This is a genomic window from Klebsiella sp. 54, from assembly GCF_018223875.1.
Lineage (GTDB): Bacteria > Pseudomonadota > Gammaproteobacteria > Enterobacterales > Enterobacteriaceae > Klebsiella > Klebsiella quasipneumoniae.
Genome location: NZ_JAGRRA010000007.1, coordinates 170021 through 225221, shown reverse-complemented (window position 1 = coordinate 225221; position 55201 = coordinate 170021). Strand labels below are relative to the sequence as shown.

Genomic DNA, 55201 nt, shown 5'->3' with positions numbered 1-55201 from the left:
GGGTGACGGTTTTGTCGGCGCGGTAGACCCGCCCGCTGCCGAGCTGCGCTTCGAAGGCGTTCGCCGCCTGATGCGCCGCGCTAAGGTCGGCGTCAATAAGGATCACCGCATGGGCCAGCACCACATGGCCGCCGCTCGCCGTCAGCGGCCGCCAGTACTGGGCGGTACCGACAATCTTACGCGCCGCCTCTCCCTCCCCGCAGGCGAGGTTATACCGGCCATCGCAAAAGGAACCGCTCACCGCCCGGGGGTGGCTGGCAACGCCGAAGCGCGCGAGGGTGCGCTGCAGCACAGCGCACAGCGAGTGATAGATGGGTTCGGCGGCTTCGCCGAGCGGCTGCTGCACCGGCCAGGCGAGGCTGAGGTTGATAATCCCCGGCCCCTGGGGCACCAGACCGCCCCCGGAGCGGCGGAGCCATACCGGCCAGCCCCGCGCGGCAAAATGCGCGCTGACCGCCGGCAGGTCCGCAAACTGACGATAGCTCCCCGGCACCACGAATCCCTGCGGCGCCTGCCAGAGCTGGGCGACGGCCTCGCCGGCGCAGGCTTTGGCAAACAGCGGCTGTTCTGCCAGGGTGGGGTCCTCGCAAAACTGCAGCGCCAGCGAGGCGGGGGTAAAGCGGCGTGGCCAGCAGTCGGCCAGAGGCAATAAAGACATGCATTCTCCTTACCGGAGGGCGCGGGTCAGTCGACGGTATGTTTTTTCATCAGCAGCGCGGTGAGTGCTGACAGCAGGCATCCCGCGGTCAGATAGAGGGCCACGCTGTGCCAGGCTCCCCCGGAGAAGGTGACCAGCGCCGCGGCGATAAACGGCGTAAAGCCGCCGCCGACTACGCTCGCTACCTGGTAGCCGACGCCGGCGCCGCTATAGCGATAGCTGGCGCCGAACAGCTCGGTAAACATCGGCTGCTGGACGCAGACCACCATATCATGAGCGATATTGGCCAGCATCAGGGCGAAGAACAGGATCCAGAAAACGGACTGACTCTCCAGCGCCATAAAGAACGGGAAACCGCTCAGCGTGCCGATTAGCGCCCCGGTAATGTAGATCCGCCGACGGCCAAAACGGTCCGCCAGCCAGGCGAAGCAGGGGATAGTCAGACAGCTGAGGCCGCCCACCAGCAGGCCGATGTTGAGAAACAGCTCACGCGGCAGGCCGAGGTTTTGCGTTGAGTAATTGAGGGCGAAGGCGGTAACGATATACATGGTCAGCAGTTCGCACAACCGCAGGGCAATAATCAGTAAAAACGCCCCGGGATGGCGAAGCAGGGCTTCCACCACCGGCAGCCGCTTTTTCACCTGCGGCGCGTTGGCCTGGCTCTGCTGGGCCTCAAACTCCTGCGATTCGGCCATACCGTTACGGATCCACAGCGCAATCAGGACCAGCGCCACGCTGAACAGGAAGGGTAAGCGCCAGCCCCAGCTGAGAAACTGCTCGTCGGTGGTCAGGCTGCTGATCAGCGATACCAGCCCGGTGGAGAGCAGCAGGCCGACGCCGTAGCCCACCTGCACGCCGCTGCTGTAAAAGGCTTTTTTTCCCTTCGGAGCGTTCTCCACCGAGAGCAGCGCCGCGCCGCCCCATTCGCCGCCGACGGCAAAGCCCTGAACCGCCCGCAGGAATACCAGCAGCACCGGCGCCCACCAGCCGATCTGGCTGAACGACGGGAGCAGGCCGATGCAGGCGGTGGCGATACCCATCATCCAGACGGTCATCATCAGCATCCGCTTGCGCCCGAGACAGTCGCCGAAGTGGCCAAAGATAATCCCGCCCAGCGGGCGAAAAAGAAACCCGACGCCGAAGGTGGCAAATGCGGCAAGGGTGCCCATCGCCGGGCTGATTTGCGGGAAAAATTCGCGGTTGAACACCAGCGCGGCGGTAATGCCATAGAGAAGAAAATCGTACCAGTCGACCACGGCGCCGGCAAAGCTGCCCCATGCCGCCCGCCGGGCCCGATGCAGCGAATCCGGCGCCTCGTCGGGCTGCACGCTTATTGTTGAATCCATACCCTGTCCTGTCAGTCACATATTCGTTGTTATTGGAATGAGACGCTTTTAGCATTGCGTCTGCTCTGAGACTACCGCGCGGCGGCCGTGGAGGAAAGTAGTTTGCCTGCTAAGCGGAGAACTGGTGCAAAAATAAGCGGCCGGAAAGGCGGGCGAAATCACACCCTTTACTAAACATTCTGGCAATTTGCCAGCCAGCTTATACTTTTAATTAAATCAACGGATAACAAAGAGGAGCACCTTTTAAGAATTGACGTAAATGGTTTACACTTAACATGTCTCCTTCTCTGGAATGGTGAGTTAAATGCGTCTACTTCTTGCAGTTTTATTTTGTTCTGTCATGTTGCCTTCTGCTTATGCTGAAAAACTGCCTGCGCCGACAGGAAAACCTGTACTGACCATTTCCGGGAAAATCGGAAATACGAATGTCGGTGACAAGGCGGTTTTTGATCTCGCGATGCTGGAAAAACTGGGTATGAAGACGGTGGAAACCACCACCCCCTGGTACACCGGGAAGGTCCGTTTTGATGGCATTCCCCTTAATAAACTCATGGATTTAGTCGGCGCTAAAGGCCAATCCGTCCGCGTGCTGGCGCTCAACGACTACACCACCCTTATCCCGATGGACGATTTTTATAAATTCCCGGTCATTATGGCGTTAAAAATGAACGGCGAATATATGCGCGTTCGGGATAAAGGCCCGTTATTTATCGTCTACCCTTACGACAGCAGTGCTGAATTACAGAACCAGATCTATTATTCCCGATCGGCCTGGCAAGTTTCTAAGATTATTATAGAGTAAGGGTTGGATCTTGAATCGAATACTCACGGCTATTATTTTGTCGTTGTTTATTGTTACTGGATATATTACTTATCTGGTGCATGAGCGACAAAGTGAGTTGCAAAAATTTACCCGCTATACGGACTCGTGGTCAATGTCGCAGATGGTATCGGAATATATGCGACTGGAGTCTCGTCTGGCGGGCATGGCGATTGGGGCCGAAGGGGCGGACCACGATGAGGTGCGCCTGCGCCTCGAGATCATGATGAGCCAGATCGAACTTCTGCAGCAGGGCGATCTGGGTCGCTTTATTAATAAAAGCGAACAGCGGAAGGCGGTGGTCGCCACGCTGATCCGCAATCTTCATTTGCTTGATAAACAAGTTGACACCATGACGCCGGCACAGGTTAAAGCGATCCTGCCGGTGTTAAGCGAGCTGGATGGTCCCCTGACCTCAATGGCGGCCGCCACGCTGACGCAAGATATTAATATCGTTAATATCACCCATGATAAAATTCAGCATCTCTATTATATCTACTCGGTGATCTCCATTTTGCTGATCGCCATGTGTATTACCCTCGGGCTGCTGATGCTGCGGCAGAATAATAATCTGCGGCGCGCCCACGTTCGTATGAAAACCCTGGCCAACGATCTGCAGGTCTCGAAAGAGAAACTGCAGGTGCAGAACCGTCGTCTGCAGTACGACGCCTACCATGATTCGCTGACCGGTATGCCAAACCGTCTCTCTTTCTGGCAGCGTCTGCAGGAGATCGTCAATCAGGTGCGTCCCTATAACGGATGCGCCGTGGTGATGCTTTTTGACCTCGACAGCTTTAAGGATGTAAACGATACCCTCGGCCATGACGCCGGCGATAAGCTGCTGCAGGATCTGGCCAGCCGCCTCTCTTTTTTCCGTAAAACCTCTGAGACGCTGTATCGCCTCGGCGGCGATGAGTTCGCGATGCTCTCTTACGATCTGACCGAAGAGATGGCCCTCGAGCGGGCCAATGTTATCCGGGAGAAGATCAGCCAGCCCTATCAGATCTACGATGCGCAGATTAATATCGACGCCTGCATCGGGATCGTGATCTCTGATGGCGAAAGCCGGACCGATTATCTGTACAAGTGCGCCGACCTCGCGCTGTATGAGGCGAAAAAAGAGGGCAGCGGCCATGTACAAATCTTCCGGCCGGGGATGCTGCAGCGTCTGCAGGAGAATAAATCGTTTGAAGACGATCTGCTGCAGGCCCTGTCCCATGACGAATTCAAAGTCTACTACCAGCCGATCGCCGATACCGTCACGCGCGAAATCTACGGCTACGAAGCGCTGGTTCGCTGGTTCCATCCGGTGCGCGGCGCCGTGCCGCCGACGGTGTTTATCCCGGTGGCAGAGAAAATCGGCCTTATCAATGCCCTCGGCGAGTGGGTGCTGAAAACCGCCTGTGCCGAAGCGGCCAGCTGGGCGACGCCGCTCAAGGTCTCGGTCAACGTTTCGCCGATTCAGCTGATGAACACCTCGCTGACCGACACCATTATCAGCGTATTGCAGCAGACTGGCCTCGACCCGCGACGGTTGGATCTGGAGATCACCGAGTCGGACGTGTTCAATGAGAACACCCGTTCGCTGGAAATTCTCAGCCAGCTGCGAGAGCAGGGCATTCAAATCTCCATCGATGACTTCGGTACCGGCTATTCTTCGTTGTCACGTTTAAGCTACTTCCCGTTCGACAAAATCAAAATCGACCGCTCGTTTGTTATTAATATTCCGGAGCAAAAAGACGATCTGGATATCGTGCGCCTGATTATCAGCATGGGAAAGAGCCTGCATATGCGTATTGTGGCTGAAGGCGTGGAGACCGAAGAGCAGTTGGCCTCGCTACAGGCGCTGGGCTGCGACCTGGTGCAGGGCTATTTAATCGGCAAACCGAGTCCGCTGCGCTAATTTAAATGTAAACGGCTTAACATAATTATTGCGGGGCGATTTCAGGACACTGTAATCGCCTTTTTTATTTTATCAAAGCGTTAATCCCTGAGGGGTATAAAAAGGAGTAGAGGTAAAATTCACCAGCAAAATAATATCCTTCCCCTTTGAAAGAGGTATATGATATGCATCATATCGATTATTTCTGACCGTATCCTGTGCGACGGTAAAGTGAGGCGCAATCATGCAGCGAATTATTATTCCCACCCATTACGTTCATACCCGCAGCACGCCGCTGTGGACAAAGGAGACCGCGCCGGCTTCTATCTGGCGCCGCCATCTGGACGCTGGCACCCGCCAGGGGGTCTATCCCCGGCTGTCGGTGATGCAGGGGGCGATCCGCTATCTCGGCTATGCCGATGAGAGCAGCCCCGAGCCGGTTGAAACCCTGACCATTGAAGCCGGCCAGTTTGGCGTTTTTCCGCCGGAAAAATGGCACTGCATTGAGGCCCTGTCGGAGGACACGGTATTTAATGTCGACTTCTATGTTGATCCGAATATTCTCATCGAGGGCTAAAAGCATGAACAGTGAAAATAAAGGTTATACCTTAGCGGTAGAGAATGGCCGCCTTCAGCGGAAACAAGAAAAAATATTCCTCAAACCGATGGCATTGTATATTCCGCAGCAGGCGGTGGAGGCCGTTCATGGGCTGCTGAGCGATCTGCCGGACGACAATTTAGAGGGGGAGTTTGTGCTGACGGTCACCAATAACAATAACGGCGTCTCGGTCGATAAAAGCTTTTCCTCGCTGGCGGCGCTGTGCGACCCGCTCGCCGCGGCCGATGCAGTGAAGGAGCTGATCAATATCGTCCGCGGCTATGAGTCCGACGAAGAGACTAACGTTTGCGGCTGGTAAGGCCGTTATCCCGCTGCCGCCTGGCCGCTGTCGCCCGAGGCCATTTTACCCACCAGCCACTCCCGCAGCGCGATAATATCCCCCCGCTGCGCTGCCGCCTCGGTGGTGACCAGGTAGTAGCTGGCGCCCGGTAACGCGCTGCTGAATGGCGCGGATAACACTCCGCGCTGCAGCAGATCCCGCGCCAGCAGTTCGCTGGCGATCACCGCCCCCTGGCCAGCCACCGCCGCCTGCAGGGCATGGGTTTCATCGCTAAAAGTTAACCCCGCGTCAATATTCAGCGTCGGCGGTCCATAGCGGCGACGCCAGTTCTCCCAGCTCGGCGAATCCGCCGGTACGTGCCGGTTGGCGACGTGAAATAGCGTCACTTGCGCCAGATCGTCAGGCCGACTGAGGGCCAGCGTCGGGCTGGCGACCACGATAAAGCGATCCTCATGCAGCAGCGTACAGCACAGATCCGGCTCGGGCGATTCGCGATAGCGAATCGCGGCGTCCACCGTGCCCAGATGCAGATCCACCCGTTCGACGCTGGTGTGCAGACGCAGGTCGATAGCCGGAAAGCGGGCGGTGAAGTCCGCCAGCCGTGGCACCAGCCAGTGGGTGAGAAAATTGGAGGTGGTGGTGACGGTTAAGGATGGCGGCTGGCGGGCCTGGGCAATCTGCACAACGGCCTGCTCCAGGGCGCTGAAGGCGCGCTGGGTGGCGGCGTAGAGGATCTCGCCGTCGGCGGTCAGGCTGACGCCCTGCGCGCTGCGCTCGCAGACCCGGCACTCCAGGACTGATTCCAGCAGTTTAATCTGATGGCTGACCGCCGTCGCGCTGACGCCGAGCGCCCCGGCGGCCAGTTTAAAACTACGCTGGCGGGCGACGGCGTGGAAGGCGCGCAGGGCGCCCAGCGGCGGCAGGCGGGGTGTTCTCATGGCTGAGTTTTTCTCATCTATGGCTGAAAACTATGCGTTTGTGTGTCCCTGTATAGTGGCGATAGGCTACGGGCATGTAAAGACGATGACATGAGTTATTTTCATGTCGTTTGCGGTGTCAGGAGCTGAATATGCACGTTTTACACCACCATGCCGCCGCGGACGCGGCGGGAACCATCGACCCGCGCGGCCGCGCCATCGCTCTCAGCGTGGTCTTCGCCGCCGGGGCCTTGCTGTTAATCATGGCCCCCGTTATCGGGGCGAGCGGCACGCTGGGTCTGCTGGCGCTCCTGAGCGCGGCCTTCGGCGCCGGATGGGGATTCGCGCGCGCGCAGCCCAGGCTCTATCGGGCGCCCCTGGCGGCGACGCGCTGGGCTTTCCTGCTGTCGGCGGCCGGCTGGCTGCTGGCGCTGGTGGCGTGGTATGGCGGCCAGGCCTGGCCGGCGCTGCTCCCCGGCGTGACGTTCGGCAGCGCGGGGGCGGCTGTCGCCTGGCGCGTTGCCGCGGGACGGGCGGCACTGTCGGGTAGCCGCGTCAGCGGCGCCACGGCGCTGAGCGTGGCTGTCGCCATCGCGGCGACGCTGCTGACCTGGCACACCGCCGGGGCAGGACGCGGCGGCGTGTGCTTTGCCTTCGCCGTGCTGCTGGACTGGGCGCTGCTCGGCGCGCTGATTGTGCGGATCCGTCAGCAGGAGAGTGCGGCGTAGCCGCTGGCGCTTGCTGGGCTTGAGCGAGCCGATCAAGCGAGACGGGATAAGTCGTCCGGCGGGGTGATAAATTTCTTCTACACTGTTACTGGCATCACATTCCTGCGCGGCTGGCATCTCAGCCGGCCGCCGTCGGCATTCAGCCCAGGCACGGGCCTGCAGGCTGGTTATCCTGAGAGAGGAGTCTGTAACATGGCATTTGTCACCACCCAAGACGGCGTCAATATTTACTTCAAAGACTGGGGTCCAAAGGAAGCTCAGCCGATTGTTTTCCATCACGGCTGGCCGTTAAGCGCCGACGACTGGGATAACCAGATGTTGTTTTTCCTTGCCGAAGGTTTTCGGGTCATCGCTATCGACCGCCGGGGCCATGGCCGCTCCGATCAGGTCAGCGAGGGGCATGATATGGACCATTATGCGGCAGACGTCTCGGCGGTAGTGGAGCATCTGGATCTGCACAATGCGGTCCATGTTGGACACTCTACCGGCGGTGGCCAGGTCGCCCGCTACGTGGCCCGCTACGGTCAGCCGCAGGGGCGGGTGGCGAAGGCGGTGCTCATCAGCGCCGTCCCGCCCCTGATGGTTAAGACCGAACAGAATCCTGGCGGCACGCCGATCGAGGTGTTTGACGGTTTCCGCAAAGCGCTGGCGGCTAACCGCGCCCAGTTCTATCTCGACGTCGCCTCTGGCCCGTTCTATGGCTTCAATCGTGACGGGGCGGAGGTGTCGCAGGGGACGATCCAGAACTGGTGGCGACAGGGGATGATCGGTAGCGCCAAAGCCCATTATGAAGGCATCAAGGCGTTTTCAGAAACCGACCAGACCGAAGATCTTAAGTCGATTACGCTGCCGGTGCTGGTTATGCAGGGGGATGACGATCAGGTCGTTCCCTATAAAAATGCCGCTATCCTGCAGGACCAGCTGCTGCCCAACAGCCAGCTGATCATTTATCCTGGCTTCCCGCACGGGATGCACACTTCTCACGCCGATACCATCAACGCCGACCTGCTGGCGTTTATCCGCGCCTGATCTTCCCTTTCGCCGGGCGGAAAGCCGTCAATGGCCTTCCGCCAGCGCCCTGGCCGCCAGTCGCCGGGGCGCGCCGGTTGACGAGCAGGGGAAATCTGCTTAACTCATGGGATACCTGACGACTATTTTTCCCCTGGCAGGATAAAACACCGGGTTTCCAGCGGGAATCCCGGTGGAATTCTGCGCAAGAGACAAGAGAGAGACAATGAAATTAGCCGGACTTCATCCCGACGAGCAGCGTCGCCTGCAATCGCTTCGCTCTTCCGGGCTGTTGAATAGCGGAAAAGAAGAACGCTTTGATCGCCTGACCAGGCTTGCCCGTTCGCTGTATAACCTGCCGGTGGCCTCCATCAGCCTGGTAGGGGAAGATCTGCTGCACATCAAATCCTGTGCCGGTCTGGATGTGGACACGGTGCCGAGAGATATTTCATTTTGCGCCCATACCATTTTGCAAACCGACCCGCTTATCGTTAACGACATGCAGCAGGACGAGCGTTTTCACGACAATCCGCTGGTGATTCAGGCGCCGTTTATCCGCTTTTACGCCGGGTACCCGGTTCAGCTGCCGGATGGCGCGACGGTGGGGTCTTTTTGTCTGATGGACCATCAGCCGCGTTCGTTCTCCGCGCATGAAATACAGATCTTAAGCGATCTGGCGGCGATCGTGGAGGATGAGTTCAAGGTGCTGGATGCGGCAACCTCCGATGAGCTGACGGGACTGTTTAACCGCCGGGGATTCCTCACCCTCGCCGAGTATGCCCTGCTGACGGCCCAGCGCCGCCATGAGCCGGTGAGCCTGGCGTTTGTCGACCTCGATCGCTTTAAGCACATCAACGATACCTGGGGGCATGAAGAGGGCGATCGCGCGCTGATCGCCATCGCCGATTTGATGAAAAGCGCCTTCCGTGAATCCGATATCCTCGCCAGGCAGGGAGGCGATGAGTTTATTATTCTGTTCGCCAATACCAGCCGCCACGATGCCGCGGCGGCAATGGAGACGCTCAGCCACAACGTAGCGCGTTTCAATCAACAGGCGGCTCACCCCTGGCAGCTGGCGTTCTCCTGGGGCTGCGTCGAGTACGATCCCGCCAGCCATCCCAGTCTCAACGCGCTGGTGGCCACCGCCGACCGCCTGATGTATCAGGCGAAGCAGAAACAGGGGCGCGAACGCCGTTAATCCTTTGCCGCGGCGGCATTGAGCAGGTACTGCTGCGCCTGCTGCCGCTTCTGCGCATAGTCACCGAGCAGCGCCTGCTGCGATTTCCCAGCGTTGTCGTAAAACAGGCCGCCTTCGTCGGCGATAAAGCGATAATGCTGTTCCAGCTGGCCTATCACCCAGTCGATACGTTGCAGGGTGAGCAAGGTGCAGGACTGGCCATGCAGGTCGTCTTCAATATCCAGCACATGGGAGCGGAAGGCTTCCAGGGCGAACAAGCGGCGCAGCGCGGCAGGGTCAGCCAGCGCCGTCTCCCAGCGCGTCGTTATCTGCTGAAAATGAGCCTGCACCTGCGGGGCTGCCCGCCGGGCGCGAAGCCAGACCAGCTTGCGCCGGTAGCTTTCGACGGCCAGCCGCTTCATCTCGCGATACTGCGCCAGCTGCTGTTCGGCATCGGGCACCCGGGTCATCAGCCAGCTAAAAAAGAAACGGGTCTCAAAGCGCTCGACAAAGTGAAACAGGGGATCGGCCAGACCGTTGCTGTTGAATTCTCTCAGCGGGTCGAAGGGATACATATAGCCAAAATCGAACAGCCACAGCTGCTCCTCCCGGTCCACCAACAGGTTCCCGCTACAGAGATCCCACTCCATCAGTCCCTGCTCCTCGCAGGCTTCCAGCGTGGTGAACAGCTGGGCGATCAGCGGCGGGGTCAGCTGGTGAATCGGCTCGCCATCGATCCAGGGGGAGAGCAGGATGCCGAGGCGATAATCGGCATACAGCGTTGGGACGATGTGGGTGAAGCGCGGTGCGGTATTCGGGTCATCCTTCAGCCGTTGCAACGCCTGTCGGCGCTGTACCTCATTCAAAAACGACAGCTGGCCGTTAAGATTGGCAACGCCGGCGACGGCGCGTCGTTTCTTTAAATTATACTCCTTGCCGGCGATGCGCAGCCGGTAAACCTCGCCGGTCAGACCCGAACCGTATACCTGCGCCACATAGGGGGAATCCGGACCCAGCGCGGCGAGGGTCTCCGGCGGCAGTGGACAGTGGTTGACGTCGCCGACGATAAGCGGCTGACCGCTGCGGTCAAACGCCTGCTGCTGCTGTTGTCTGAGGTTCATGGCGCCTCCTTATAAGACATGGGACAGAGTGATTCATTCACGCTATCTCACCCGCAAGCGTCAGCAAAATCATCCTACCGCCGGGCGCTTTTTCAGGCTGAGCGGCGGCGTGTTCATGGAGGATACCTGGGGCGTAGGGCGGCGGTAGCGAAAGGCAAGCGTCTGAAACGCATACCTGTCGCCGTTGTCAATGAGGTGCTTGCCGGGCTGGATTCGATTCTGCGTTAAGGCCAGAGACGCAGAAAAGCAAAAAGCCTGCTCGAAAGCAGGCTTCTTAAATGTGGCTCCTCTGACTGGACTCGAACCAGTGACATACGGATTAACAGTCCGCCGTTCTACCGACTGAACTACAGAGGAATCGTGTGGAGTCGTATCTTAGCGGCGAAAAATCTTTTGTCAAACATCAATTCGTCCGTTCAGGTGCAACTGCCGCTTCCATCAACAATTTGTTGTCATTTCCGACAATTATTACGGAAAAATACTTTGCAGGATATCCATTTCTCGATCATCATTTGAAATGTTGTTTCAACATCTCTCACTAAGGTCTCTCTTGAACGTCACCTCCGCCGTACGCCAGGCAGTCGAACGGACATCCTGGTTTAAAAAACGTCAGCGTTATCGTGTGCTGTACTGGCGCGAAATCAGCCCCCTCGCTGTGCCCATTCTGCTGGAAAATGCCTGCGTATTGTTGATGGGGGTGTTGAGCACCTTCCTTGTCAGCTGGCTGGGAAAAGAGGCCATGGCCGGGGTGGGTCTGGCCGATAGCTTTAACATGGTGATCATGTCGTTCTTTGCCGCCATCGATCTGGGTACCACGGTGGTGGTGGCCTTTAGCCTCGGCAAGCGAGATCGGCGGCGGGCGAGAGCGGCCGCGCGCCAGTCGCTGGCCATTATGACCCTGTTTTCCATTGTGCTGGCGGGGGTGATCCACGCCTTTGGTCAGGAAATTATTAATTTTGTCGCCGGCGATGCCACCCCCCAGGTCAAGGACCTGGCGCTGACCTATCTCGAGCTGACGGTGCTGAGCTATCCGGCGGCGGCGATTGCGCTGATCGGCAGCGGGGCGCTGCGCGGGGCCGGTACCACTAAAATCCCGCTGTTGATCAACGGCGGGATGAACATCCTCAATATCCTAATCAGCAGCGTGCTCATCTATGGCCTCTTCTCCTGGCCGGGGCTGGGCTTTGTCGGCGCCGGTCTCGGGCTGACCATTGCCCGCTATATTGGCGCCATCGCCACTATCTGGGTGCTGATGGTGGGCCTCAATCCCGCGCTGCGGCTGTCGCTGAAAGGCTACTTCAAACCCTTTAACTTCGCCATTATCTGGGAGGTGATGGGGATCGGCATCCCGGCCAGTATCGAATCGGTTCTCTTCAATGGCGGTAAGCTGCTGACCCAGATGTTCGTCGCCGGGATGGGCACCAACGTTATCGCCGGCAACTTCATTGCTTTTTCGGTGGCGTCGCTGATTAACCTGCCGGGCAACGCCCTCGGCTCCGCCTCGACGATCATCACCGGCAAGCGGCTGGGGAAAGGGCAGATTGGTCAGGCGGAATTCCAGGCCTGGCATGTGTTCTGGCTGTCGACCATTATTCTGACGCTGATTGCCTGGGGCAGCGCCCCGTTCGCGGGCTTTATCGCCTCTTTCTATACCCATGAAGAGGATGTAAAAGAGGTGGTGAAGCAGCTGCTGTGGCTCAACGCCCTGTTTATGCCGATCTGGTCGCTGTCGTGGACTTTACCCTGCGCCTTTAAAGGCGCCCGTGACGTACGCTATACCATGTGGGTGTCGATGCTCGGCATGTGGGGCTGCCGGGTGGTGGCGGGCTATACGCTGGGCATCGTGCTGGGGATGGGGGTGATCGGCGTCTGGTTAGGGATGGTGCTCGACTGGGCCGTGCGCGGCGTGCTGTTTTACTTCCGCATGGTGAGCGGTCGCTGGCTGTGGAAGTACCCGCGGGTGAAGGCCTCAACGCCGGAAACCTGATCCGTTTGCCGGATAAACGCCATTTTTTGCGCAAAGTGAGGAATAATTCGGCAAACGATTCATTTTATTAAAAACAGGCTTTACAGCGTACGGCGTCATCGTTAATATTCGCCCCGTTCACACGATTCCTCTGTAGTTCAGTCGGTAGAACGGCGGACTGTTAATCCGTATGTCACTGGTTCGAGTCCAGTCAGAGGAGCCAAATTTAAAAAAGCCTGCTTTCGAGCAGGCTTTTTGCTTTTCTGTCTGCCTGTTTCCTTGCGGACGAAAAAACCGGAGTCACCGCCGGGACGTTTGTTTCGCTCACCCGAGCGCTGACGCTCCCCAGCGGGGAACGCCAGCGTTTTCCTCTTTATTCCCACGTCACCGGTTAGCGGAACGGCGGTTCGTTGAAGGTGCGTAGCTTACGCGAGTGCATGTGATCCCCCTCGGCGCGCAGCAGGTCGATAGCCCGGATGCCGATCTGCAGATGCTCAGAGATGGCCCCCTCATAGAAGCGGTTGGCCTGACCGGGGAGCTTGATCTCACCGTGCAGCGGCTTGTCCGAGACGCAAAGCAGCGTGCCGTAGGGGACGCGAAAGCGATAGCCCTGGGCGGCGATGGTCGCGCTCTCCATATCGATAGCCACCGCGCGGCTGAGGTTAAAGCGCAGCGCGGAAGCGGAATAGCGCAGCTCCCAGTTACGGTCGTCGGTGGTGACCACCGTCCCGGTACGCAGCCGCTGCTTCACCTCCTCGCCCGGCATCCCGCTCACCTGCTTGGTGGCGTCGTACAGGGCGCGCTGCACTTCGGCAATGCTGGGGATTGGAATATCCGGCGGCAGCACCGCATCCAGTACATGGTCGTCGCGCAGATAGGCGTGGGCCAGCACATAGTCGCCGATGGCCTGGCTTTCGCGCAGGCCGCCGCAGTGGCCGATCATCAGCCAGACATCCGGGCGCAGCACCGCCAGGTGGTCGCAGATGGTTTTGGCGTTAGCCGGGCCGACGCCAATATTAATCAGCGTGATCCCTTTGCCGTCGTGGGTGATCAGATGCCAGGCCGGCATCTGGTGCTTCTTCCACGCCAGATCGGAAATGGCCTGCTCCGGCGCTTCGGTTTCGGCGGTGATCCAGATCCCGCCGGCGCAGGAGAGAGCGATATAGGGGCTGTCGGGATCGAGGATCTGGCTGCAGCCCCAGCTGACGAACTCATCCACGTAGCGGGTATAGTTGGTGAACAGCACGTAGGGCTGGAAGTGTTCCGCCGGCGTGCCGGTATAGTGCCGCAGACGCGCCAGCGAAAAATCGACGCGGCGGGCGTCAAAGTGCGACAGCGGATAGAACTCGGTAGGATGGAACAGGCCGTCTGCGGTCTCATCGCCAATCTGCGACAGCTCGGTGGTAGGGAAATAGCGCGTCAGACCGGCGCTCATCGAGCGGTCGAGTGTCAGGGTGGAACCATCTATCACGTAAGGATAGGGGATCTCATGCTGCGACAGCTCGACGCTGATATGCGCGCCATAGTCCTGATACAGCAGGGTCAGCTGTTCCAGCAAATAGTGGCGGAACAGTTTCGGATTGGTGATGGTGGTGGTATAGCACCCTGCATGGGTGAAACGTCCCCAGGCGCGCGTTTTGAGGGCTTTATGATCGGCGCCGTCCCAGGAGACCGAGAGCTGCGGATAGACAAAAAGACCTTCCGCGCGGGCTTCGGTATCGGGGAGCGTATTATGGTCGATATAGTCGCCGATGGCTTTGCGTAATGCCGTGACCGAGGCTTCATAGCGCGCTTCCAGCTCGGCAAGCGCTTGTTCCGGGGTCAGACTGGCGGCCTTGTTATTCATGATTCGCTCCTTGTTTCAGGTCTGCTGACATTCCCGATAGTATGTCACAGCGTGAAAAGGGCGAAGGGGAATTTATCTGTCAGATGCGAAGAGACCCAGATCATCTCTGGCAAAGGGGTCGGACCCGATTTATTTGCCGGCGTTTGCCCAGCGCTCACTGCTATAATGGGTTGCTTTGAGGATCTTCAACGTCTGTGTCGGGTTATTATTCAGACAATAACGCGCATCGGCCAGCGGAGTAAGTTTATCGCCTTCCTGCAGGTCAAGGCGACAGGCTTCAATTTCAGCAATCATCGCTAATGTACCGCTCTGAAGCACGACGCAGCAGGGGCTGGTCATTGAATTTTTTCTCACTTTTTTTACCCACCACTCCATCTATATCTTCCTGTCCTGATCACATCCCTGCCGATAATTCATGTTTCCTGAAGGCCTGACAATAAGATTATCCCCTTGGTTTATACAGTGTTTAAAAATAGGCGACCTAACGTTGATCTCAGCGGTAGGCTTTTTTTCGCTGAACATGAATGATCTGCCGGGTTTAATTTGCCGGAGCCGATGACTATGCTGAGAAGCAGACAGTGAAAATAGCCTGTCAGGAATAGGGCAGCTGAGTTCGGCTATGCGAAAAATAATAGAGAGAGCGTCATGAAGCATCTTTTACGCCACTGGCGAACGTCAGGCGCCGTTATTGGCTCACTGTTAAAAAAAGGGATCGTTGCGGTGCTGGCGCTGCTGGTGGTGTTTCTCGCCGGACGGATCTATGAGTCCCAGCGCGGCCCCGCGCTGCATCGCTGGCATACCTGGCATGGCAACGAGATGACGGCCAAAGAGATCGACCAGGCGACCTTTGCCCAGTATCTGGCGCGGGAGAAAACGATTTTCGCCGATCTTCAGCGTGAGGTGACAGAGGCCTTGCCGGAAGAAGATAAAACCCCAGTCAACCGCTTTTATCGCCACAGCCGGGTCTGGCCGGGACAGTTTACGCAGGACTGGAACCGCTCTTTTGTACTATTGCCGCAGGGCAAACCGCGCGGCAGCGTGGTGCTGCTCCATGGCCTGACCGATTCGCCCTACAGCGTGCGCTATCTGGCGCAACTCTGGCGGCAGCGGGGTTATGTGGCGGTGGCGCCGCGTTTGCCGGGCCATGGCACCGCGCCGGGGGCGTTAACCGCCGTTGACTGGGAGACCTGGCTGGCGGCAACGCGTCTGGCGGTGCGCGAAGCGACGCGCCTGGCCGGGGCGGACGTGCCGCTGCATCTGGTCGGCTACTCTAACGGCGGCGCGCTGGCGCTCAAGTATGCCCTCGATAGCCTGGAGGACAGCCATTTACGCCAGCCGCAGCAGATTATCCTGCTGTCGCCGATGATCGGCGTGACGGCGTTTGCCCGTTTTGCCGGTCTCGCCGGGCTGCCGTCCATCTTCCCGGCGTTTGCCCGCGCGGCCTGGCTAAACGTGGCGCCTGAATTTAATCCGTTCAAGTACAACTCTTTTCCGGTAAAAGCGGCGAGACAGTCCTGGCTGTTAAGCCAGGCGCTGCAGCAGCAGATTATTCGTGCGTCCCGTCAGGGGGAGCTGAAAGCGCTGCCGCCAGTCCTCACCTTTCAGTCGGTGATGGATTCCACCGTCAGCACCCGGGCGGTGGTGGAGTCCCTGTATCGCTACCTGCCGGACAACGGCAGTGAGCTGGTGGTGTTCGACATAAACCAGGCGGCGGATCTCCGTGTCCTGTTCCGTCCCGCGCTCTATGCGGCGGTGAATACGCTGCTGCCGCCGGCGCCGAGGGCCTATACCACCACGGTGGTGACCAACGCGACGGCGCACACGCTGCAGACCGTCGCCCGCACTACGCTGGCCCAGGAACGGGAAGAGCATCGTTATCCTCTACACCTTGCCTGGCCGGCGGATATGTACTCCCTGTCGCATGTGGCGGTGCCGTTTCCCCTGAGCGACTCGCTGTATGGCCGCGAGCCGGACGAGAAGAACCGCTACGGCATTAGCCTGGGCACCATTTCACTGCGTGGAGAAACCGGAACGCTGAGCGTGGGGCTGGAGACGTTAATGCGCGTCACCTCTAATCCTTTCTTTCCATGGATGCTGGCGCGTATCGATGAGCATATCGCCTGCGGCGAGCAGGCGGCGGTGGTGGCCTGCCTGAAGGCGCAGGCCAGCGCGCAGGCGTTAAAAGAGGCTCAGGTGCAGGACGGTGCGCAGCAGAATGCCGACGATCGCCGCGGGAACCACGAAGCGAAACAGGCGGACAAACCGTGAGCTGATGCCGAGGAAAATACCGATTCCGGGCAGATCGAAAGTCTGGATCAGCAGGCCTGCCGAGGCGTTGACCTGGCTGACGGTGACTTTGCCCTGCTGGATCAGCTCGGAAATGACGCCAAAGTAAGCGGTGCCTCCGGCGACGCACTTCACCAGCGCCGGCAGCACAAAGTTCTGCGGAATGTGCAGCCAGCCGAGCACCGGTTTCAGCAACTGCTGCAGCAGGTCGATGGCGCCAGCGCCCTGCAGCAGTCCGACGATGGTTAACGACAGGATCAGCATCGGCACCGCGCCGAGCGCCAGGCGGATGGCGTCGGAGCCGGCGCTATTGATCACCGCCAGAATGCCCTGACTGTTCTGCTCGGCGTTGGGCAGCGCTTCCGCGCGAGGATTCTCGGCGACCGATAAGCGCCGTCCGGTGACGTGCCAGGCGACTGCCGCCGCGCACAGGCCGCCGACCACTGAGATAACGATCGAGGCCAGCCAGTGGAGGCCGAAAGGGGTGAGGGGATAGAAGACGTTGCCTTGCCCCATGGCGAAGACCATGGCCAGCGTGGCGGCCATTTGCCGGTCAGAAACGCCGCGTTTGTCCATAATGGACAGCGTGGCCAGCGGGGCGGCGAAGCTGACAAAGTTAATCTGGATCAGGGCGAAGGCGCTCATTCCGGTTAAGCCGAAGGGCTTCAGCAATGGCGCAACCCAGCGCACAATCACATCGAGGATGCCGCGGACCTCCAGATATTTCATGATAATCAGCATGATCACCATTATCGGCAACAGCGTATACAGCGCGACGTCAACGGACGATTTGCCCGCCGCCATAATGATGCTTATGACATCCATTTACGTTCTTTACCACTCGCAAAGCCATTCGTTCGCGTCATCATAATCCCGTGGGGAAGGAAATGATATGTCAGGATCGCCCCGGGGACCGGCGCCATGGGGCGCCGGGAGGAGAGAATTACTGGCCGATGTTGACCAGCGTGCGGCCATGAATATTGTTGCTGAGGAAATCTGCGGCATACGCTGGCGCCTGCTCCAGCGTGATTTCGGTGGCTGCCTGCTGGTAGTAGCCCTCCGGCAGCAGCTGGGCCAGACGCTGCCAGACCGCGTCGCGTTCTGCGGTGGGCACCATCACCGAATCCACCCCCTGCAGACGCACATTGCGCAGAATAAACGGCATTACGGTGGTCGGCAGATCGAAGCCCCCGGCCAGACCGCAGGCGGCGACGCAGCCGCGATATTGCGTTTGCGCCAGCACTTTAGCCAGCATCGTGCCGCCAACGGTATCCACCGCGCCCGCCCACAGCTGTTTCTCCAGCGGGCGGGTCTCTGCGAAGTCGCTGCGCGGCAGGATGGCGTCGGCGCCGAGCTGGCGAAGGTAATCGTGCGTCGACTCGCGGCCCGATACGGCTGTCACCCGGTAGCCGAGCGCTTTCAGCAGTACCACGGCGGTGCTGCCGACCCCGCCGCTGGCGCCGGTGACCAGGATATCACCGCTTTCCGGGGTGATGCCCGCACTGACGAGGGCATCGACGCACAGCATTGCGGTAAAGCCGGCGGTGCCGATGATCATTGCCTGGCGCGCGCTGAGTGCCTCCGGCAGGGCAACCAGCCAGTCGCCTTTGACACAGGCCTCGGTGGCCAGACCGCCCCAGTGGTTTTCGCCCACGCCCCAGCCGGTGAGGATCACGGCCTGGCCGGGAACAAAGCGCGGATCGCGGCTTTCACTTACCCTGCCGGCAAAATCAATCCCCGGCACCATCGGGAACTGGCGGATGATTTTGCCTTTGCCGGTGATCGCCAGGGCATCTTTATAGTTGAGACTCGACCAGTCGATGGCGACCTGCACGTCGCCTTCGGCAAGGGCGGGCAGGTCAATCGCTTTGACGGCGGCCACGGTGCGGTTGTCAATCTGGTCCAGAACTAATGCTTTCATGACTGAGTATTCCTCGTCTGAAGGGAGTTATCGGCGCTATCGCCGTCCTGTGCAGGTGTTATTGTCATCATATTGTGCGCAAAGAAATCCCAGTACTGGTTAAGGGGAGCGGCGGACTGGACCAGTCTGGCGCGCATCACCGCGCCTTCCCAGCCGATCCAGAACACCTGGGCCAGCGCCTCCGGTGAGGTGTCGCTGGCGATCGCCCCGGCAGCCTGCGCCTCGTGCAGGCAGCGGGCCACGCGCGCCTCCCATGCCGCCAGGATGGCCTGCAACCGCTGGGTAAATGCCTCGGGCAACAGCGGAGCTTCCTGCAGCAGGTTGCCTACCAGACAGCCGCGACGAAACTGGTATTTCTCCATTCCCTGACCGGCATCTCGCACGAAGGCCGCCATCCGTTCCAGCGGCGGCACGGCGTCGTCCAGCAGGAATTTATCTAATTTATGCGCAAAGTAGTCGCCATAGGCGGCAAGCACGGCGAGGCCAAAGGCCTCCTTGCTTTTGAAACAGTGGTAAAACGACCCCTTTGGCACGGCGATATTCTTGATTACTGCATCAATCCCCGCCGCGAGATAGCCCGTTTCGGTCAGCACCTCCAGGCCCGAGCGAATCAGCGCCTGGCGGGTGTCGACAAACTGCCGATTGGCCTTTGGCGGTCGGCCGCGGCGGGGCTTCATGTTGGCGGAGATAGCGGGATTCATCATTTAGACCGTGTGGTTTAATTTTTTGTCAGGGTACCCCCAATCCTGGTATCGGGCAAGCAATGTATGGCAGCGAAGGGCGGGATTTCGAGGCATTCGGCTTATGAAAGGCAATGCGGATTATCAATAATGGCTAATGCATGGATATCGGGCCGTTACGACAGAGAATATCAATCCGCTGAGGCTATTCCGCTGACCATATATCTCTCTGGTCGCCACGGAATGATAAGGATGAATGGTAGAGATTATATTGCCGGGCTGACGATGATTTGCAGACCATAGCGGATTGACAATGCTGGCATGATAAAACACATTGTCCCCCCTGAACGGGCGCCGGTTGCCACCTCAGTTTAAATAAACACGCCGCCAGACAGGAAAGCCTGTCCTTTATTATCGGCGTCTGGATAAATAACCCGCCGCTGAAACCACACCTGCGAAAAAGGAATAACAGCCTGATGTACAGAATGAATATTGCCGTCAAAGGAGGGGAGGAATGTCGCTAATCGCTATTGTGCTGGTCTTTATCATGGCCATCGTGGTGACGGTGTTCATTTCCCATCTTCTGCCCGTTAAAGTGCCGCTGCCGTTGATCCAGATTGCGGCGGGCGCCGCGCTGGCCGCCGGTGGTTTTCAGGTCGATTTCGATCCGCACATCTTTTTGCTGTTGTTTATCCCGCCGCTGCTTTTCCTCGATGGCTGGCGGATCCCGAAAGACGCGTTTTTCCGCGATATGAAGCCGATTCTGTCGCTGGCGATAGGCCTGGTGATGGTGACTATCCTCGGTATTGGCCTGTTTATTCACTGGCTTATTCCGGCGATTACCGTGGCGGCGGGGTTCGCCCTGGCGGCGATTCTGTCACCCACCGATCCGGTGGCGGTATCGGCAATGACCGCCAGCTCGCCGCTGCCTTCCCGGATGGCGCATATCCTCGAAGGGGAGTCGCTGTTAAACGATGCTTCGGGTCTCGTCGCTTTTAATTTTGCCATCGCCGCGGTGCTGACCGGCAGCTTCTCACCGGGAGAGGCGGTGATGAAGTTTTTCCTGATGGCGTTCGGGGGCATCCTCAGTGGGCTCGTGGTGGTGTGGGTCACCGGCAAATGTAATAACTTTCTGGTGCGGCGCACCCGCGAGGAGCCGGCCATCCAGATCCTGATCAGCCTGCTTATCCCCTTCGCCGCCTACCTGCTGGCCGAGGCGTTCCATGTCTCCGGCATTCTTGCCGCCGTCGCCGCCGGCATTGCGATGCACTATGAGCAGCTGTCGGGGCCACGGCTTCCCGCGACGCGCATGAAAAGCAGCGCGGTGTGGTCCATGCTGCAGACTACCCTCAATGGGATGATCTTCCTGATGCTGGGCGAGCAGTTGCCCCGCATGCTCAGGACGTTGCCGGCGGTAGCCAGCCAGGCCGGCGTCCCTTCGCCCTGGTATCTGCTGCTGTACGCCGTGGCCATCACTCTCGCGCTCGGTCTGATGCGTTTCGCCTGGGTATGGCTGTCGATGACGCTGACCATTTTTCGCCGTAAACGCCGGGGCAAGGCCATCACCGTCCGTCCGCGATTCAGCATCCTCGCCGTCATGGCGCTGGCGGGGGTTAAAGGCTCCGTGACGCTCGCCGGTATTCTGACGCTGCCGGCGGTGCTGGCGGATGGTTCACCATTCCCGGGCCGCGAACTGCTGATCTTTCTCTCAATGGCGGTGATCCTGATGTCGCTGGTGGTGGCGGCTATCGGTCTGCCGTTCATGACCCGCTATCTTGCCGATGATTTACCCCATGACACCGGCAAGGACGATATTGGCGCCGTCATGACCGAAGTGGCCATCAACCGGCTAAATGCGCTACTCGACGAGCCGGTGGAGGATCCCACTGAGCAGGCCCTGCGGGCGGATGCCGGCAATATGCTGCTGGAAACCTACCAGCGTCGGCTTCACTATAACGACAATGACGAAGGGCAGGACGTCGGGCTGGAGCTGGCGAAGCGCGCCAGGCTGGAGAAATATATGCAAAGAGAGGTCATTATCGCCCAGCGTCAGGAGCTGTTCCGGCTGCGTCGCGCCCACAACATTAGCGATATCACCTTTTATGAGGTGCTGCGGGAGATAGACCTGAAGGAAGAGAGTTTGCGCTAGGGGCGCCATTGCTGGAGGGGGATCCTTCGCCCTCCGGCCGCGCAGCTGGCGCGGAAAAGCAAAAAGCCTGCTCGAAAGCAGGCTTTTTTAAATTTGGCTCCTCTGACTGGACTCGAACCAGTGACATACGGATTAACAGTCCGCCGTTCTACCGACTGAACTACAGAGGAATCGTGTGAACGGGGCGCATATTAACGATGCCACCCGGCCTTGTCAAAGCCTGATTCAAAGAATTGCGTTCGACTGCTGACAATTTCAGCAACCCTCACTCGTGCGCTGTTTTTTTCAGCAGATTGCACCGTTGTAGTGCGAATGTACCCCTAATGGGGCATACCACAATCTGCTTACCGGGCAAATAAAAACCGGATTGCTATCACTATCCCTTATAACACCGCCTGTGGCGGGCAGCGGCAGCGGAAATGAAAAGCTGGCAAGCAAATTGCAAAACCAGTTTCATCATACTTCCAGCGTTAACGCTGGCGTTCCTTACAGGAGGCAAAATGAACTTAAGACGACTGAAATATTTTGTGAAAATCGTCGATATCGGCAGTCTGACCCAGGCCGCTGAAGTCTTGCACATCGCCCAACCGGCCCTCAGCCAGCAGGTCGCGACCCTGGAAGGTGAAATGGACCAGCAGCTGCTGATACGCACTAAGCGAGGGGTCACGCCAACGGAAGCCGGTAAAATCCTGTATACCCATGCGCGGACCATCCTGCGCCAGTGTGAGCAGGCGCAGCTGGCGGTCAATAACGTCGGTCAGACGCTGCGTGGCCAGGTCTCGATCGGCCTGGCGCCGGGCACGGCGGCCTCCGCCATTACTATGCCGTTGCTGCAGACGGTGCGTAATGAACTGCCCGAGGTGATGGTCTATCTGCAAGAGAGCAGCGGCACGGCGCTGAATGACAAGCTGCTGGCGGGCCAGCTGGATATGGCGGTGCTGTATGAGCGTTCGCCGGTGGCCGGCATCGTCAGCCAGCCGCTGCTGAAAGAAGATCTCTACCTGGTCGGTACCCGCGATTGCCCGGGGCAGAGCGTGGACCTCACGGCGGTAGCGGAGATGAACCTGTTTCTGCCGCGCGATTACAGCGCGGTACGGGCGCGGGTCACCGAAGCGTTCACCCTGCGTCGGCTGTCGGCGAAAATTATCGGCGAGATTGAATCCATTACCACCCTGACCGCGGCCATCGCCAGCGGCATGGGGGCGACGGTCCTGCCGGAATCCGCTGCCCGCTCCCTGTGCGGCGCGGCGAACGGCTGGATGGCGCGGATTAGCACGCCGTCAATGAGCCTGTCGCTGTCGTTGAACATGTCGGCGCGCGGCGGTTTGTCGCCGCAGGCGCAGGCGGTGAAGGAGATCCTGCTGTCTCTGGTGAGCCGTCCATCGCTGGAGAACCGTGAACTGCAGCTGGTGAGTTAGGCTATATTCTCTTAAGGAATAAGTTGCTGGTTTTTATTATTTGTTACCCGGGACAACAGACTTTAACAATAGCAGATACGTTAAGTCCATTGGCCCGGAGGAAAGGGTGAACTTCCAGCAACTGAAAATTATCCGTGAGGCGGCCCGTCAGGATTACAACCTGACGGAAGTCGCGAATATGCTCTATACCTCGCAGTCAGGCGTCAGCCGCCATATCCGGGAACTGGAAGAGGAGCTGGGGATTGAGATCTTTATCCGTCGCGGCAAACGCCTGTTAGGAATGACCGAGCCGGGTAAAGCGCTGTTATCCATTGCCGAGCGGATCCTCAATGAAGCCAGCAACGTCCGGCGGCTGGCGGATCTCTTCACTAACGATGCCTCCGGCGTCTTAACCATCGCCACCACCCATACTCAGGCGCGCTACAGCCTGCCCCCGGTGATTAAAGCCTTCCGCGAGCTGTTCTCCGACGTTCGCGTCGAGTTGGTGCAGGGCACTCCGCAGGAAATTGAAGCGCTGCTGCATAACGGTGGGGCGGATATCGGCATCGCCAGCGAGCGTCTGAGCAACGATCCTACGCTGGCGGCTTTCCCCTGGTTCCGCTGGCATCACAGCCTGCTGGTACCCAAAGACCATCCCCTGACCCAGGTGTCTCCTCTGACGCTGGAGGCGATTGCCCGCTGGCCGTTAATCACCTATCGCCAGGGGATCACCGGCCGTTCGCGGATCGATGAGGCCTTCAACCGTAAAGGGCTGATGCCGGATATTGTGCTGAGCGCCCAGGATTCCGATGTCATCAAGACCTACGTCGAGCTGGGGCTGGGCGTCGGGCTGGTCGCCGAGCAGTCCGGGGATGCCCGCGAAGCGGACACCTTTACGCGCCTCGATACCCGCCATCTGTTTGATGCCAATACCGTGTGGCTGGGACTGAAGCGGGGCCAGCTGCAGCGTAATTACGTCTGGCGCTTTATCGAATTGTGCAATGCCGGACTGTCGCTGGATGAGATCAAGCGCCAGGCGATGGAGCCGGAAGAGGCCGCTATCGACTATCAGATTTAAGGAAATGCTGGCCAGCGGATCGGGGAGAGGAAATACCGCTATAATTCACACACGAGAGTCGCGACTGAGGAAGGGAAAATGACGATGCGGCGTGTGAAATTACTTTGTTCGGCGCTGATGCTGCTCGCCAGCCACAGCGCGCTGGCCGTTAGCTATCCGCTGCCGCCGGAGGGGAGCCGTCTGGTGGGCAGCGCATTTACCATTGCCGTGCCGGAGAACAACACTCAACCACTGGAAAGTTTTGCCGCCCAGTACGGCCAGGGGTTGAGCAATATGCTGGAGGCTAACCCCGGCGTCGATGTCTATTTGCCGCACTCCGGTTCGACGCTGACCATTCCGCAACAGCTGATCCTGCCTGACACCGTGCGGGAGGGGATCGTCATCAACGTCGCCGAGATGCGTCTCTATTATTACCCGCCGCTGGGCAATAGCGTGGAAGTCCTGCCAATCGGCATTGGTCAGGCGGGACGTGAAACGCCGCGTAACTGGGTGACGGCGGTAGAGCGCAAGCAGGAGGGACCCACCTGGGTACCGACCGCCAATACCCGCCGCGAGTATGCGAAAGAGGGCAAAACGCTGCCGGCGATGGTGCCGCCCGGGCCCGATAATCCGATGGGGCTGTATGCGATCTATATCGGCAGGCTGTACGCCATCCACGGCACCAATGCCAACTTTGGTATCGGGCTGCGCGTCAGCCAGGGATGCATCCGCCTGCGTAATGACGACATTAAATTCCTGTTTGATAACGTCCCGGTGGGAACGCGCGTCCAGCTGATCGATCAGCCGGTGAAGTATACCGTGGAGCCGGACGGCAGCCACTGGCTGGAGGTGCACGAGCCGCTGTCGCGCAACCGGGCGGAGTTTGAATCCGACAGAAAAGTCCCCTTGCCGATGACCTCGGCGCTGCGCGAGTTTACTCAGGGGCCGGGAGTGAGTTCTTCGCAGGCCGAGCAAACCCTGCAGCGCCGCTCCGGCATGCCGGTGAATATCAGCGCCACAGCGGCGCAGGGAAGTTTGTAGCGGTGGAAAAAGTTAAGCCTTGATGCGGGATGGCGGCCCGGCGGGGCCCGAAAAGCAAAAAGCCTGCTTAAAAGCAGGCTTTTTAAATTTGGCTCCTCTGACTGGACTCGAACCAGTGACATACGGATTAACAGTCCGCCGTTCTACCGACTGAACTACAGAGGAATCGTGTGAACGAGGCGCATACTACTGGCCCGGCATTTTTGTGTCAACACTAAAATTAACTTGCTGATTCAAATGGCTAAATTTAGCTCAACACGTTGTTTTAGTGAACAGTGCGCCGATCGTCTTCGTCCTGCAGGCCATTCTCCCGTCTGCGCGCCAGCGGATCCTGGCGGTAAAAATGGCAAAAACGCTGCCACAGGGCCGGGAAGCGGGGCGCGAACAATTCAGGCGCGCTGAAAAAATATTCCGATAGGACGGCAAAGCACTCAGCGGGATCGGTGGCGGCATAGGCGTCAATGCTGGCTGCGCTTTCCCCCACCAGATCTATCTCATCCTGAATGTTGTTCATCGCCGCGTGGAGATCGTGCTCCCAGCCGGCGACTTCGCGCAGTGGGATCAGCGGTACCCCGCTGGCCCGATCGCCATTCCGCGTATCGAGCTTATGCGCTACCTCATGCACCACAAGGTTAAAGCCTGACGCATCAAAGGAGTCCTGAATATCCAGCCAGTTCAGCACCACGGGACCCTGCTGCCAGCTTTGCCCCGATTGCACCACCCGCTGGTTGTGGACCAGGCCAATATCATCCTCCCATTCATCATCCACGACAAACGGGGCAGGGTAGATCAGCACTTCATGAAAACCGTCCAGCCACTCTATCCCCAGCTCAAGTACCGGCAGGCAAAAGAGCATTGCTATCCGCGCCTGATGCAGCGGAGTCAGCTCCAGTCCCTGAAGCGCTACCAGACGTTTTTGCTGTAGGAAACGGCCAGCCATCTGCGTCAGCTTATGCTGCTCAGCGGGCGAAAGGTGGGCTAAAACCGGAATGGCAAGCGCTTGCTCCCAGGGCATCTCTGCGTTGCCGGACTCATCATCTGCTTTCCAGGGCCATTTAAACATCATATTGCTCGCAAAGTCGTCACTTGAACACGATTACCGAAACGGGAGCTATTAAAATGCCAAAGATCCTGGCATTATAGCAACCACAACAGCGGAGAGATGCCGGAGCGGCTGAACGGACCGGTCTCGAAAACCGGAGTAGGGGCAACTCTACCGGGGGTTCAAATCCCCCTCTCTCCGCCACTATTCTTTCTCTGACCATTCCCCTTCAATAACACCGTTAGCTTCAGGTATAACGCCTGCGCTGGGGTATCGCCATCATCATCGTCCTGGTTTCAGCGTAAAGACGCGGTACTGTGCCTTGTCCTTTTGTGGTCTTACCGCCGCAATTTGCCCGAACGAGCTTAAACGCATCATAAAGAGGGAAGGTACGCCTGGAAAGCGGCAATGTCGAAAAGAGTGATCTCAACGGAGCGGGAACAAGAAAAAGCCCGCTGAGCGCGGGCTTAGATGGGGATCAGAACTGGTAAACCAGACCGAGGGCCACGATATCATCGGTCGAGATACCGTTGTTGCTGTAGAAGCGATCGTCTTCGTCCAGCAGATTGATTTTATAATCCACATAGGTGGACATATTTTTATTGAAGTAGTAGGTCATGCCGATGTCGACATACTTGACCAGATCCTTGTCGCCGAAGCGAGAAGAGGAGTAGAGATCTTTACCCTTTGATTGCAGATAGGCCACAGACGGACGCAGCGGTAAATTATACTCATCGAACTGGTACTGGGCGACGACTTCAAAGTTCTGCGTCTTGTTGGCAATAGCGCCGTTGCCGTAGAAGGTCATGTTGCGGGTTTCCGCATACATGGCGGCCAGATAGATGTTGTTGGCGTCATATTTGGCGCCGACGGTCCAGGCGTCGGCTTTATCACCGTTGGCATAAATATGGCTGCTACGTGCTGCCGCCAGCTGGTTATGGGTACGGTCGGAAGATGAGTAGGCGGCCCCGAAGCTGATGCCCATATCGAGATCGTAGTAGCTGGAGATACCAAACCCGTCGCCATTTTCCCGCGCCAGTTTACGAGCACCACCGTTGTTAGTGCCTTCGCCAGAACCGGCGTTTTCATTATTACCCTGATACTGCAGGGCGAAATGCAGGCCGTCGACGAGGCCGAAGAAATCGCTGTTACGGTAGGTGGCCACCCCGTTGGTGCGGCCGGTCATGTAGACGTCGGTCTGGGTGTAGGTATCGCCGCCGAATTCTGGCAGCATATCAGTCCAGGATTCGATGTCGTACACCACGCCGTAATTACGGCCATAGTCCAGTGAGCCATAGTCAGCAAACTTCAGACCGGCGAAGGCCAGACGGGTCCAGGAATTCGCTCCTTCATTTTCGCTGGTATTGGCCTTGATATTGTATTCCCACTGACCGTAGCCGGTTAACTCGGAAGCGATCTGCGTTTCGCCTTTGATGCCAAAGCGTGCATAGGTCTGATCGCCGTCCTCTGAAGTGTCGTCTGAGAAATAGTGCAGGCCGGCGACTTTCCCGTAAAGGTCCAGTTTGTTGCCGTTGTTGTTATAGATTTCCGCGGCATTAACGGCATTGGCCATTAATAATGCCGGAACCATGAGAGCCAGTACTTTTCTTTTCATTATATATTCCCTTTTAATAATAATTTCTGTGAATTATGACAATCCCTCCGGAATGACTATCAGATACTAACGACCAGGTTCATTTTTATTTAAAATAAAATATGTAAATAAATAATGTAAGATATTGCAAAATATTTCCAAATGGTTCGTTATATTAAATTTAAATGAATCTTCTTTTATTATTATTTTATTATATAGCAATGGGTTATGTTGTTTTGTTGCGGGCTCGGTTAACCAAATGAAATTATTTGTATAAATTTACGGCGAGAGGGTTATTCAGCATTTAAATATAATTTATGAGTCAAACTCGCCGGGGAAGATAAGTACAATACGCGGCATGGTTGATGTCGTTAATGTTTAATCCTGTGGGTAAGTAATAAAGAACAAACCCTTGGGTATTTCCATTGGCAGCATAAGTGATAAGTAGGTGCAGAAGACAAGGATGAAACTGCTGCCTGTGGCGCAGGTTGGCGGTATAATGTGATTCGTGTCACGTTTTGGGTGACAGTAGTATGATTTGTCACGGAGAAGAATGAGATGGAAGAGCAGGCAAAACGCAGCCCGGGCGGCAAACTCGCGCTCTGGGCGTTGTATGCCTTTTGCGGATATTGTGTCTGGGTCATTGTGCGTTACTGGTGGGTGGTAGGGAAAATTCACAGCGTTCCCGGCGCCAGCGCGGAGGGCGACTTTGGCACAATGGCAGGGAAATGGCTTGGCGCCCTGTTGGGGATGCTGGTGCTCGCCGGCATTGGCGCGATCCTAGGTGCTGTCGTCTGGTATACACGGCCCGCCAGAAGCAGGCGGGATCATCGGTCGTAAAGTTGCTATGCTCGAGGCTGACCTTCAGATAAGGAACGCCTATGAACCTGGTAGACTGGCAGCAACGATTTGAGCACTGGATACTGACGCACCACGCCCAGGAGGATGCGGCGCACGATCTGTCCCATTTTCGTCGCGTCTGGGCCACCGCCACCCGGCTGGCCGCCGGGGAGGTGGAAGTCGACAGGCTGGTGCTTCTCACGGCCTGCTATTTTCATGACATTGTCAGTCTGCCTAAAAATCATCCGGAGCGAAGCCGCTCTTCGATGATGGCTGCCGAGAAAACCCTTGCGATTTTGCAGTCGTCGTTTACCGATTTTCCCGCAGACCGCTATGCGGCGGTCAGCCATGCTATTGAGGCGCACAGCTTTAGCGCGGCGATCCCGCCGCGCACGCTGGAGGCGAAAATCGTCCAGGACGCCGACCGTCTCGAGTCGCTTGGGGCGATTGGCCTGGCGCGGGTCTTCGCCGTCGCCGGCGCCCTGAACACCATTCTGTTTGATGCCGACGATCCTTTCGCCGACCGGCGAGCGCTGGATGACAGAAAATATGCCCTCGACCATTTCCAGTGCAAACTCCTGCGCCTGCCGGAAACCATGCAGACCGCCGCAGGAAGGGCTATGGCGCAGCATAATGCGCGCTTCCTCGTTGAGTTTATGGCCAAGATCAGCGCGGAGCTGAAGGGGGAGCCTATGGCGCTGGATGAGGCGGTTTTACGCCGCTTTGCACCGCAGCCGTCAACCGACCAGTGATTTATGGTACTCTCTGCAAAAATCGTCCGCGCTGGTTGAGGGTATGCCACAAAAGTTAATTAAGGAAAACAGGTCGTTGTCATTGACGGAGCAGGCCGGTGAAGAGGCTCAGGCGCTGCTGCGTCAGCTGATGACGATCTACGATGTGAAAACGCTGGTCGCCGAGCTGGTGAGCGTCGGGGAGCAGCACTGGAGCGCGGCGATCCTCAAGCGCGTGGCGGCCCTCAGCCGCGCGGCGGGGCGTTTGCGTCCGCAGGAGGTCGCTCATCTGGCGACGCTGCTGCCGTCGCCGCCGGCCCATCATCCGCACTATGGGTTCCGCTTTGTCGATCTGTTTGCCGGTATCGGCGGGATCCGCAGCGGTTTTGAAGCCATCGGCGGGCAGTGCGTCTTTACCAGCGAGTGGAATAAGCATGCGGTGCGCACCTATAAGGCCAACTGGTATTGCGATCCGCAGCAACACCGTTTCAATGAAGATATCCGCGATATCACCCTCAGCCATCGCCCCGACGTTAGCGATGACGAGGCGGCGCAGCATATCCGCGAGACTATCCCGCAGCATGATGTGCTGCTGGCCGGCTTTCCCTGCCAGCCTTTCTCACTCGCCGGCGTATCGAAAAAAAATGCCATGGGTCGCGCCCACGGCTTTGCCTGCGAAACCCAGGGGACGCTGTTTTTTGATGTGGTGAGAATTATCGCCGCCCGTCAGCCGGCGATCTTTGTGCTGGAGAATGTTAAAAATCTCAAAAGTCACGATCAGGGACGCACCTTCCGCATCATCATGCAGACGCTGGATGAGCTGGGGTATGAGGTCGCTGACGCCGGGCATAGCGGGCCGGACGATCCGAAAGTGATCGACGGGCGCCATTTCTTACCACAGCACCGGGAGCGCATCGTGCTGGTAGGCTTCCGTCGCGATCTGCAGCTGCACGAAGGGTTTACGCTGCGCGATATCGCGGCGCTTTACCCGGCGGTTCGGCCAACATTTGGCGAGCTGCTGGAGCCGACGGTGGATGCCAAATTTATCCTCACGCCGGTACTGTGGAAATATCTTTATCGCTATGCGCGCAAGCATCAGGCGCGGGGCAATGGCTTTGGTTATGGCCTGGTGGACCCCGCGAATCCTCACAGCGTGGCCCGGACGCTCTCCGCCCGCTACTATAAAGATGGCGCCGAAATTCTCGTCGATCGCGGCTGGGACCGGCCGCTGGGCGAGACGCATTTTGACGATCCGCAGAATCAACAGCGGCGTCCTCGTCGGCTGACGCCGCGGGAATGCGCCCGATTGATGGGCTTCGAATCGCCTCAGGGGGCGCGTTTCCGCATCCCGGTGTCGGATACCCAGGCCTATCGTCAGTTCGGCAACTCGGTAGTGGTTCCGGTCTTCGCCGCGGTGGCGAAGCTCCTGGCCCCGCGCATCGCTCAGGCGGTGGCGCGTCGCGAAGCGGATGATAACGATGGCGGATGTTCACGATAAAGCCACACGCAGTAAAAATATGCGGGCTATCGCCACGCGCGATACGGCGATCGAAAAGCGGATAGCGGCGCTGTTGACTCAGGCGGGATTCACCTTTATTGCTCAGGATCGCGAGCTGCCGGGGCGCCCCGATTTCGCTTTACCCGACTACCGTTGCGTCATCTTTACCCACGGCTGTTTCTGGCACCACCATGACTGTTACCTGTTTAAGGTGCCGGCCACCCGGACGGCGTTCTGGCTGGACAAGATCGCCGGCAACGTGGCGCGCGATGCCCGTGACCGGCAAAAGCTGGCCGCGCAGGGCTGGCGGGTGCTTATCGTCTGGGAGTGCGCCCTGCGCGGTCGCCTGAAGCTGAATGACGAGGCGCTCACCGAGCGTCTGGAAGAGTGGATCTGCGGTGCCGGACACGACGCGCAGATCGACACCCAGGGGATCCGCGAACTGGCGCTTATTTCGACGCCTTACAAGGAGTAACTTCGCTGCGAACCGGGAAGAGATATTTGCCCAGCGTCACCAGCACGACGGCGAAAATAATCACCGCCAGCGCCAGCCACTCGATCAGTGACAGGCTTTCGCCACCGAATCCGGTGCCAAGGAGAACCGCTACCACCGGGTTGACATAGGCGTAGCTGGTGGCCACCGCCGGGGTGACATTGCGGATCAAAAACATGTAGGCGTTGATGGCAATCAGCGAGCCAAAGATAGCCAGATAGGCTACGGCGGCGATCCCGGACCACGACGGAATGCGGGTTAAGGTTTCACCGCTCAGCCATGAGGCGGCCAGCAGGACGATCCCGGCGGCGAGCATCTCGATTGCCCCCGCCATCATGCCGGTCGGCAGCACGATCCGCGAGCCGTAAACCGAGCCGAAGGCCCAGCTCAGAGAGCCAATCAGAATCAGCAGTGCGCCCCAGGGGTTGCCGTTCAGGTTGCCCCCGCTGTTAAGCATCACAATACCCGCGAGGCCAATGGCAATCCCCAGCCACTCCAGCTTCCGAGTGGTGATGCCGAAAAAGCGGCTGAAGCACAGGGTGAACAGCGGAACGGTGGCGACCATCACCGCGGCGATCCCGGAGGGAACGTGCTGATGTTCGGCCAGGGTGACAAAGCCGTTGCCGACGGCCAGCAGCAAAACCCCGATCAGCGCGGCATTAAGCAACGGCCTGCGGGCCGGCAGTTTATGGCCGGTGGCCAACAGCCATCCCAGCAGCAGCACGCCGGCAGAGAGAAAGCGAATTCCGGCCATCATCAGCGGCGGCCAGCTGGCGACGCCGACGGCGATGGCGAAATAGGTAGAGCCCCAAATGATATACAGCGCAAACAGCGCCCCGATAAGCGGTAACAGCTGACGGGTAGACATACTTCCTCACGACGGTGCAGAGATAGAAAGGGGACATATAGTAAACGTGAAAACTATCCTGCTGGCGAGCGCTTAATTTGCGCCAGGTTGTTAAATTTATATTGACTAATTGTACCTTGGGCAGCGGCCGTTTTTTAACGCATACTCGAGGGAGACATTGATGAAAAGAGAAGGAAAATCATTTTGGCAGGAAGTAGTCTTTTAACATTACTTGATGATATCGCCACGCTGCTGGACGATATCTCCATGATGGGCAAGCTGGCGGCGAAAAAAACGGCGGGGGTGCTGGGCGACGATCTTTCCCTGAATGCCCAACAGGTGACCGGCGTGCGGGCAAATCGTGAGCTGCCCGTGGTCTGGGGCGTGGCGAAAGGGTCGTTCGTCAATAAAATCATCCTCGTGCCGCTGGCCCTGCTGATCAGCGCCTTTATTCCTTGGGCGATCACGCCGCTGCTGATGGTAGGTGGCGCGTTTCTCTGTTTTGAAGGGGTGGAGAAGGTGCTCCACAGTCTGGAAGCGCGTAAGCACAAGGAGGACCCAGCGCAACGGCAGCAGCGTCTTCAGGCGTTGGCGGATCGTGACCCGCTGGCCTTTGAGCGTGACAAAGTAAAAGGGGCGATTCGCACCGACTTTATTTTGTCCGCGGAAATTGTCGCCATCACCCTCGGCATTGTCGCGGAAGCGCCGCTGCTGAATCAGATCCTCATTCTCTCAGGGATCGCGATTCTGGTCACCATCGGGGTCTATGGCCTGGTGGGGGTGATCGTCAAGCTGGATGACATGGGTTACTGGCTGGCGGAGAAACGCAGTACGCTGGCGCAGTGGCTGGGCAAAGGGTTATTGGCCGTGGCTCCCTGGCTGATGAAACTGCTCTCTGTCGTCGGGACGCTGGCCATGTTTCTCGTTGGCGGCGGGATTGTGGTCCACGGTATTGCGCCGCTGCACCATGCCATTGAGCACTGGAGCGCGGGCCTGGGCGGCATGTTGGCCGCCTTGCTGCCGATGGTGGTCAATCTGGTGCTGGGTTTTATCATCGGTGCGGTGGTCCTGGCCGGCGTCAAGGCGGTGAGCCGCCTGCGTGGCGCTGCGAAGTAATCAGGTGCGGCGCCGCGTATTGGCGCCGCGTGGTCTACGCTAAACAGCGCGTCCGGTATCGACAGAAACCGCGTGCGCTGACGACGTCAGGTTTGCGCAACGTACTACGAGAGAAAGATGGATAAGCCACTGCGGTTGAAGTTGAAAAAGCGCTACTTCCTGACTCGCCCGGCACATGTGGTTAACGTTTGTTTTATCGTGGTGCTATTTTTCTCCACGCTGCTGATCTGGCGTGAAATCAACGTCCTGGAAGAGGCCTACGTGGCGAACCAGCGCAATAATCTGGCTAATGTCGCGCATGAAATGGATGGGCTGCTGCAGTTTAACATCGACAGGATGATGTTTTTTCGCCACGGTATGCAGTCCGCACTTGAACGCCCCCTCGACGTCGATGTGTTGCACGAGGCCAGCCAGCGCTATCTGAACCAGCGCCATCAGGAGATTTGGCGGGTGGCGCTCCCGAACCGCCGGACGCTGCCGGTGTTTGGCGTCTCGGAGAGCGTCGTCAGGGAGAACCCGCTGCTCTTGCCGGACGATCCGCTGGTGGTCAATGAACTGATGGCGACGCTGGAGCTGGGTTATCTGTTAAATCTGACGCAGCATGACCGCGATTTTGCCGAGCGGATGCAATATATCTCCCGCAGCGGCTTTTTCACCTCGACCCTGCCGCTGCGCGATGAATCGCAGGTGAAGACGTACTATTCGCGCGCTATCAGCGCCCTCTGGTTTACCCGGCAGACCCAGCGGAACAATCCGTACCGCGGCGTTATCTGGCAAACCTTTCCTGACGATGACCCGCAGCTGGAAGAGCAGGTGGTTACCGCCTCGATACCGCTGGATTTTGCCGGTTACTGGCGCGGCGTGCTGGCGATGGATTTCTCAGTCAGCGAAATAAAAGCATTTTTAATCAGCGCGATGAAGGGCGGGCAGGAGGGGGAATACCAGCTTTATGACAGCCATCTTAGCCTGCTGGCCTCCTCTGCGCCGGGGAATGTCCTGACGCTGCTGTCGCCGCGCGAGCAGGAGCTGCTCAGCCGCGCGTTTGCCCATGATAACCAGGGCGGCCTGCGTCTGCTGACGCGCTATATCAGTTGGGCCAAACTACGGAATTTTGACGGCGTGCTGCTGCGGATCCACACCCTGCGGGAAGGCGTACGCGGCAACTTTGGCACCATCACCATCGCCCTGACCCTGATGTGGATCCTCTTCACCTTGATGCTGCTGCTCTCCTGGCTGGTGATCCGCCGTATGGTCCGCAATATGAGCGTCCTCCAGACCTCTCTGGAGTGGCAGGCCTGGCACGATGCCTTAACCCGCCTGCTCAATCGCGGGGCGCTGTTTGAAAAGGCGATGGCGGTCGCCAGCGCCTGCCAGCGCAGCGGACTACCGCTGGCGGTGATCCAGCTCGATCTGGATCACTTTAAGAGCATTAACGATCGCTATGGTCATCAGGCGGGTGACAGGGTGCTGTCGATGGTGGCCAGTACCCTTGCCGGCACTGTTCGGGAAGGCGATTTGCTGGGCCGCGTGGGGGGAGAGGAGTTTTGTGTCGTGCTGCCGAATACCACGCTGCAGGAAGCGGCGGCGATAGCGGAGCGGCTACGCCTGCGTATTCATGGCCGGGAGGTCTTTTTGCATAACAACGTGACGCTGCGGGTCAGCGCGTCGTTAGGGGTAAGCGCCAGCGAAGAGCAGGGAGAGTATCACTTTGAAGCGCTGCAGTCGGTCGCCGATGGTCGACTGTATCTGGCCAAGCAGAATGGCCGCAACCAGGTCTGTTATCGCAGCGAAGCGTGAGTAAAACGTTTCGCTCGCGCCAGCGGATTTGAGATTTATCTTAAAGTAATGTCTGGCGATCGTACTATCAGATGAAACCGGTTTGCGGCTAAGCCTTCTCGCATCAGCCTTGCAGCCCTTTCTGCTGCGAAGCGCCGACTTTCTCAATATTTTGCGTCATGAATATCTCTTGTCATGCAAAATAATTGAGGATAATGTTTCAACGCATCGGATTTCCCGGTGTAACGAATTTTCAAGTGCTTCTTGCATTAGCAAGTTTGATCCCGACTCCTGCGAGTCGGGATTTTTTTCGCCCATCACTAGCGGTTGGCTTCACTGGCGCTGAAATCATGAATATCGAGTTCAAATGCCTCCGCCAGTTCGCGCCAGGTATGCGCCCCGCGGCCATCGATACTGGCGCGCTGAGGGTCATCGAGGATGCGGTGGACTTCGCTTTCGCTGATCTCATTAATCGCCGCCAGTAGAGCATCAACGTTCACATCAACGTCGTTCCCGGTCTGGTCTGTCAATCGGTTCTTCATCATTACCCCCCTCGCTGAGCGTCGCTCAAGCCTTTTTAAGTATAGTCGGTCTAAAAAAACGCCAGTCACCGGCCGCGACGCTGCGAGCGGCGTGGTTTTGTTCTACACTGGCTGAAAATAGAGAGGAGATGGATTATGCAGGTGAACGATCGTGTCACGGTGAAGACCGACGGTGGCCCACGTCGATCGGGCGTAGTGCTGGCAATTGAGTCGTTTAGCGAAGGGACGATGTATCTGGTTTCGCTGGAAGACTATCCCCTGGGGATCTGGTTTTTCAATGAAATAGGGCACCCGGATGGGATCTTCGTGGAAAAAGAAATCTCGTAAAACCGAACTGGCGGGACCACCGCCAGTTTGTTTCAGCGTAGATTCACCTGAATACCACTGGTAATGTTTTCGGTCAGCCGAACGATGTGGTAAATCACCTGCTTATTATGCGTCTGTATTTTCTTTTTAATATTACCTTTGTGCGATGATACCGTTTTCGCTTTGATGTTCATTTGCGTTGAAATTTGCGAAGTACCATGCCCGGCCATCCACATTTGCAGCATATTTGATTCTGTTTTGCTTAGCGACAACGTCGGTAAATTCAACTGCCCCAGGCTCGTGTTCTTGTATTTAAGATAATTAACCAGAATGACATCAAGGTCTTTTGGGGTGATCGATTTTGAACTGATTAGCAGATTCTTACGTACCCGCAGATAGCGGTCAAAATGGATGTTCGCCAGCGACATAAAAATCACAAACAGCGTCGCCGGATTTTGCGTGATGATCTGGCGAATAATGTTATTACTTTCATCATCATGCACAAAGCAATCTTCATTCAGAAACACCACCGCCGGGCAACATGACGCACAGTGCCTGTGCAGATCCTCAGCGCAGTTGACCTCAACGATTTCCTGTTTTTTAATTCCCCGACTGGTCAGATATCCCGTAAGTCCCAACCGGGTATAACTGCACAAATCCATAATCATCGTTGACATGACCCATCCTCAATCAACACGTAACGATATACACTTCGCACTGGCTGTGCGAAGCAGTCCTTGCGGGCGGTAATAATAGTAGGTTTAAGAAAGAACCCATTAGTTCCATTAAACTATTCCGCATCTCTGCATATAATTTGCCAGGAAAACTCTTAAAGTAAAGTCGAGAACCGGTAGTGTGAGCGAATTAAAAACAAAAAGTGCCCGTGGCTGCTATGGTTAGGCGCCAAAGATTCTTTTACTTTCAGAATTTCCTTATTTCATATGAAGGTCGCGATGCCTGGCCGTGTTTTATCCGGCTTCTCCGCCCGCAGCGGGGGTGGAAGGCTTAACGCTTTAATGCCACAATACTTTTTTATCAGCTTGTGGGATGAATGATGAAACAGTTAGTTTTTGCTGGCATGGTGGTGGCGCTGGCCGGATGCGTGCAGGTTGATCGTTACGAAGACGTTGTTAAAGCCCCAGCGCCGGCAGGCCTGGAAGGCTACTGGCAGACGAAAGGGCCGCAGAATGAGATGATGAGTCCGGACGCCATCGCCAGCCTGATCGTCACCAAAGATGGGGACACCTTCGACTGCCGCCAGTGGCAGCGCGTGATCGCCCAGCCGGGGAAACTGATGAACCGCGATAGCGATATCTACAACGTGACCGCTTCCCTGGATATCTACCCGATCGAGCGCGAGGGCAACACCCTTTCCTACGATCGTATGACGTTGACCCGCGTTGAACGTCTCACCCCGGAGTGCGAGAAAGCGTGGGCTAAAGCGCGTGCCACCGCTCCAGTCAGCGCGCCGGCCACCGCGCACTAAGATTCCGGCGGGCCACCGCTGGCCCGTCCGGCGTCAGATGACTACAGCACCGCCTCCAGCACCCACACGCTGACGCTTCCTCCGTTACAGGTAAAGGTGGCGCAGCCTTCGCCGTCGGTTTCGACAATCTCTTCCCGATTGCCCAGGAAATCCCGCCAGCGTTTGTTGCCATAATTCTCGCCCAGCGTCAGGGTCTTTTCTCCCTCATCACCATTGGACATCACCACCACGCAGCCGGGATCCTCGTCCGTGCCGCTGCGGCTGAAGGCAATGCAGTTGGGGTGATCGAACCAGAGAGTCTGCACGCCGTGGGCAAAACGCTGACGGGCGTCGATCAGCTCGTGGAGTTGTTCGATAACGGGCATTTCTATGGCGTAGGTTTGTCCGTCGCCGCCGGTATCCTCATAGGAGGCGCCGAAGAGATCGGCATAGAAGACCGAGGGTACGCCATTTTCACGCAACAGGATCAGCGCATAGGCCAGCGGTTTAAACCATGGCTCAACAGGCGCCTCGAGCGCCTGCAGCGGCTGGGTATCATGGTTGGTGACCAGGGTGACGGCATGGAAGGGGTCGGCTTCCACCAGCGTCCCGCTGAAAATCTGGCTCATGTCGTAATCGCGCCCCTGGCGGGACGCTTCATGAAATTTCATCTGCAGCGGGGCGTCAAACAGCATCGTCTTGCCCTCGACCAGATCGATATACTGCTGGAGCTTTTCCACTTCATGGGACCAGTATTCCGCAACAATAAACAGCGGCTGCGGGGCTACCTCCTGAACATGCTCGATCCACGCTTTGTAAAACCATGCGGGGATATGCTTCACAGCGTCAAGACGAAAACCGTCGCAACCGGTTTGCTCCATCACCCAGCGCGCCCAGTATTTGATCTCTTCGGTGACGGCGTGATTACGAAAATCGATATTGGCGCCCATCAGGTAGTCGAAGTTGCCAAGCTCGTCATCGACCTGTTCATTCCAGCCTTCGCCGGTGTAGTCGTTGACGATTTTAAATACACCGTCTTCCGTCGGATTCTCGATGTGGTCAATGCCGCTAAAGCACTTGTAGTCCCAGACAAACTGCGAATACTGTCCGGCGCGCACCGGGAAGGTATAGCGAGTCCATGCCTCGCACTCGATGATCGTCTCGTCAATTTGCGTGCGATCCTGCTCATCAACGCGCTGCACGCGCAGGGCCTCTTTTTCATCGGCGCCCATTTTATGGTTCACCACCACGTCCAGCAGCACGGCGATGTCGTGCTCCTTCAGGGCGTTGATCGCCGCCAGCAGCTGGGTCTTATCGCCATATTTGGTGGCGACAGAGCCCTTTTGATCAAACTCGCCGAGGTCGAAGAGATCGTAGGTGTCATAGCCGACGGAATAGCCGCCCGAGGCGCCTTTGTAGGCGGGGGGCAACCAGACCATATTGATGCCGATTTCGTTAAGACTGGGGGCCAGCGCTTCGACTTCACGCCACAGTTCGCCGCCGGCGGGGTAGTACCAGTGAAAACATTGCAACAAGGTGGGGTTTTTCATCTTCCATGCTCCAGACGTCAACAGGCTGACCTTTGCAGTATGGGAGATATCCCGCAAAACGGGTGAGGAAAGCCCTGAATTTCGCTATACCCTAAAGCGGATCATATATAATAAATTTGCATAAGATGTAGCGTAACGATGTTGGTGTCGGGCCGTTAAGCGCTTTACACTACAGGAAAATCCTAACCTTCGGGGTATCTATGAAATTAGCACTTCTGGGTCGTCAGGCGCTGATGGGCGCGATGGCCGTTGTTTTGATGGCTGGCGTTAGCGTGAAAACTTTTGCGGCGGAAAACCTGCTCAATCAGATTAAAGAGCGCGGCACCCTGCGCGTGGGCCTCGAAGGCACCTATCCTCCTTTTAGCTTCCAGGGCGATGACGGTAAGCTGACCGGCTTTGAAGTGGAGTTCGCCAACGAGCTGGCGAAACATCTGGGCGTGAAGGCTGACCTCAAACCGACCAAGTGGGACGGTATGCTGGCCTCACTGGATTCCAAGCGCATTGACGTGGTGATTAACCAGGTCACTATCTCTGATGAACGTAAGAAAAAATACGATTTCTCCACCCCGTACACGATCTCCGGTGTGCAGGCGCTGGTGAAGAAAGGCAACGAAGGCGCGATTAAAACCGCGGCGGATCTGAAAGGCAAGAAAGTGGGCGTCGGGCTGGGCACTAACTATGAAGAGTGGCTGCGTCAGAACGTCCAGGGCGTGGATGTCCGCACCTATGATGACGATCCGACCAAATACCAGGATCTGCGCGTAGGCCGTATTGACGCCATTCTGGTTGACCGTCTGGCGGCGCTGGATCTGGTGAAGAAAACTAACAACACGCTGGCGGTAACCGGCGAAGCGTTCTCCCGTCAGGAAGCTGGCGTTGCACTGCGCAAAGGCAACGATGACCTGCTGAAAGCGGTAGATGGCGCGATCGCGGATATGCAGAAAGATGGCAGCCTGAAGGCCCTGTCAGAGAAATGGTTTGGCGCTGACGTGACAAAATAAAGGCCAGCGGTGAAAAAAGGCGCTCCTGGAAGCGCCTTTTTTTATTTAGCGCGTAACTGTGTGCATAATGAAGCATAACTGAGTCAGGAGGGGCCATGTCACTGCAAAATTTAACCCGCTTTCCGCGTCTGGAATTGATCGGCGCGCCGACGCCGCTGGAGTATCTGCCGCGTCTGTCCGATCACCTCGGGCGCGAAATTTTTATCAAACGTGATGATACGACGCCGCTGGCGATGGGGGGAAACAAACTGCGCAAGCTGGAGTTTCTCGCCGCCGATGCGCTGCGCGAAGGGGCGGATACTTTAATTACCGCCGGCGCGATCCAGTCTAACCATGTGCGCCAGACGGCGGCGGTCGCCGCCAAACTGGGCCTGCACTGCGTGGCGCTGCTGGAAAATCCCATCGGCACCCGTGCGGAGAATTATCTGAGCAATGGCAACCGCCTGCTGCTGGATCTGTTTAATACCCAGGTTGAGATGTGCGATGCCCTGACCGATCCCGCTGCGCAGCTCGACGAGCTGGCGACCCGTATCGAAGCGCAGGGGTACCGCCCGTATGTCATTCCGGTCGGCGGTTCAAACGCCCTTGGGGCGCTAGGCTATGTGGAAAGCGCGCTGGAAATCGCCCAGCAGTGCGAAGACGCGGTGGAGATTTCGTCGGTGGTGGTCGCCTCCGGGAGCGCCGGCACCCATGCCGGACTGGCGGTCGGCCTTGAACAGCTGATGCCGCAGGCGGAACTGATTGGGGTGACGGTGTCGCGCGCGGTTGCCGACCAGCTGCCGAAAGTGGTAGCGCTGCAGCAGGCCGTGGCCAACAGCCTTGAGCTGCAGGCGAAAGCCGACATCATCCTGTGGGACGATTACTTTGCCCCAGGCTACGGGACGCCAAATGAGGAAGGAATGGCCGCCGTGAAGCTGCTGGCGCAACTGGAAGGTATTTTGCTCGACCCGGTTTATACCGGCAAAGCGATGGCCGGACTTATCGATGGCATTACGCAGAAACGCTTTAAGGATGAAGGGCCGATTTTGTTCGTCCATACCGGCGGAGCGCCGGCGCTGTTTGCCTATCATCCTCACCTCTAATACAGAAACCACAGCATGCAAGAAAGTATTCAACTGGTCATCGATTCTGCGCCTTTTCTGCTGAAAGGCGCCGTCTTTACGCTGCAGCTGAGCATTGGCGGGATGTTTTTCGGCCTGGTGCTGGGCTTTATCCTGGCGCTGATGCGCATGTCGACCCTCTGGCCGGTAAAATGGCTGGCGCGCATGTATATCTCCATTTTTCGCGGGACACCGCTTATCGCTCAGCTGTTTATGATCTACTACGGTTTGCCGCAGTTTGGCATTGAGCTTGACCCGATCCCGGCGGCGATGATCGGCTTATCGCTGAACACGGCGGCCTACGCGGCGGAAACCCTGCGCGCGGCCATCGCCTCGATTGACAAAGGGCAATGGGAAGCGGCGGCCAGTATCGGTATGACCCCGTGGCAGACGATGCGTCGGGCTATTTTACCCCAGGCGGCGCGGGTCGCTTTGCCGCCGCTCTCTAACAGTTTTATCAGCCTGGTAAAAGATACCTCGCTGGCGGCGACGATCCAGGTGCCGGAGCTGTTCCGTCAGGCGCAGCTTATCACCTCGCGTACGCTGGAGGTCTTCACCATGTATCTGGCCGCCTCTCTGATCTACTGGGTGATGGCGACGGTACTCTCCTCGCTGCAGAACTATTTTGAAAACCAGCTGAACCGCCAGGAGCGTGATCCGAAATGAGTGCGATTGAAGTAAAAAGCCTGGTGAAAAAATTCCATGGCCAGACGGTGCTCCACGGTATCGACCTCGAGGTGCAGGAAGGCGAAGTGGTGGCAATCATCGGCCCCAGCGGCTCGGGTAAAACCACCCTGCTGCGCAGCATTAATCTGCTGGAGCAACCGGAGAGCGGCACTATCCGCGTCGGCGATGTGACGATCGACGCTGGTCGCAGCCTCGGGCCGCAAAAAGGGCTTATCCGTCGGCTGCGCCAGCACGTTGGCTTTGTCTTCCAGAACTTCAACCTGTTTCCCCACCGGACGGTGCTGGAGAACATCATTGAAGGGCCGGTCATCGTAAAAGGTGAAGACAAGCAGGAGTCGATGGCGCGGGCGCGCGATCTGCTGGCGAAAGTGGGCCTCAGCGGCAAAGAGAACAGCTATCCGCGCCGCCTCTCTGGCGGGCAGCAGCAGCGGGTCGCGATTGCCCGCGCGCTGGCCATGCGTCCGGACGTGATCCTGTTTGATGAACCGACCTCGGCTCTCGATCCCGAGCTGGTAGGGGAGGTGCTCAATACCATCCGCCAGCTGGCGCAGGAGAAACGTACCATGGTTATCGTGACCCATGAAATGAGCTTCGCTCGCGACGTTGCCGATCGGGCGATTTTTATGGATCAGGGACGCATCGTTGAACAAGGCGAGGCCAAAGCGCTGTTCGCCTCGCCTCAGCAGCCGCGAACCCGCCAGTTCCTCGAAAAATTCCTGATGCAATAGAGCAGGCGCAGGCGCGGCGGCTCGCTTTCGTGTGAGCCGCCGCAATGAGTCCAATTCCACGCTGGGGTAACACCCCATCGTCACGTCTTTGTGCTATTTACTCCCCTGGCCGTATACACCGCTTCCCATCCCCCCTTGTAGGGTGTAGAAAATGAAGGGAGGGGCCTTAGTTTCAGCGCAGCGAACTGGGAAAAGGCAAGTCTTCAGGCTAATAAATGCGACAGCTACGATATTTTATACATATAAATAAGATTTATGTGTTAGTTTTCTGTATTTATAATAATGATTATCAATCAGGAGTTATTTGCACAGCTATGAGGGACAATGATTTTTTCAGCTGGCGGCGGGATATGCTGCATCAATTTCAGTCCATGGCCGCCGCTCAGGAGGTTTATAATCTCCTGCAACGAGAAACAGAAACGCTGGAATATGATTTCTATACGCTTTGTGTGCGTCACCCGGTGCCTTTCACTCGCCCCCGCGTCACGTTTCAGTCGACCTATCCCCGCGCATGGATGTCTCATTACCAGGCAGAGAATTATTTCGCCATAGATCCCGTATTACGCCCGGAGAATTTTATGCGTGGCCATCTGCCGTGGGAAGATGGGCTGTTTCGCGATGCGCAGGCGTTATGGGACGGCGCGCGCGACCATGGTCTGCAAAAAGGGGTGACACAGTGCCTGACGTTGCCGAATCATGCTCAGGGTTTTCTCTCCGTCTCCGCGAACAACCGTTTGCCGAACGCTTATGCTGAAGATGAGCTGGAGCTGCGCTTGCGAACGCTGACGGAGCTGAGCCTGCTGACGCTCTTGCGTCTTGAAGATGAGATGGTGATGCCGCCGGAGATGAAATTCAGCCGGCGCGAACTGGAGATCCTCAAATGGACCGCGGAAGGAAAGACCTCTGCGGAGGTGGCGATGATTCTCTCGATTTCGGAAAATACGGTCAATTTCCATCAGAAGAATATGCAACGGAAATTTAACGCGCCGAATAAAACGCAAATTGCCTGTTACGCTGTGGCGACAGGGTTAATCTGAAGGCGCCTGCCGTTCTGCGTGCCAGACGTGATACCGGCTGTCAGTCATACTTTCAGCCGGTACAGGATTACTGCCGATAAGCTTGTTTAATTTGCTTAACGGTGCTGGAGAATACGGCGGCCTGAGCCTCATCTTCCATCTGCGCGATCTGCTTTTCCATTTTAATAATCACGCGACCCGCATCTGCCTGGCCCATCGCCTGCAGCATCAGCGTCATCATCGCTTTCAGGCAGGAGACTTCCTGCGCCAGTTCCTGATTATTTTCTGCAGTGGAAAAATCTGGTGTGCTCATCGATATCCTCGTTTACTCGCTGCGCTATTGCGCTCTACTCAATGTGAAGGCCGCGCAGTATACCACAAGCGACAGAAAAAAAAGGAGTGCTTAATTTCTGTTCTCTCATCTGAGCTGTGAATGGTTTTATGCTTCAGATAAGACGTAATAGCCATCGTCAGGCCAATAATTGCCACTATCTATTTAGTACGTTAATAATTGTTACATATTTAGCCTCGTATTTATGCGCTACGTAATCTGTTGTGTTTTTTGTGCCTTCTGTATGGGGATTGTTAAAAAATAAGACTCGTGCAACCGACTGTTCGCAATGACTTTCCACTGAGTGTGCACAGACATTGCCATAAATGAGAGCCAAATCGAGGCGAGGGCATTTTTTTGCCTTTTAAAATAGCAATAAAACCCGGTAATATGTGGGAGATAAAGTATCAGTAGCGTTATCCCTCATTCTGGAGATTATTCCTTTGATCAACGTTCTTCTTGTTGATGACCACGAACTGGTGCGCGCAGGGATACGACGCATTCTGGAAGATATAAAAGGGATTAAAGTCGCTGGCGAAGCCTGCTGCGGCGAAGACGCCGTCAAGTGGTGCCGGGCTAATTCCGCCGATGTCGTCCTGATGGACATGAACATGCCCGGGATCGGGGGTCTGGAAGCGACGCGCAAAATTGCGCGCTCGGTAGCGGGCACGAAAGTGATCATGTTGACCGTGCATACTGAGAATCCCTTACCTGCCAAGGTCATGCAGGCGGGGGCGGCAGGCTATCTCAGTAAGGGCGCCGCGCCACAGGAAGTGGTGAATGCGATTCGCTGCGTCGCGTCAGGGCAACGTTATATTGCCTCTGATATTGCTCAGCAAATGGCGTTAAGTCAGATTGAACCGGAAAAAACAGAATCGCCGTTTGCCAGTTTGTCTGAACGCGAATTGCAGATTATGCTGATGATCACCAAAGGTCAGAAGGTGAATGAGATCTCAGAGCAGCTGAATCTGAGTCCTAAAACGGTTAACAGCTATCGCTATCGGATGTTCAGCAAATTGAACATTCATGGCGATGTCGAGCTGACCCACCTGGCAATTCGCCATGGCCTGTGTAATGCGGAGTCGTTAGCAAGCCAGTGAGTGATGTTTTTGACGCAAAAGCTTTCCTGAAAACGGTAACTAGCCAGCCCGGTGTGTATCGGATGTATGATGCTGGCGGAACCGTCATCTATGTTGGCAAAGCCAAAGATTTGAAAAAGCGGCTCAGCAGCTACTTCCGCAGCAACCTCGCGTCGCGTAAAACGGAAGCGCTGGTGGCGCTGATCGCGCAAATCGACGTGACCGTCACCCATACCGAGACGGAAGCGCTGCTGCTTGAGCACAACTATATCAAGCTGTACCAGCCGCGGTACAACGTGCTGTTGCGCGACGATAAGTCGTATCCTTTTATTTTCCTCAGCGGCGATACCCATCCGCGTCTGGCGATGCATCGTGGCGCCAAACATGCGAAGGGCGAGTATTTTGGTCCTTTTCCCAACGGCTATGCCGTGCGCGAGACCCTGGCGCTGCTGCAGAAGATCTTTCCCATCCGTCAATGTGAAAACAGCGTCTACCGCAATCGCTCCCGTCCCTGTCTACAGTATCAGATTGGCCGCTGCCTCGGGCCGTGCGTGGCGGGGCTGGTCAGTGAAGACGAGTATGCACAGCAGGTGGAGTATGTGCGGCTGTTTCTTGCCGGCAAAGATGACCAGGTGCTGACTCAGCTCATCGCGCGGATGGAGAAGGCGAGCCAGAACCTTGAGTTTGAAGAGGCGGCGCGCATTCGCGACCAGATTCAGGCCGTCCGCCGCGTGACGGAGAAACAGTTTGTCTCTAACACCGGCGACGATCTTGACGTGATCGGGGTTGCCTTCGATGCCGGCATGGCTTGCGTCCATGTACTGTTTATCCGCCAGGGTAAAGTACTGGGCAGCCGCAGCTACTTCCCGAAAGTGCCGGGCGGTACCGAGCTGGGCGAGGTCGTCGAGACCTTTGTCGGCCAGTTCTATCTGCAGGGCAGCCAGATGCGCACGCTGCCGGGGGAAATTTTGCTCGACTTTAACCTCGGAGATAAGACGCTGCTGGCCGAGTCGCTGTCAGAACTGGCGGGGCGTCGAATCCATGTGCAGACCAGGCCGCGGGGCGACCGGGCGCGTTATCTTAAGCTGGCGCGCACCAATGCCGCGACGGCGTTAACCACCAAATTGTCTCAGCAATCGACCATTCATCAGCGTCTGCAGGCGCTGGCCTCCGTGCTGGAGCTGCCGGCGGTGAAGCGGATGGAGTGCTTTGATATCAGCCACACCATGGGCGAACAGACCGTCGCCTCCTGCGTGGTATTTGACAGCAATGGTCCGCTGCGCGCGGAGTACCGGCGATACAATATCGCCGGCATCACCCCGGGCGATGACTATGCGGCGATGAATCAGGTCCTGCGCCGTCGCTATGGCAAAGCGATTGATGACAACAAGATTCCTGATGTGATCCTGATAGACGGCGGCAAGGGGCAGCTGGCGCAGGCGAAAGCGGTATTTGCGGAGCTGGACGTCCCCTGGGATAAACATCATCCGCTGCTGCTGGGGGTGGCGAAAGGTAGCGATCGTAAAGCCGGCCTGGAAACGTTATTCTTTGAGCCGGAAGGCGAGGGGTTTAGCCTGCCACCGGATTCGCCGGCTCTGCACGTGATCCAGCATATCCGCGATGAATCGCATGATCATGCAATCTCCGGCCATCGCAAAAAACGGGCGAAAGTGAAGAACACCAGTTCGCTTGAGACTATCGAGGGGGTGGGGCCGAAGCGTCGCCAGATGCTGCTGAAGTACATGGGTGGACTGCAGGGGCTGCAGCAGGCCAGCGTCGAAGAAATTGCCAAAGTACCGGGCATCTCTCACGCTCTGGCAGAAAAGATCTTCTACTCGTTGAAACATTAGGGGCTCTGTAGCAACATAGGGCTAATTTTTACTTACAACAGATAGTTACCCGTCACTATGCAATTTAATATCCCTACGTTGCTTACTCTGTTCCGCGTCATCCTGATCCCGTTCTTTGTGCTGGCGTTTTATCTGCCCTTTAGCTGGGCGCCGTTTGCCTGCGCGCTGATTTTCTTTGTTGCCGCTGTGACCGACTGGTTTGATGGTTTCCTCGCCCGTCGCTGGAACCAGAGTACCCGGTTCGGCGCCTTCCTCGATCCGGTGGCCGATAAAGTCATGGTGGCTATCGCCATGGTGCTGGTCGCTGAGCACTATCACACCTGGTGGGTCACGCTGCCGGCGGCGACGATGATTGCCCGGGAAATTATTATCTCCGCGCTGCGCGAGTGGATGGCGGAGTTGGGAAAACGCAGCAGCGTGGCGGTCTCGTGGATTGGCAAAGTAAAAACCACCGCGCAGATGACCGCCCTGGTGTGGATGCTGTGGCGTCCTTATCCGTGGGTGGAATGGGCAGGGATCGCGCTTTTCCTCGTGGCGGCGGTGCTGACGCTGTGGTCGATGCTGCAATATTTGAACGCGGCGCGCGGCGATTTGCTTGATCAGTGATCGTTTCGCCGTTATTTTCAGCAAACGATGCAAAGTTGCGAAAAATACCGTTGACTCACCGCGAGAGATAAGTAGAATGCAACGCATCGAACGGCGGCACAGTCTTCCAGACGATAACAAAATCAAGTGATTAGCAAATAACTTGATGATGCGGGAATAGCTCAGTTGGTAGAGCACGACCTTGCCAAGGTCGGGGTCGCGAGTTCGAGTCTCGTTTCCCGCTCCAAATTAATAGCATCGGCATAGGCGGGTGCTTCAGTATCAAAGGCGCGTTAGCAAAGCGGTTATGTAGCGGATTGCAAATCCGTCTAGTCCGGTTCGACTCCGGAACGCGCCTCCACTTTATATCCCGAGCCCGGATGGTGGAATCGGTAGACACAAGGGATTTAAAATCCCTCGGCGTTCGCGCTGTGTGGGTTCAAGTCCCACTCCGGGTACCATTGGGATAAAAGCAGAATAATCAAAGCAATAAGCAGTGTCGTGAAACCACCTACGGGTGGTTTTTTTGTTTTTAAATCCCTCTTCATCACGACATGTCATCCTGTTTCTCTTGTCCATCTTGCGCTACACCCGAATTATTGTCACTGGCTAAGCCTGCGCCTGGAGATACGGGGTGCCGCTCTGAATCCGGGCAAGGAGAAGCTTGAAGTCAAGGTCTGTGACCGGCACAGACTTCTGGCGTAAAGGCTTACCGTCGCGAAGCAGGTCCGAGTCGCGGTGGATAATCGGCTTAACGGGTGGGGGATAAGGCGTTCGGGACGATCTCGCTCCCCCAGGCCAGCAGGGAGGAAGCGAGTGGGTACAAGACGAGACAGCGGACCGGCGTTGAAACCGTCTCTATAGTTCGAGGTTGAAAGAAAGTACTGTCGATATAAATACCATCTCATCCGTAAGCGAAGGGAATTTGCCGGTAAATTTTTCTTCAGACTCTGGAGTAAAACGATATAGCGAATAATTATCCCCGGACGCGATGCTCTCCAGCTGAAGGTGAGGGGGTTTCCGCAGTGAAAAAGCTAACAGATAGAAGTTCGTCGTATGCTGAGCAAGTTCGGCGACTAATGCCGGGGGCACCTTTACAAGATTGATCTCTTCTCTGCAGCAAATGACAAAAAGCTTGCCATCCGCGCTTTTTAATATGTTCCTGAACCTCTTTACTGCCCGGACGTAATACGCCTAAACGGTTCGAGGGATCGCGATGGGTGAAAATCGTCCTTCAGGCAATCGATGACCATCGCGGGGCAGGAAAAAATCCAGTCAAAAGGCAGTGTGGTGTTTTCAGATTGAATTTTTTCAGTGTCCGCGATGTTAAACAATGACTTCCTGGCGACACAATGTGCTTTACAGCCAACCGCTCTTGAGTCTCCGTCCCTGATACACAATGTGGCGGGAGACACATATTCTCGAATGCCATTCTGGATGTTGTTAATCCCTTGAACTCGTCACTGTTTATCAGCGATGCGTTAAGAAGTTGCGCTGATTCTGCAAGCGGCTTGTCAGAAGTTGCGTGATAATAGTTTTCAGGACCGTCAGGATCTGCAGGTCGACCCAGTAATATTTTATACGTTGACTTTATTAATCATATTTTTAGATATTTTTCCTGGTTGTCATCTGCCATTTTTTATCCATTTGAAGCCGTAGTGGTACCTTATTTAATTGCTGCTTATATATAACAACATCAATCATGCGGTCTTATGGCAAATTGATTTAAGATTGGCAATGCAGTAAAAATAGCGACTGCAGGGAACGGCGTCGTTGAATATCCTCGGCAGAAACTGGTGGCTATCGATGTCTGGGCTGACAGCGGCAATATCGCGAATAGGATCGCCACGTAGTGGAGAACCACTTCATTGTCACCGGCAATCGCTCATTTGTCCCAGGACAAAACGATCTCTCCCTGCTACTATCGTCCGGACACTTCTCCCAGCCTGCCGGAGGCATCATGTTCACAGGGCTTTGCGCATTTCCGTTAACGCCGCTGCATCAGCAAAATATCGATGAAAAAGCGTTTATTCGTATTCTTGCTCGTCTTACCGATGCGGGAGTCGACTCCCTGGGCATCTTAGGCTCAACCGGCAGCTACGCTTATCTCAGTCGTGAGCAGCGCAAGCGGGTAGTGCAGGTGGCGAAGGCGCATGCCGGGTCGACCCCGATGATGGTCGGCGTCGGCGCCATCGCCACCAGCGAGGTGCTGCGGCTGGTGGAGGATGCCCAGCAGGCCGGGGCGGATGCATTGCTCCTGCCGATGATGTCCTATCAGCCGCTGTTTGCGGAGGAGATCTATGCTTTTTACGAGGAGGTCTGCCGGCATGCCTCGGTGCCGGTCTGCCTGTATGACAATCCCCGTACCACCCACGTGACGTTAACGGATGAGCTGCAGGGGCGCATTGCCGCCTTACCGGCCATCGCCTCGATTAAAATTCCCGGTCTGCCCGCGCCACAGGCCAGCGAACGGGTGGCGGCGCTGCGTCGTCATCTGCCTTGCGGCGTCACGCTTGGCGTGAGCGGTGACGTCCGGGCGACAGCGGGCTTGCAGGCCGGCTGTGAGGTCTGGTACTCGGTCTGCGGCGGACTCTTTCCCCGGATCTCACTGGCGCTGGTAAAAGCCATCCGTCACGGCGACGCGGAACAGGTGGCGGCGCTGAATAAGCAACTGGCGCCCCTCTGGCGGTGCTTTGACCGCTACGGCGGCAGCCTGCGGGTGATCGCCGCCGCTGCGGCCATCCTGGGATTGTGCGACCCTGACTCGCTTCCCCGCCCCTTGCTGCCGTTAGGGGAGGAGGCCTGTCGCGACGTGGCGGCGGCGCTACAAGGGCTGGCCTGATTGTGTCGGGTCGGCGCAGGCGCAATGGGCGCTGCCGGGTGGCTTTCTGCCGGCATTTCGGCTACTGTAGGCCCGATTTTTACCATGCGAGCCTGTGAATGAATACCGGACCCTTAAACGAAAACGAACTGGAATGGCTGGACGAGACGCTGGCGAAATACGCCACCGAAGGCGCTATTCTGGATGTCTCTGAACTGGATGGCCTGCTGACGGCGATCCTCTCGGCGCCCACCGCTATTGAACCCGCCCAGTGGCTGTTGGCGATCTGGGGTGGCGCAGATAATGTGCCACGCTGGGCCAACGACCGCGAGCGCGATCGCTTTGTCAATCTGACGCTGCAGCATATGAGCGATATCGCCGAACGACTCGAGTCTTATCCCGATCAGTTCGAACCGCTGTTCGGCACCCGCGAAGCGGAAGGTCAGGAACTGACCATCGTTGAAGAGTGGTGTTTTGGCTATCTGCGCGGCGTGGCGCTGAGCGACTGGTCGACGCTGCCCGCTGAACTTCAGCCTGAGCTGGAGGCGATTGCGCTTCACGGTAGCGAAGAACAGTTTTCCGCGCTGGATAATCTGACGGCGGATGAATTTATCGCCAGTATCGAGCGTATCACCCCGGCGGCGCTGGCGCTTTACCAGTACTGGATGGCGAATCCGCGGCCGGAGGTGGTCCCGCAGCCGGTAAGAAATGAGGCGAAAGTTGGACGTAACGATCCCTGTCCGTGCGGCAGCGGTAAAAAGTATAAGCAGTGTTGCTTAGCGAAATGAAAAAGGGGCCGGCTGGCCCCTTCTTTTATCCCACCGCCGGTAACAGCCCGGCGACGATGCAGAACTGGATCGCCACGATGCCGATCCCGCACAGCAGGACCAGCCACAGCGCCGGGGCGCCGCCGGCCACCCGCCAGGCGGCCTGCGGATGCAGTCGGCGACTCTTCATGACCAGCATGGCCGGTAACATCAGGGCCAGAACGGCCAACGCCACCCCGGCGTAGCCCAGGGCCATGACGAAGCCGCGGGGATAGAACAGGGCGAACGCCAGCGGCGGCAAAAAGGTGATCATCCCGCTCTGCAGACGCCCGCTGACGTTGTTTTTGCGCTGAAACATATCGGCCAGATAATCAAACAGCCCGAGCGAGACGCCGAGGAAGGAGGTTGCCAGCGCAAGGTCGGCAAACAGGTGTACTGCCAGCTCCACGTGCGGTGACGCTACCACTTCGCGGATCGCCTCCAGCAGACCGTTCAGACCGGCATGTTGCGCCAGCAGGGCGGTAAAGGCTGGGGCGTCAATACTGCCCAGCGTCGCCAGCTGCCAGAAAATATAGGCCACCAGCGGAATAAAACTGCCGATAATAAACACCCGACGCAGTTTACGTATATCGCCCCCCAGATAGCTGACGATGCTCGGCACGCTGCCGTGAAAGCCGAAGGAGGTAAAGATCACCGGAATGGCCGACAGCGCCAGGCCTTGCTCAACCGGCAGGGTGAGGAGATTCACCTGATGAATGTGCGGCATCAGCAGGGCCAGCATAATCACCAGGAAGACGATTTTGGCGCTAAACAGGAAGCGATTGAACAGGTCGACCAGCGCGGTGCCAATGCACACCACCGCCCCGCCGAGCAGGGTGAAGATCAGTACGCCTGCGGCCGGCGGCAGCTGCCAGTCCAGCCACTGGTTGAGGCTGGAAGCGAGTAATTCGCCGGCGCCACTGATGTAGGCCGCCGTGAGGGCGTATAACAGAAACAGCATGCACAACCCGGTGATCCACTGTCCGTAACGGCCCAGATAGCGCGCCGCCAGAGAACCGAGCCCCATATCGGCAGGGACATGCTGGTAGACTTCCAGCAGCAAAAGGGCGGTATAGCACATCAATGCCCACAGGGTGAAAAGTAAACCCAGCGTGACGGTAAACCCGACGCCTGCGGCGGCCAATGGCATTGCCAACATTCCTGCACCGATTGTGGTGCCGGCTACGATTAAAATACTGCCCAGAGTGCGGTTCTTCACGCTTTTCGCTATCCCTACAGCAAATCACAATAATTTATGCCGCGCAGAGTAGGGGATATTGCGTCTTTCGTCAAATCAGGGTTACAAGCAGTGTAATCAAAACTTTACGAATTCGAAAGGGCGAAAGCCTGCGCTGGCGCAAGGCGCGGGCCGCCGGTCTGGCCTAAGCTGACGTTTTTTTCCGGAGGGGTTATGTCTTCTATACATGGTCATGAAGTGCTGCAGATGATGCTGGCGTCGGGGGAGTGCTGGACGGCAGCTTCGCTGGAGGCGGCCATACACCGTCGCTTTGGCGCAGAGGCGCGCTTTCACACCTGTTCGGCGGAAAATCTGAGCGCTGCGGAGCTGGTGGCGTTTTTAGAGCAAAAAGGTAAATTTATTGCCAGAGCGACAGGGTTTACCACCGCAGAAAATAAGATTTGCCAGCATTAAAAATGCCGCGACGGAGAAGCGTCGCGGCGCGAGCAATTAATTCTGCGTATCGAGAGTGGCCAGCTCTTTGTCGATAAAGTACAGACCTTCACCGCTTTTCCCGGCGAGGGTCAGTTTGTCAATTACCGATTTAAATAATTTCTCTTCTTCATGCTGTTCGGCGACATACCACTGCAGGAAATTAAAGGTCGGGTAATCCTGACTGGTCATAGCCGCGTGCGCCAGTTCATTAATTTTTTGCGTGATCAGCTGCTCGTGCTCATAGGTCTGGCGGAACAGTTCATCCAGTGACGCATACTCGGCAAACGGGGAGGCGATGGCGTTGATGCGCGGCAGGCTGCCGGTGTCGGTCAGGTAGTCGAACAGGCGCTGCATATGGGTCATCTCTTCCTGGGCATGGCGGCGCAGGAAGGCCGCAGCCCCTTCAAAACTATGGTAACTGCACCAGGCGCTCATCTGCTGATAAAGAAGAGAAGAATAAAGTTCAAGATTCATCTGTTCATTCAGTTTGTCGATCATTTCCGTTTTCAGCATCGTCGCGCTCCTGGAATTAAAAAATAGATGTTATCGGCTGCCACTATAATTTGTTATTTAATTATTTGCAAAAAGTAAATTTAAAAAGGATTTATTAAAATGCTAATGGGAATAACACGCATTGGCAATTTAATAATAAATGAGAATGGTTTTAATTTATTATTAGTTTTTTGCGGAGGCGAAACGACGCCCTCTGCGGGTTGCCTGGTGGGGAGCGCCATGCGGAGTGGTCCTGATGAGGGGCGACACGGTAACCTGAGCGGCAGAGGCGGTGAAAGTGTGAAGCGCTGCGTAATTTTTAAAACAACTTTTCATAAAATTTGAAAGTTTGTTTTCCAGGTAGTAGAGTGCAGTCAACGCCAATGACATTCTGCGGGCAGGCCCGCACAGCATTCAGGAGAGTAAACCATGAAGATTGCACTGATGATGGAGAACAGCCAGGCGAACAAAAACGCCATCATCCTCAAGGAGCTTAACGCGGTTGCCGACGAAAAAGGATTTCCGGTCTTTAACGTCGGTATGAGCGATGAGAACGATCATCATCTGACCTATATTCACCTCGGGATCATGGCCAGCATCCTGCTGAATTCGAAGGCGGTTGACTTCGTGGTCACCGGCTGCGGTACCGGCCAGGGAGCGCTGATGTCGCTGAACATCCATCCTGGCGTGGTCTGCGGCTACTGTATCGACCCGGCGGACGCGTTCCTGTTTGCCCAGATCAACAACGGTAACGCGCTGTCGCTGCCGTTTGCCAAAGGTTTCGGGTGGGGCGCCGAGCTGAATGTGCGCTTTATCTTTGAAAAAGCCTTTACCGGTCGTAACGGGGAAGGCTACCCGCCGGAGCGCAAAGAACCGCAGGTGCGTAATGCCGGGATCCTCAACCAGGTCAAAGCGGCGGTAGTCAAAGAAAATTATCTCGACACCCTGCGCGCCATCGATCCGGAGCTGGTGAAAACTGCGGTCTCTGGCCCTCGCTTCCAGCAATGCTTCTTCGAAAACTGCCAGGATAAAGCGATCGAAGCGTTCGTCCGTCAGATCGTCGGGTAATCGTTATCAGGGCCAGCGCCGCTGGCCCTTCCATCATTCAGGTTTTCTTCGCCGACACGCTGCTGCCTGCCGTTTTAGCCAGATGCAGGCTGTCGATCATCCCCACCAGACAGATCACCGCGATAAACACAAATGCCAGGCGAAAGCTGATCCCCGGCACGGCGGAAAGGTGCAGCCAGTCGCCGACCTGTTCCCCCAGGCGAATGCCGATCGCCCCAAGCGTGATCCCCAGCCCCACCGCCAGCTGCGACGCGGTACTGAACAGGGTATTGGCATCGCTCATCTGCGCGGCGGGGACATCGGCAAAGGCCAGCGTGCTCACGCCCGTGAACTGGACAGAGCGAAACACCCCGCCGAGATAAAGGATCAGCATGATCGCCCAGACCGGGGTTTGTGGCGTGAGCAGCGCGCAGGCCAGCAGCGAACAGACGTTCAGCGCGCCGTTGATCAACAGCAGGCGACGAAAGCCCAGCCAGCGGATCAGCGGCGTGGTGGCGGGTTTAATGGTTAAATTGCCGACAAATACCGCCAGCACCAGCAGACCGGAGTGAAAGGGATCCATGCCGAACCCCACCTGAAACAGCAGCGGCAGGAGAAAGGGGACCGCGCTGATGGAGGCCCGGAACAGCGAGCCGCCGTACATCGTCACCCGGAACGTCGGCACCTGCAGGGCGTCGAGACGAACCATAGGCGCCGCCGCCCGGCGGAAATGACGAATGGAATATAACAGACAGCCGAAGCCCAGCGCGGCGAGGGCCAGCGTCGGCCAGAACTGCGGCTGACGATCGCCGAGCCGTTCCATCGCCGTGACCAGGCTAACCATCGCCACCGCGGTCGTGATAAATCCTGTCATATCGAAGGCGCGCCGCGCCGTTTCGCGGATATCAGGAATGATGCGCAGCGACAGGATAATCGCCGCAACGCCCAGCGGGACATTGATAAAGAAGATCCAGTGCCAGCTGGCGTAGCGGGTAATAAACCCTCCCAAAGGCGGGCCGATAATGGGGGCCACCAGCGCCGGCCAGGTGAGGGTGGCGATGGCCTTAATCAGCAGGTGTTTCGGCGTGGTGCGCAGTACCGCCAGACGGCCGACGGGGACCATCAGCGCGCCGCCGATCCCTTGCAGGATACGCATGGCGACAAAGGTATGCACCTCGCTGGAGAGGCCGCAAAAGATCGAGGCAAGGGTAAAAATGGCCAGGGCGAGGGTGAAGATAGCCCGGGCGCCGAAGCGATCGGCGATCCAGCCGCTGGCCGGGATCAGCA

Annotated in this window: 52 protein-coding genes, 8 tRNA genes and 3 pseudogenes (2 of these 63 cut by a window edge); 39 read left to right on the top strand and 24 right to left on the bottom strand. The window is 57.2% G+C overall.

The window, feature by feature from the left end:
• Positions 1–658, bottom strand: partial view of a lipoyl protein ligase domain-containing protein gene (locus KHQ24_RS17760; protein WP_017899690.1) — the 5' portion only. Its footprint begins 83 nt before the window's first position; the window shows 658 of its 741 coding nt (coding positions 1–658); it begins with the start codon at positions 656–658; the stop codon falls past the left edge of the window.
• A gap of 26 nt (positions 659–684) precedes the next feature.
• The gene (gene shiA, locus KHQ24_RS17755) at positions 685–2004 is read right to left on the bottom strand and encodes a shikimate transporter (protein ID WP_208692343.1); all 1320 of its coding nucleotides are present in this window, start codon (positions 2002–2004) and stop codon (positions 685–687) included.
• Between the two features lie 304 nt (positions 2005–2308).
• Between shiA and KHQ24_RS17750 the strand changes: the two genes are divergently transcribed.
• Together KHQ24_RS17750 and KHQ24_RS17745 are read left to right on the top strand one after the other, a co-directional pair.
• Complete coding sequence (locus KHQ24_RS17750) at positions 2309–2806, top strand: molybdopterin-dependent oxidoreductase (protein WP_017899688.1); 498 nt, start codon at positions 2309–2311, stop codon at positions 2804–2806.
• A 10-nt stretch (positions 2807–2816) separates the two neighbouring features.
• Complete coding sequence (locus KHQ24_RS17745) at positions 2817–4727, top strand: putative bifunctional diguanylate cyclase/phosphodiesterase (RefSeq protein ID WP_017899687.1); 1911 nt, start codon at positions 2817–2819, stop codon at positions 4725–4727.
• Here the strand turns inward: KHQ24_RS17745 and KHQ24_RS24580 are convergent.
• Positions 4698–4952 (bottom strand): annotated as a pseudogene (locus tag KHQ24_RS24580) (hypothetical protein). The gene KHQ24_RS17745 and the pseudogene KHQ24_RS24580 sit on opposite strands and share 30 nt — an antisense overlap.
• On the opposite strand from KHQ24_RS24580, the gene KHQ24_RS17740 reads away from it, so the two are divergent.
• Positions 4951–5283 carry a DUF1971 domain-containing protein gene (locus KHQ24_RS17740; protein WP_004203524.1) on the top strand — a complete coding sequence of 111 codons (333 nt, stop codon included), beginning with the start codon at positions 4951–4953 and terminating at the stop codon, positions 5281–5283. The pseudogene KHQ24_RS24580 and the gene KHQ24_RS17740 overlap by 2 nt on opposite strands.
• A gap of 4 nt (positions 5284–5287) precedes the next feature.
• Positions 5288–5623, top strand: a complete 336-nt coding sequence (locus KHQ24_RS17735; RefSeq protein WP_108450975.1) for a DUF1869 domain-containing protein — start codon at positions 5288–5290, stop codon at positions 5621–5623.
• Between the two features lie 5 nt (positions 5624–5628).
• Here the strand turns inward: KHQ24_RS17735 and KHQ24_RS17730 are convergent, their stop codons facing one another.
• Complete coding sequence (locus KHQ24_RS17730) at positions 5629–6543, bottom strand: LysR substrate-binding domain-containing protein (RefSeq protein WP_211777376.1); 915 nt, start codon at positions 6541–6543, stop codon at positions 5629–5631.
• 131 nt (positions 6544–6674) lie between these two features.
• Between KHQ24_RS17730 and KHQ24_RS17725 the strand changes: the two genes are divergently transcribed.
• From KHQ24_RS17725 to KHQ24_RS17715, 3 genes are all read left to right on the top strand, one after another.
• Complete coding sequence (locus tag KHQ24_RS17725; protein ID WP_017899684.1) at positions 6675–7250, top strand: hypothetical protein; 576 nt, start codon at positions 6675–6677, stop codon at positions 7248–7250.
• 192 nt (positions 7251–7442) lie between these two features.
• Positions 7443–8279, top strand: a complete 837-nt coding sequence (locus KHQ24_RS17720; protein ID WP_004203515.1) for an alpha/beta fold hydrolase — start codon at positions 7443–7445, stop codon at positions 8277–8279.
• A gap of 205 nt (positions 8280–8484) precedes the next feature.
• Entirely contained in the window at positions 8485–9456 is a 972-nt protein-coding gene (locus KHQ24_RS17715) for a sensor domain-containing diguanylate cyclase (protein ID WP_004203513.1), read from the top strand.
• Here KHQ24_RS17715 and KHQ24_RS17710 read toward each other — a convergent pair.
• Both KHQ24_RS17710 and KHQ24_RS17705 read right to left on the bottom strand, forming a co-directional pair.
• Positions 9453–10556 carry an AarF/UbiB family protein gene (locus KHQ24_RS17710; protein WP_117246586.1) on the bottom strand — a complete coding sequence of 368 codons (1104 nt, stop codon included), beginning with the start codon at positions 10554–10556 and terminating at the stop codon, positions 9453–9455. The genes KHQ24_RS17715 and KHQ24_RS17710 overlap by 4 nt on opposite strands.
• Before the next feature lie 281 nt (positions 10557–10837).
• A tRNA-Asn gene (locus tag KHQ24_RS17705) sits at positions 10838–10913 on the bottom strand.
• 5 nt (positions 10914–10918) lie between these two features.
• Between KHQ24_RS17705 and KHQ24_RS24575 the strand changes: the two genes are divergently transcribed.
• From KHQ24_RS24575 to KHQ24_RS17695, 3 genes are all read left to right on the top strand, one after another.
• Positions 10919–11098, top strand: a complete 180-nt coding sequence (locus KHQ24_RS24575; protein ID WP_219633510.1) for a DUF5951 family protein — start codon at positions 10919–10921, stop codon at positions 11096–11098.
• An 8-nt stretch (positions 11099–11106) separates the two neighbouring features.
• A complete protein-coding gene (locus KHQ24_RS17700; protein ID WP_004203508.1) occupies positions 11107–12543 on the top strand; it encodes an EmmdR/YeeO family multidrug/toxin efflux MATE transporter in 1437 nt (478 codons plus the stop codon).
• A 126-nt stretch (positions 12544–12669) separates the two neighbouring features.
• Positions 12670–12745 (top strand) — tRNA-Asn (locus KHQ24_RS17695).
• Between the two features lie 168 nt (positions 12746–12913).
• Here KHQ24_RS17695 and KHQ24_RS17690 read toward each other — a convergent pair.
• Complete coding sequence (locus tag KHQ24_RS17690; protein ID WP_004203506.1) at positions 12914–14368, bottom strand: AMP nucleosidase; 1455 nt, start codon at positions 14366–14368, stop codon at positions 12914–12916.
• 129 nt (positions 14369–14497) lie between these two features.
• Positions 14498–14743 carry a signal transduction protein PmrD gene (gene pmrD, locus KHQ24_RS17685; protein ID WP_023318654.1) on the bottom strand — a complete coding sequence of 82 codons (246 nt, stop codon included), beginning with the start codon at positions 14741–14743 and terminating at the stop codon, positions 14498–14500.
• 270 nt (positions 14744–15013) lie between these two features.
• On the opposite strand from pmrD, the gene KHQ24_RS17680 reads away from it, so the two are divergent.
• The gene (locus KHQ24_RS17680; RefSeq protein ID WP_211777375.1) at positions 15014–16636 is read left to right on the top strand and encodes an alpha/beta hydrolase; all 1623 of its coding nucleotides are present in this window, start codon (positions 15014–15016) and stop codon (positions 16634–16636) included.
• On the opposite strand, the gene KHQ24_RS17675 is transcribed toward KHQ24_RS17680, so the two are convergent.
• The 3 genes and pseudogenes from KHQ24_RS17675 to KHQ24_RS17665 form a co-directional block, all read right to left on the bottom strand.
• Entirely contained in the window at positions 16547–17479 is a 933-nt protein-coding gene (locus KHQ24_RS17675) for a nucleoside recognition domain-containing protein (protein ID WP_004203502.1), read from the bottom strand. The two genes, KHQ24_RS17680 and KHQ24_RS17675, sit on opposite strands and share 90 nt — an antisense overlap.
• Before the next feature lie 118 nt (positions 17480–17597).
• Positions 17598–18512, bottom strand: coding sequence for an MDR family oxidoreductase (locus tag KHQ24_RS17670; protein WP_227506520.1), 915 nt, complete (start codon positions 18510–18512; stop codon positions 17598–17600).
• Positions 18451–19276, bottom strand: a pseudogene (locus tag KHQ24_RS17665) (TetR/AcrR family transcriptional regulator). The gene KHQ24_RS17670 and the pseudogene KHQ24_RS17665 overlap by 62 nt, the downstream one beginning before the upstream one ends.
• Positions 19277–19769: 493 nt before the next feature.
• On the opposite strand from KHQ24_RS17665, the gene KHQ24_RS17660 reads away from it, so the two are divergent.
• Complete coding sequence (locus KHQ24_RS17660; protein ID WP_004203499.1) at positions 19770–21404, top strand: Na+/H+ antiporter; 1635 nt, start codon at positions 19770–19772, stop codon at positions 21402–21404.
• A gap of 94 nt (positions 21405–21498) precedes the next feature.
• Here KHQ24_RS17660 and KHQ24_RS17655 read toward each other — a convergent pair.
• Positions 21499–21574, bottom strand: a tRNA-Asn gene (locus KHQ24_RS17655).
• A gap of 330 nt (positions 21575–21904) precedes the next feature.
• On the opposite strand from KHQ24_RS17655, the gene nac reads away from it, so the two are divergent.
• From nac to ldtA, 3 genes are all read left to right on the top strand, one after another.
• The gene (gene nac / locus KHQ24_RS17650) at positions 21905–22822 is read left to right on the top strand and encodes a nitrogen assimilation transcriptional regulator NAC (protein ID WP_004203498.1); all 918 of its coding nucleotides are present in this window, start codon (positions 21905–21907) and stop codon (positions 22820–22822) included.
• Between the two features lie 106 nt (positions 22823–22928).
• The gene (gene cbl / locus KHQ24_RS17645) at positions 22929–23879 is read left to right on the top strand and encodes an HTH-type transcriptional regulator Cbl (protein WP_004180456.1); all 951 of its coding nucleotides are present in this window, start codon (positions 22929–22931) and stop codon (positions 23877–23879) included.
• A gap of 78 nt (positions 23880–23957) precedes the next feature.
• Positions 23958–24899, top strand: a complete 942-nt coding sequence (ldtA, locus tag KHQ24_RS17640; protein ID WP_023318650.1) for a L,D-transpeptidase — start codon at positions 23958–23960, stop codon at positions 24897–24899.
• Between the two features lie 89 nt (positions 24900–24988).
• Here ldtA and KHQ24_RS17635 read toward each other — a convergent pair.
• Positions 24989–25064 (bottom strand) — tRNA-Asn (locus tag KHQ24_RS17635).
• 100 nt (positions 25065–25164) lie between these two features.
• The gene (gene mtfA, locus KHQ24_RS17630; RefSeq protein WP_072140495.1) at positions 25165–25965 is read right to left on the bottom strand and encodes a DgsA anti-repressor MtfA; all 801 of its coding nucleotides are present in this window, start codon (positions 25963–25965) and stop codon (positions 25165–25167) included.
• A 90-nt stretch (positions 25966–26055) separates the two neighbouring features.
• Between mtfA and KHQ24_RS17625 the strand changes: the two genes are divergently transcribed.
• A tRNA-Ser gene (locus KHQ24_RS17625) sits at positions 26056–26145 on the top strand.
• A gap of 274 nt (positions 26146–26419) precedes the next feature.
• Here the strand turns inward: KHQ24_RS17625 and ompC are convergent.
• Positions 26420–27556, bottom strand: a complete 1137-nt coding sequence (ompC, locus tag KHQ24_RS17620) for a porin OmpC (RefSeq protein WP_017900242.1) — start codon at positions 27554–27556, stop codon at positions 26420–26422.
• Positions 27557–28093: 537 nt separating this feature from the next.
• Between ompC and drpB the strand changes: the two genes are divergently transcribed.
• From drpB to KHQ24_RS17600, 4 genes are all read left to right on the top strand, one after another.
• A complete protein-coding gene (gene drpB / locus KHQ24_RS17615; RefSeq protein ID WP_004203489.1) occupies positions 28094–28375 on the top strand; it encodes a cell division protein DrpB in 282 nt (93 codons plus the stop codon).
• Positions 28376–28416: 41 nt separating this feature from the next.
• The gene (locus tag KHQ24_RS17610; RefSeq protein ID WP_004203487.1) at positions 28417–29127 is read left to right on the top strand and encodes a phosphohydrolase; all 711 of its coding nucleotides are present in this window, start codon (positions 28417–28419) and stop codon (positions 29125–29127) included.
• A 76-nt stretch (positions 29128–29203) separates the two neighbouring features.
• Entirely contained in the window at positions 29204–30604 is a 1401-nt protein-coding gene (locus KHQ24_RS17605) for a DNA cytosine methyltransferase (protein ID WP_072206876.1), read from the top strand.
• Entirely contained in the window at positions 30585–31079 is a 495-nt protein-coding gene (locus KHQ24_RS17600; RefSeq protein ID WP_023318645.1) for a very short patch repair endonuclease, read from the top strand. The genes KHQ24_RS17605 and KHQ24_RS17600 overlap by 20 nt, the downstream gene beginning before the upstream one ends.
• On the opposite strand, the gene yedA is transcribed toward KHQ24_RS17600, so the two are convergent.
• The gene (yedA, locus tag KHQ24_RS17595; RefSeq protein WP_032456334.1) at positions 31054–31965 is read right to left on the bottom strand and encodes a drug/metabolite exporter YedA; all 912 of its coding nucleotides are present in this window, start codon (positions 31963–31965) and stop codon (positions 31054–31056) included. The genes KHQ24_RS17600 and yedA overlap by 26 nt on opposite strands.
• Before the next feature lie 183 nt (positions 31966–32148).
• Here yedA and KHQ24_RS17590 point away from each other — a divergent pair, with 183 nt between their 5' ends.
• Positions 32149–33060 (top strand): DUF808 domain-containing protein, encoded by a 912-nt coding sequence (locus tag KHQ24_RS17590; protein WP_049004331.1) that lies wholly within the window; start codon positions 32149–32151, stop codon positions 33058–33060.
• Positions 33061–33177: 117 nt separating this feature from the next.
• A complete protein-coding gene (dgcQ, locus tag KHQ24_RS17585) occupies positions 33178–34857 on the top strand; it encodes a cellulose biosynthesis regulator diguanylate cyclase DgcQ (protein ID WP_049004332.1) in 1680 nt (559 codons plus the stop codon).
• 299 nt (positions 34858–35156) lie between these two features.
• Here the strand turns inward: dgcQ and yodD are convergent, their stop codons facing one another.
• A complete protein-coding gene (gene yodD / locus KHQ24_RS17580; RefSeq protein WP_004203478.1) occupies positions 35157–35378 on the bottom strand; it encodes a YodD family peroxide/acid resistance protein in 222 nt (73 codons plus the stop codon).
• 135 nt (positions 35379–35513) lie between these two features.
• Here yodD and dsrB point away from each other — a divergent pair, with 135 nt between their 5' ends.
• Positions 35514–35705: a protein DsrB gene (gene dsrB / locus KHQ24_RS17575; protein WP_004203477.1), complete on the top strand. Its 192-nt coding sequence runs from the start codon at positions 35514–35516 to the stop codon at positions 35703–35705.
• Positions 35706–35737: 32 nt separating this feature from the next.
• Here the strand turns inward: dsrB and rcsA are convergent, their stop codons facing one another.
• The gene (gene rcsA, locus KHQ24_RS17570; RefSeq protein ID WP_004203475.1) at positions 35738–36361 is read right to left on the bottom strand and encodes a transcriptional regulator RcsA; all 624 of its coding nucleotides are present in this window, start codon (positions 36359–36361) and stop codon (positions 35738–35740) included.
• A 374-nt stretch (positions 36362–36735) separates the two neighbouring features.
• Between rcsA and yedD the strand changes: the two genes are divergently transcribed.
• Positions 36736–37170: a lipoprotein YedD gene (yedD, locus tag KHQ24_RS17565; RefSeq protein WP_211777374.1), complete on the top strand. Its 435-nt coding sequence runs from the start codon at positions 36736–36738 to the stop codon at positions 37168–37170.
• A gap of 41 nt (positions 37171–37211) precedes the next feature.
• On the opposite strand, the gene amyA is transcribed toward yedD, so the two are convergent.
• Positions 37212–38699 (bottom strand): alpha-amylase, encoded by a 1488-nt coding sequence (gene amyA, locus KHQ24_RS17560; protein ID WP_004203469.1) that lies wholly within the window; start codon positions 38697–38699, stop codon positions 37212–37214.
• A 200-nt stretch (positions 38700–38899) separates the two neighbouring features.
• Here amyA and tcyJ point away from each other — a divergent pair, with 200 nt between their 5' ends.
• The 5 genes from tcyJ to sdiA all read left to right on the top strand — a co-directional run bounded on the left by tcyJ (position 38900) and on the right by sdiA (position 43252).
• On the top strand, positions 38900–39700 hold the full coding sequence (gene tcyJ / locus KHQ24_RS17555; RefSeq protein ID WP_004203468.1) for a cystine ABC transporter substrate-binding protein: 801 nt from the start codon (positions 38900–38902) through the stop codon (positions 39698–39700).
• Positions 39701–39795: 95 nt separating this feature from the next.
• A complete protein-coding gene (gene dcyD / locus KHQ24_RS17550; protein ID WP_004203467.1) occupies positions 39796–40782 on the top strand; it encodes a D-cysteine desulfhydrase in 987 nt (328 codons plus the stop codon).
• Between the two features lie 15 nt (positions 40783–40797).
• Entirely contained in the window at positions 40798–41466 is a 669-nt protein-coding gene (gene tcyL, locus KHQ24_RS17545; RefSeq protein ID WP_004203466.1) for a cystine ABC transporter permease, read from the top strand.
• Positions 41463–42215 carry an L-cystine ABC transporter ATP-binding protein TcyN gene (gene tcyN / locus KHQ24_RS17540; protein ID WP_004203465.1) on the top strand — a complete coding sequence of 251 codons (753 nt, stop codon included), beginning with the start codon at positions 41463–41465 and terminating at the stop codon, positions 42213–42215. The genes tcyL and tcyN overlap by 4 nt, the downstream gene beginning before the upstream one ends.
• A gap of 314 nt (positions 42216–42529) precedes the next feature.
• Entirely contained in the window at positions 42530–43252 is a 723-nt protein-coding gene (gene sdiA, locus KHQ24_RS17535; protein ID WP_004203458.1) for a transcriptional regulator SdiA, read from the top strand.
• Positions 43253–43319: 67 nt separating this feature from the next.
• On the opposite strand, the gene KHQ24_RS17530 is transcribed toward sdiA, so the two are convergent.
• Complete coding sequence (locus KHQ24_RS17530; protein ID WP_004203457.1) at positions 43320–43544, bottom strand: DUF2594 family protein; 225 nt, start codon at positions 43542–43544, stop codon at positions 43320–43322.
• Between the two features lie 461 nt (positions 43545–44005).
• On the opposite strand from KHQ24_RS17530, the gene uvrY reads away from it, so the two are divergent.
• The 8 genes from uvrY (at position 44006) to KHQ24_RS17485 (ending at position 50685) form a co-directional block, all read left to right on the top strand.
• Positions 44006–44662 carry a UvrY/SirA/GacA family response regulator transcription factor gene (uvrY, locus tag KHQ24_RS17525; RefSeq protein ID WP_002911539.1) on the top strand — a complete coding sequence of 219 codons (657 nt, stop codon included), beginning with the start codon at positions 44006–44008 and terminating at the stop codon, positions 44660–44662.
• Positions 44659–46491, top strand: a complete 1833-nt coding sequence (gene uvrC, locus KHQ24_RS17520) for an excinuclease ABC subunit UvrC (protein ID WP_004203456.1) — start codon at positions 44659–44661, stop codon at positions 46489–46491. Before uvrY ends, uvrC begins: the two co-directional genes overlap by 4 nt.
• 57 nt (positions 46492–46548) lie before the next feature.
• Entirely contained in the window at positions 46549–47097 is a 549-nt protein-coding gene (gene pgsA, locus KHQ24_RS17515) for a CDP-diacylglycerol--glycerol-3-phosphate 3-phosphatidyltransferase (protein WP_004141115.1), read from the top strand.
• A 150-nt stretch (positions 47098–47247) separates the two neighbouring features.
• Positions 47248–47323: transfer RNA gene (locus KHQ24_RS17510), tRNA-Gly, on the top strand.
• A gap of 40 nt (positions 47324–47363) precedes the next feature.
• Positions 47364–47437 (top strand) — tRNA-Cys (locus tag KHQ24_RS17505).
• 13 nt (positions 47438–47450) lie between these two features.
• Positions 47451–47537: transfer RNA gene (locus KHQ24_RS17500), tRNA-Leu, on the top strand.
• Positions 47538–49036: 1499 nt separating this feature from the next.
• Entirely contained in the window at positions 49037–49918 is an 882-nt protein-coding gene (locus KHQ24_RS17490) for a dihydrodipicolinate synthase family protein (RefSeq protein WP_049093053.1), read from the top strand.
• A gap of 98 nt (positions 49919–50016) precedes the next feature.
• Positions 50017–50685 carry a YecA family protein gene (locus tag KHQ24_RS17485; RefSeq protein ID WP_057216089.1) on the top strand — a complete coding sequence of 223 codons (669 nt, stop codon included), beginning with the start codon at positions 50017–50019 and terminating at the stop codon, positions 50683–50685.
• Between the two features lie 25 nt (positions 50686–50710).
• On the opposite strand, the gene tyrP is transcribed toward KHQ24_RS17485, so the two are convergent.
• Entirely contained in the window at positions 50711–51922 is a 1212-nt protein-coding gene (gene tyrP, locus KHQ24_RS17480; RefSeq protein WP_004203453.1) for a tyrosine transporter TyrP, read from the bottom strand.
• A gap of 192 nt (positions 51923–52114) precedes the next feature.
• Between tyrP and KHQ24_RS17475 the strand changes: the two genes are divergently transcribed.
• Complete coding sequence (locus KHQ24_RS17475) at positions 52115–52354, top strand: YecH family metal-binding protein (protein WP_004203452.1); 240 nt, start codon at positions 52115–52117, stop codon at positions 52352–52354.
• Between the two features lie 36 nt (positions 52355–52390).
• On the opposite strand, the gene ftnA is transcribed toward KHQ24_RS17475, so the two are convergent.
• Together ftnA and KHQ24_RS24430 are read right to left on the bottom strand one after the other, a co-directional pair.
• Entirely contained in the window at positions 52391–52888 is a 498-nt protein-coding gene (gene ftnA / locus KHQ24_RS17470; protein ID WP_004203451.1) for a non-heme ferritin, read from the bottom strand.
• A 57-nt stretch (positions 52889–52945) separates the two neighbouring features.
• Positions 52946–53109 (bottom strand): annotated as a pseudogene (locus KHQ24_RS24430) (hypothetical protein).
• 187 nt (positions 53110–53296) lie between these two features.
• Between KHQ24_RS24430 and KHQ24_RS17465 the strand changes: the two are divergent.
• Positions 53297–53935, top strand: a complete 639-nt coding sequence (locus tag KHQ24_RS17465; RefSeq protein ID WP_004203450.1) for an RpiB/LacA/LacB family sugar-phosphate isomerase — start codon at positions 53297–53299, stop codon at positions 53933–53935.
• A 37-nt stretch (positions 53936–53972) separates the two neighbouring features.
• On the opposite strand, the gene KHQ24_RS17460 is transcribed toward KHQ24_RS17465, so the two are convergent.
• Positions 53973–55201: the 3' portion of an MFS transporter gene (locus KHQ24_RS17460; RefSeq protein WP_049092171.1), read on the bottom strand. Its footprint extends 193 nt past the window's final position; only the last 1229 of its 1422 coding nucleotides appear in the window; the start codon falls outside the window, past its right edge; the stop codon is at positions 53973–53975.

What these genes read in the sequence shown, in the direction of transcription:
- shiA (WP_208692343.1), bottom strand. Translation starts at nt 2,004, where the DNA reads ATGGATTCAACAATAAGCGTGCAGCCCGACGAGGCGCCGGATTCGCTG.
- KHQ24_RS17750 (WP_017899688.1), top strand. Translation starts at nt 2,309, where the DNA reads ATGCGTCTACTTCTTGCAGTTTTATTTTGTTCTGTCATGTTGCCTTCT.
- KHQ24_RS17740 (WP_004203524.1), top strand. Translation starts at nt 4,951, where the DNA reads ATGCAGCGAATTATTATTCCCACCCATTACGTTCATACCCGCAGCACG.
- KHQ24_RS17735 (WP_108450975.1), top strand. Translation starts at nt 5,288, where the DNA reads ATGAACAGTGAAAATAAAGGTTATACCTTAGCGGTAGAGAATGGCCGC.
- KHQ24_RS17730 (WP_211777376.1), bottom strand. Translation starts at nt 6,543, where the DNA reads ATGAGAACACCCCGCCTGCCGCCGCTGGGCGCCCTGCGCGCCTTCCAC.
- KHQ24_RS17725 (WP_017899684.1), top strand. Translation starts at nt 6,675, where the DNA reads ATGCACGTTTTACACCACCATGCCGCCGCGGACGCGGCGGGAACCATC.
- KHQ24_RS17720 (WP_004203515.1), top strand. Translation starts at nt 7,443, where the DNA reads ATGGCATTTGTCACCACCCAAGACGGCGTCAATATTTACTTCAAAGAC.
- KHQ24_RS17715 (WP_004203513.1), top strand. Translation starts at nt 8,485, where the DNA reads ATGAAATTAGCCGGACTTCATCCCGACGAGCAGCGTCGCCTGCAATCG.
- KHQ24_RS17710 (WP_117246586.1), bottom strand. Translation starts at nt 10,556, where the DNA reads ATGAACCTCAGACAACAGCAGCAGCAGGCGTTTGACCGCAGCGGTCAG.
- KHQ24_RS17690 (WP_004203506.1), bottom strand. Translation starts at nt 14,368, where the DNA reads ATGAATAACAAGGCCGCCAGTCTGACCCCGGAACAAGCGCTTGCCGAG.
- pmrD (WP_023318654.1), bottom strand. Translation starts at nt 14,743, where the DNA reads ATGGAGTGGTGGGTAAAAAAAGTGAGAAAAAATTCAATGACCAGCCCC.
- KHQ24_RS17680 (WP_211777375.1), top strand. Translation starts at nt 15,014, where the DNA reads ATGAAGCATCTTTTACGCCACTGGCGAACGTCAGGCGCCGTTATTGGC.
- KHQ24_RS17675 (WP_004203502.1), bottom strand. Translation starts at nt 17,479, where the DNA reads ATGGATGTCATAAGCATCATTATGGCGGCGGGCAAATCGTCCGTTGAC.
- KHQ24_RS17660 (WP_004203499.1), top strand. Translation starts at nt 19,770, where the DNA reads ATGTCGCTAATCGCTATTGTGCTGGTCTTTATCATGGCCATCGTGGTG.
- nac (WP_004203498.1), top strand. Translation starts at nt 21,905, where the DNA reads ATGAACTTAAGACGACTGAAATATTTTGTGAAAATCGTCGATATCGGC.
- ldtA (WP_023318650.1), top strand. Translation starts at nt 23,958, where the DNA reads ATGACGATGCGGCGTGTGAAATTACTTTGTTCGGCGCTGATGCTGCTC.
- mtfA (WP_072140495.1), bottom strand. Translation starts at nt 25,965, where the DNA reads ATGATGTTTAAATGGCCCTGGAAAGCAGATGATGAGTCCGGCAACGCA.
- ompC (WP_017900242.1), bottom strand. Translation starts at nt 27,556, where the DNA reads ATGAAAAGAAAAGTACTGGCTCTCATGGTTCCGGCATTATTAATGGCC.
- drpB (WP_004203489.1), top strand. Translation starts at nt 28,094, where the DNA reads ATGGAAGAGCAGGCAAAACGCAGCCCGGGCGGCAAACTCGCGCTCTGG.
- KHQ24_RS17610 (WP_004203487.1), top strand. Translation starts at nt 28,417, where the DNA reads ATGAACCTGGTAGACTGGCAGCAACGATTTGAGCACTGGATACTGACG.
- KHQ24_RS17600 (WP_023318645.1), top strand. Translation starts at nt 30,585, where the DNA reads ATGGCGGATGTTCACGATAAAGCCACACGCAGTAAAAATATGCGGGCT.
- yedA (WP_032456334.1), bottom strand. Translation starts at nt 31,965, where the DNA reads ATGTCTACCCGTCAGCTGTTACCGCTTATCGGGGCGCTGTTTGCGCTG.
- dgcQ (WP_049004332.1), top strand. Translation starts at nt 33,178, where the DNA reads ATGGATAAGCCACTGCGGTTGAAGTTGAAAAAGCGCTACTTCCTGACT.
- yodD (WP_004203478.1), bottom strand. Translation starts at nt 35,378, where the DNA reads ATGAAGAACCGATTGACAGACCAGACCGGGAACGACGTTGATGTGAAC.
- dsrB (WP_004203477.1), top strand. Translation starts at nt 35,514, where the DNA reads ATGCAGGTGAACGATCGTGTCACGGTGAAGACCGACGGTGGCCCACGT.
- rcsA (WP_004203475.1), bottom strand. Translation starts at nt 36,361, where the DNA reads ATGTCAACGATGATTATGGATTTGTGCAGTTATACCCGGTTGGGACTT.
- yedD (WP_211777374.1), top strand. Translation starts at nt 36,736, where the DNA reads ATGATGAAACAGTTAGTTTTTGCTGGCATGGTGGTGGCGCTGGCCGGA.
- amyA (WP_004203469.1), bottom strand. Translation starts at nt 38,699, where the DNA reads ATGAAAAACCCCACCTTGTTGCAATGTTTTCACTGGTACTACCCCGCC.
- tcyJ (WP_004203468.1), top strand. Translation starts at nt 38,900, where the DNA reads ATGAAATTAGCACTTCTGGGTCGTCAGGCGCTGATGGGCGCGATGGCC.
- dcyD (WP_004203467.1), top strand. Translation starts at nt 39,796, where the DNA reads ATGTCACTGCAAAATTTAACCCGCTTTCCGCGTCTGGAATTGATCGGC.
- tcyL (WP_004203466.1), top strand. Translation starts at nt 40,798, where the DNA reads ATGCAAGAAAGTATTCAACTGGTCATCGATTCTGCGCCTTTTCTGCTG.
- tcyN (WP_004203465.1), top strand. Translation starts at nt 41,463, where the DNA reads ATGAGTGCGATTGAAGTAAAAAGCCTGGTGAAAAAATTCCATGGCCAG.
- sdiA (WP_004203458.1), top strand. Translation starts at nt 42,530, where the DNA reads ATGAGGGACAATGATTTTTTCAGCTGGCGGCGGGATATGCTGCATCAA.
- KHQ24_RS17530 (WP_004203457.1), bottom strand. Translation starts at nt 43,544, where the DNA reads ATGAGCACACCAGATTTTTCCACTGCAGAAAATAATCAGGAACTGGCG.
- pgsA (WP_004141115.1), top strand. Translation starts at nt 46,549, where the DNA reads ATGCAATTTAATATCCCTACGTTGCTTACTCTGTTCCGCGTCATCCTG.
- KHQ24_RS17490 (WP_049093053.1), top strand. Translation starts at nt 49,037, where the DNA reads ATGTTCACAGGGCTTTGCGCATTTCCGTTAACGCCGCTGCATCAGCAA.
- KHQ24_RS17485 (WP_057216089.1), top strand. Translation starts at nt 50,017, where the DNA reads ATGAATACCGGACCCTTAAACGAAAACGAACTGGAATGGCTGGACGAG.
- KHQ24_RS17475 (WP_004203452.1), top strand. Translation starts at nt 52,115, where the DNA reads ATGTCTTCTATACATGGTCATGAAGTGCTGCAGATGATGCTGGCGTCG.
- ftnA (WP_004203451.1), bottom strand. Translation starts at nt 52,888, where the DNA reads ATGCTGAAAACGGAAATGATCGACAAACTGAATGAACAGATGAATCTT.
- KHQ24_RS17465 (WP_004203450.1), top strand. Translation starts at nt 53,297, where the DNA reads ATGAAGATTGCACTGATGATGGAGAACAGCCAGGCGAACAAAAACGCC.